Raw genomic sequence first — 57,671 nt, 5'->3', positions numbered from 1 at the left:
CTGTGGAGGATGCGAAGAAATGGGCAGATGAGGATTATATAACCAGAGGCAGGGACAATTGGTACGGCTATGATATGCAAACGGTCTTTTCCCTGAAAAGGGCCGATGAAAGGGTCATCAGCTTTCTTGTGACTGCATCGTCTTATATGGGCGGAGCTCATCCCAATACGATGGAGGCAGCTTTGAACTTCGATCCAAAGACAGGAAACAGGCTGACGCTTGCGGATGTAACTACGGATGAAAGGATGGCGGTTAAGGAAATTACGAATGCAATTTTGGAGCAGACGAAGCAGGAGAAATATACGGGGATGTTTTTTGAAGGATATGAGAGCAGTGTCGGAGATTTGCTGACGGAGGACACTTGGTATCTGGGAGAGAGAGGCTTTCATGTTATCGGGAATGAGTATATTATTTCGCCTCATGCGGCGGGGATTTTGAATTTTGTGATTCCGTATACGGAGGCGGGATTTTTAAAGGAGAAGTATACCATCATTTGACAAGGTTCTAATAGTTGATTACAGAAGACAAAACAGAGTTATCCGGTGTACGTAATGGAATAGAGGTATTGGATGGAGCGAAGTGTAGATATTAGGAATAGAGCTTTTTATTATATTAGTATAATGACATTCTTCCTTTCTATCATGTGTGTGATCGGGAATGTGATAACGAAGTATCCGATGAGCGCTAATTATAAATGGTTTTATTTGCTTTTTGTTTCAGTTTTATCTATTTTAGGGAGTAAGAGTGTTTATGAGTCTTATTTGCAACTGTTTCTCAGTTTGAATATTATCTTAGTGATTCTTCCTGTTGGCTGGCTGAACGGCGGAAGAGGGAACAGCAGTGCAACGGCATATTTGTTCTTGATTATGATAGGTATTATCCTGCTTTATGAGAATAGGCTCAGAAAAATACTTTTAGTTATTTTGGGACTGACGGTAGCGGTTTTGTTTTATATCGAGTATCGATTTCCTGAGATATTGAAGGTCTATGATTATGATATGCTGTTTATGGATAGGCTCATACAGCTTCCGATAACCTTAGTCGGAGGTTTTCTGATCCTTACTCTGTATTCCGATACATATATCAGGGAGAGGGAGAAGTTGAACGAGTATAGTATACAGCTTCGGGAGGCGAACGAGAAGCTGGAGTATCTGGCGAGTAAAGACGTGCTTACCAATATTAGCAATAGGCGTATCTTTGATATAAAACTGGAAGGGATTATCGATACGAAGGAGCATTTTGAAAAAGAGATTTATATCGTGCTGTTCGATGTGGATTTATTTAAGGAAATAAATGATAGTTACGGTCACAGCACGGGGGACAGGGTGTTGAGCGAGATTGCCAGAGGGCTGAATCCCCTGCTGAATAAAGAATCTCTTCTTTCCAGGTGGGGAGGAGATGAATTTTCTATCATTTATTATGGCACTGAGGAAGGTGTGATCAGTACGGTCGATAAATTGAATAAAATATTAAAGGGAATAAAACTGGACTATGATAAGGAAGTAACGGTAAGCATAGGTATAACCAAGATGCAGGAAACGGATACTATGAGCAAGGTGTTCAAAAGAGTGGATAAGGGACTGTATAAATCGAAGTCGGAGGGCAGGAATAAGTATTCTATCATATAACTTGTAGCTGCTCATCGTTTTTGAAAAGCCTTGGGAGATATTCCGTAGGTCTTTTTGAAAAGTCTGCAGAAATACCCCACATTATCGAAGCCCGTACTCAAAGCGACGGCGGTAACGGTGCTTTTGGTTGTTGACAGCGCTTCCCTGGCCCGGTTTAAGCGGTATTCAATCAAATAATTGACAGGCGTCGTCTGGACGCCAAAGTGGAAGCAGCGAAGTGCCTCGCTCTTGCTTATATTGGCGGAAGCGGCGATATCCTTGAGAGATATCTTCCGGGAATATTCCTCGGATATGAATTGCAGCATCATTTGTAAACGAGGCTGGATGAAAATATTTCCTTCTGCGTTTCTTTGAGACAAAGAGCTTTGTATTTGTACAAATAATTCGGACCACATGGAGCAGACAAGGGTTTGCAGGGTGAGTTCCCGCATCAGTCCCCGAGTCTGCGCTTCTTCATAAATGCGGTGCAGCGTATTCAGAATATCTGCCTGCCATGCCACATTGGACTTTAATAAGACGTAGGAGCAGTTAGAGGATATGATGGGATATACATATTTCTTATATACGAGAGAGGCGCTGGGAGCGATGAACTCGGGGGTAAATAAGATATTAGGCATATGCCCAGTGGCAGGTGATTCGAAACGGTGGATGATGCCGCTGTTAATGAACATACCGTCACCGGCATGGATGCGGATACGCTCATTTCCAATCAGGCAATCGATGGGGCCCCGGTCTACGAAAATGATTTCAATTTCGTTGTGCCAGTGCCATTCCACATACTGTTTATTGAATTTCTTAATATCATCAAAGTAATATTCGAATTGAAAATCTGAGCTTCCATGAGTTCGTGTTTCCCGTAAGGTATCATCCGTAATGATTTCTGTGACCTGCATAATGTATACGTCCTCTCCTTTTGCATTGCTTGAAGATATTTTATCATAAATTGAAGAAATAATGCAAACAATGAAGATGAAGATTGTGATATAATGCAAAAACGTGTGACTGACACGAGATAAAATCGAGAGAGAACGAGGATCAGCTCTATGAAGAACGGCTATAAGAAAACGATCAACGCCTGTTTCATTGCATATATAGTACAGGCGATCGTGAATAATTTTGTTCCGCTGCTATTTCTGACCTTTCAAAATAGCTACGAAATACCCCTTGCGAAAATCACCATGCTCATTACCATCAATTTTGGTATCCAGCTTCTGGTGGACATGCTGTCCGTGGGTTTTGTGGACAAAATTGGCTATAGGGCATCTATGCTGCTTGCCCATATTTTCGTGGCTGCCGGTTTGATATCCCTTACGATATTGCCGGAGTTATTTTTCGACCCGTTTATCGGACTGCTCATGGCGGTAATAATTTATGCGGTAGGAGGCGGGATTCTTGAAGTGCTGGTAAGTCCGGTGATGGAGGCCTGTCCTACGGATAATAAGGAAAAGGCAATGAGTCTGCTGCATTCCTTCTATTGCTGGGGACATGTGGGAGTAGTTCTGATTTCCACGATATTCTTCCGCGCGTTCGGTATCTCTAATTGGAAACTGTTGGCGCTGGTATGGGCGTTTATCCCGGTTATAAACGCAGTGATATTTGCAAAGGCTCCTATCGCCTCGCTTATCGGAGAAGGTGAAACGGGACTGACGATAAAGGAGCTTTTTTCCAAGAAGATATTCTGGGTGCTGATGCTTATGATGGTATGTGCGGGAGCCAGCGAGCAGGCGGTCAGCCAGTGGGCATCCACCTTTGCGGAAAATGGCCTGGGAGTGAGCAAGACAGTGGGAGATTTGGCAGGGCCTATGTCTTTTGCTACAATGATGGGTATATCGAGAGTATTCTATGGAAAATACGGCGAAAAAATTAACCTGGACCGCTTTATGGGATACAGCGTACTGTTGTGTGCAGTGTCCTATCTTGGCATATCGCTCATACCCGTTCCGGCGCTGGGATTGGTAGGATGTGCGTTATGCGGACTTTCGGTGGGAATTCTCTGGCCCGGCACGTTCAGCAAGGCAGCAGCGGCTATCCGCGGCGGAGGAACGGCGATGTTCGCTCTGCTGGCGCTGGCAGGCGACTTGGGCTGCTCGGGCGGGCCAACGGTGGTAGGAATAGTTTCCAGCTATTTCGGAGACAATTTGAAAGTCGGTATTTTGGCTGCGATCGTATTCCCTATTCTGCTGCTTTTTGGAATTGCGGGTAGCAGGAAACTGAAAGAAGCATAATCTTATTTAATTGCAGTCAATATATTGTCTTGCGTTCCCATGGCAGTAGCTGTTATGATGTAGCTATGAACAGATGAGAAACTGGAGGGGAGTGGCGATGTCCGACAATAAAAAATATACGATAAAATATGCGGCTGTCCAAGGATTCTATTGGGCAGCTTTTTGCTCTTTATTAGGATTTACTGCGATATTCCTGCTGGATAGGGGATACACCAATTCGGAGATAGGAATCATTATAGCTTTGTCTAACGTGGCCGCTGTGTTTTTGCAGCCAATGATCGCGAGTCTCGCAGATAAATATGAGAAAATAACCTTGAAGGGAATCATATGGGTGGGGGCAGCGATCATCTTACTGACGTCGGCGGGGCTTACTATTGGCGTCGGGGCGTCGTTTCTGGTGTCGGCTTTTATTACGTTTTCGCTCATAGGTATCATGGTGATCCAGCCTTTTGTGAATACGATGTCCGTACAGCTGGAGGAAAGAGGGATCTTTATCAATTTCGGAGTATGCAGGGCTTGCGGTTCTTTTTGTTATGCAATGGTATCCACCGTGATGGGGGTCTTACTAAAATATAATCCTACCGCCTTGATACCTTTTTCCGCGGCGATTCTCACGCTGGGTCTGTTTGCCAGCGTAGGTGTTCTGGCAGCACACAAAGGGGAATGGAAAGCGGGGAGATTAAATAAGAAAAAAGATGCGCAGGAAAAGAAAGCGCAAGGCCTGGTCTCTTTCTTGGTATCCCATAAGAAATTTTTTGTTTTCCTAATTGGAATCACGTTTATTTTTTATTATCATGTACTTAGCTGTAATTTCTTATATCAGATTATCGAGAATGTAGGCGGCGACAGCGCGAGTATGGGAGTAGCAAGCTCTATTTCAGCAGTAATGGAGCTGCCGGCTATGATATTTTTCATAAAACTGGTGCAGAGGGTAAGCTGCAAGACCTTGCTTCGGATATCCGGCCTCTTTTTTGCTGTGAAAAGTATCCTGTATTTTATGGCAGGGTCAGTCGGCATGATTTATGCAGCTCAGTTATTTCAGGCGGGAGGCTATGCGCTGTTCATTCCGGCCTCTGTTTATTACGTGAGCAAGCTGCTCGACAGGGCGGATATGGTGAAGGGACAGTCTCTCGTGACGACAGCAATCACGCTGGGCGGGGTGTTCGCCAGTGTGGTTGGCGGAAAGATGCTGGATGATTATGGTGCCGGCATGACACTTTTGGTAGGAGCTGTGGTGGCTGTAATAGGAGTTATCAGCATGAGTGTATCGGTGGAAGATGTCTGAGGCCGTTAACTGCCTTCAAAGAAATGTTAATAGATTATCAATATCAACCGATATACATAAGTATAGAAACAAATGAGGTCAAAAAAGGCGAAAATGGAATAGGGGGATAAAATGCAAACCACAGGATTAGAAGGAACCACAGGCTTTGGCATCGGCGTGGAAAAGAGTAAAAATAGTAAGGAAGAGGCGAAAAAGGAGCAGGGAAATAAAAGCGTTATTTTTGCCGGAGATATAGATGCAATAATGTCTGACCGGGTGGAGAGCAAGCGGGCGCAGGCAAGAAAGCAGGCGGCGAAGGTCATCATGGATCAGTTTGAAAGCGACGAGAAAGTGAGCGACAGCTTAAATGAGATTCGCAGTAAGATCGCCGAGCTGAAGGAGCAGAGAAATGAACTGAACCAGCGAAAAGACAACGCGCTGAAGCGACAGGACAAGCTAAAGGAGACTTACGGTATCGAGGATGAAAGTCAGGAACAGCAGGATCTGGAACTGCTTCGCAAGGCCCGCACCGCACAGAGAAACAATGATTTGGGAAGTTTGAGCGAAGAGGAGCTTGAACGGGTTGCAAACATGGGCGAGCTGACGGAATATCAAAGAAAATCTTTGGCATCGGATGATGTAATAGAAAACTGCGATTCTTTGATAGATGTTATGGATATAGCAATCGCGGGATGCGTCAGTGCGCTTACGGATGCCAAGCTGTCTGTGCTAGAGCAAAAAGGCATGGTAGATGCGATGAATGGAGCGGATAGTATCATTAAGGCGGCTTCCGATGCAATTGTCGGCATGCTTAGGGCGGAGGCTAAGGAGCATATCGATGAGGAGATGGATGAGCTGGTAGAGGCAGCGAAGGAAGCAGATGAGAAGAAGAAAGAACAAGAAGAGAAGCTGGAAGATATAAAGGGAGAGAAGGAAGAACAGGAGGAGATCGTAGAGACGATGAACACCAATGCAGCGATTCAGGATGAACTACAGAAGAAGCTGGATAAAATCTTGAAGGATATGGAGCTTCTGGAAGAGGACTTGAAGGGCCTCATTGTGGACGGGCAGCTATAGAAGGTTTGGAAGGAGGAGGTAGTATATCTATGCTAATGAGCATAAATTTAGATAACAGCATAAGGATGAACACACAGCCGATTCCGGCGGATACGGAGGATGTACGGGCAGCTTTCGGGCAGCAGGTTCTGAACTATGTCTATTGTGAAGGCGCAGGACAAAGCGAAGAGGATAAAGCGAAATATGAGGCGAGAATATATGCGAAGCTTCAGGCGGGGAAGGAACTGACCTCTGCGGAGATGAGTTATCTGGCGAAGAATAATCCGATTCTGTACGCCAAGGCCCTGCGGGCACATCTTATGCGAAAAGCGCTGGAGAACAGACTTCAGGCCTGCCGCTCCAAGCAGGAGGCGGAGACGGTTTATCAGACGGCTGTAAATAGCTTAAGTGATAAAGATCCGGATAAAGAGATGATAATTGCCGCACTCACGGATGCCTATAAGGAATTCAAGAAAAGTGATGAATACAAAAGACTTCCGGAGAAGGCAGAGGAGGAAGGCAGCAGTGAAGCAGTGCAGGGAGAAGTCCGTCATATTTTCAACGTAGACGGATATCAGGAAACTTATAAAACGGATGCTGCGGAGATATCTTTTTCGGCATCCAGGTAGAACGGAACCTTAGGCAGAGGGAGGCGCATATACCATGAATTATGATACAGTTTCTTTTGAAAATAGAATAAAGGAAAACATTAAGAGCTATACGGTTAAAAGTTTATTCACTATTGATTATCTTATGGAATTTTTCAGTACGATTGCCGAAGAATTTGGAGTAGAGATATTGCTGACGGACCGGTACGGTGAGAAGGTGCTGGAGATAGGAGACTTTTCGGGATTTAGCCCCGATGTTATAAATGCGCCCGGTATAGATTTGCAAATCTGCGGGTATACGGTGGGATATTGGTATGTCAGGTATAACAAGGTCGCCGGAGAGAAACTGGCAAACGCAGAGAAACTGTTGGATGCAGCGTTTTCCCTTTTGACCAGGCTGGGAACTGAAACATATATGGGCAGAGAAGCTGTTTCCTATATGGAGAGGATGGATAAGAAGTCTGAGAAGGAGCGCTATCAGGGCGGATGCAATATGAAGGAGGATGTCCTGACGGGAGTATGCAGCAAGGCATATATTGAGAGCAGGATGAACGTGTTGGATCGCTCTGAGGTCGTACCGGTTGCGGTTGCACTTATTAATATTAATGACTGGAAGTTTGTATACGATAAATTCGGAGTGGAAAAGAGCGACAGCCTTATACAGCTCGTGGCTTCCATCGTTATGAATGAAGCGAGGGCAGAATACATCATCGGAAGGATCGAGGGCGATGTTTTTCTCGTGTTGATTCCTATGGCAGAAGAAAACGAGGCGGAGGAATATTGCAGGCGGGTGCAGGAGGCATGCTTGGCTTATGAAGGCGATACCGTGCTGGCACCGTCGGTTGCGGTGGGATTTGTTATTAAGACGAATGTGGAGGAACATATTCAGGATTTGATTTCCGATGCGGAATATGAGATGCTTCAGAATAAGATGGAGATAAAGAGTGCCGTGGGGTATCGGGAGAGATTAGAAAGAGGATTATAGAAAGTTGCGGGGGCAAAGTATTTAGTCGCCAGGGTGTGCGAAGCACACATTTGTTATTGCTTAGGGTATAAATATGACTTTATGATGGCATAATTTTGTTGAGCTGCCATCTTAAAAAAAGGGAAGAAAATGTAATTATAAAATAATTATAAAATAGTTAATATATGTAAAAGGTGAGAAAATGAGAGATAAAAAGAGATAATATGAGAAAAGTGAGAAAATAGAGCGTTTGAGTTCTGTGATTACAGTTGCAAATATGTGCATATAAATCTAATATATGGATTAGTGATTAGCACTCGATAGTAAAGAGTGCTAGTAATTCATAAATTACAGAATGAAATTTGATATAAGGAGGCATTAAAATGAAATTAGTACCATTGGGCGACAGAGTAATTTTGAAACAGTTGATTGCAGAAGAAACAACCAAATCGGGTATTGTTCTTCCCGGACAGAATAAGGAGAAGCCCCAGCAGGCAGAAGTAGTTGCGGTGGGACCCGGCGGAATGATCGACGGTAAGGAAGTTAAGATGGAAGTAAAGGTCGGCGATAATGTTATTTATTCCAAATATGCAGGAACGGATGTCAAGATCGAAGAGGAAGAATTTATCATTGTAAAGCAGAGTGATATTTTGGCAGTTATTCAGTAAAATATAAGGACAAATATTCAGGAGGTTTTAAAATCATGGCAAAAGAATTGAAAAATGGTGCAGAAGCCCGTGCAGCTTTGGAAGTCGGCGTTAATAAGCTGGCAAATACGGTAAGAGTAACTTTGGGACCGAAAGGAAGAAATGTAGTTCTCGATAAATCCTTTGGAGCGCCTCTCATCACAAATGACGGCGTTACGATTGCGAAGGAAATTGAGCTGGAGGATGCCTTCGAAAATATGGGCGCACAGCTCGTAAAGGAAGTTGCTACGAAGACGAACGATGTAGCAGGCGATGGTACTACCACAGCGACAGTACTGGCTCAGGCTATGGTAAATGAAGGAATTAAGAATCTTGCGGCGGGTGCTAACCCGATTATCTTGAGAAAAGGTATGAAGAAAGCTACGGAATGTGCGGTAGAAGCTATTGCGAAGATGAGCTCCAAGGTAAACGGAAAAGAGCAGTTTGCCAGAGTAGCAGCAGTTTCCTCCGGCGATGAGGAAGTGGGCCAGATGGTAGCGGACGCTATGGAGAAAGTATCCGGCGACGGAGTTATCACCATCGAGGAGTCCAAGACGATGCTGACAGAACTGGATCTGGTAGAAGGTATGCAGTTCGACAGAGGATATATTTCCGCGTACATGGCGACGGATATGGATAAGATGGAAGCTGTTTTGGATGATCCTTACATTCTTATTACGGATAAAAAGCTTTCCAGCATTCAGGAGATCCTGCCTTTATTAGAGCAGGTGGTACAGTCCGGCGCGAAATTACTTATTGTTGCAGAGGATGTGGAAGGCGAGGCGCTTACGACTTTGATCGTAAATAAGCTGCGCGGCACCTTCAATGTAGTTGCGGTAAAGGCACCGGGATATGGAGACAGAAGAAAAGCGATGCTTGAGGATATCGCGATTCTTACCGGCGGTCAGGTGATCAGCGAAGAGCTGGGATTAGATTTAAAAGAAACTACGATGGCTCAGTTAGGCCGTGCGAAATCTGTTAAGATACAGAAGGAAAATACAGTAATTGTTGACGGCGAAGGCAATAAAGAAGCGATTCAGGCTAGAATTGCTCAGATTAAAAACCAGATTGAAGAAACAACTTCGGACTTTGACAAAGAAAAGTTACAGGAACGTCTGGCAAAACTGGCGGGCGGCGTAGCTGTTATCCGTGTAGGAGCGGCTACGGAAACGGAAATGAAAGAAGCGAAGCTGCGCATGGAGGATGCTCTTAATGCGACGAGAGCGGCTGCGGAGGAAGGTATCATCGCAGGCGGTGGTTCTGCATACATCCACGCTTCTAAGGAAGTTGAAAAGCTTGCGGAGACTTTGGACGGCGACGAGAAGACAGGCGCTAAGATCGTTCTGAAGGCTTTGGATGCTCCTTTATTCCATATTGCTGCAAACGCAGGTCTTGAAGGTGCAGTAATTATCAATAATGTGAGAGAGTCTAAAGTAGGTATAGGCTTTGATGCTTTGAAAGAAAAATATGTGGATATGGTTGCCGAAGGCATCCTCGACCCGGCAAAGGTAACGAGAAGCGCGCTTCAGAACGCTACCAGTGTAGCATCCACACTCCTTACTACCGAATCTGTTGTAGCGAACATCAAGGAAGATGCTCCCGCTATGCCGGCAGGAGGAATGGGCGGAATGATGTAATCCTGCCCGGGTAAAACGACATCGATATATTGTAGATCAGGAAAACTCTCGATACGGACTTTTCTGATTTTAAGTCTGAGGCTGCAATACCAAAAGGGTTGCGGCCTCATTACTATTCCTCAACAAAAGAGTTTATTGGTATTATTCGGTAGTCATACGTCGATTTTTTTGATATAATCTGTACATATTTCGATATGATAGGGAGTCAAAAAGGGAAGAATAATGAAGGTGATGGAAATGCGAAAAGGGAAAATATTGATTTTGAGTGCAGCACTTTTAGCCGGACAGCTTTTTCTGACGGCAGGAACGGTAAAACCGGAGCAGAAGGCTGAAGATATGAAACTCATTGCTGTGGACGCGGGACATCAGGAAAAAGGAAATAACGAAAAGGAGCCTGTCGGACCGGGAGCAAAGGAAAAAAAGGCGAAGGTCGCAGGCGGCACAAGTGGCGTGGTAAGCGGATTGAAAGAGTATGAGCTGACCCTTGCCGTGTCGCTCAAGCTGAAGGAAGAACTGACGTCAAGAGGTTATGAGGTCCTGATGATAAGAGAGACGAATGACGTGGATATCAGCAACGCAGAGCGTGCGCAGATTGCCAATGAGGCGGGAGCTGATGCCTTTATCCGCATTCATGCGGACGGTTCTGCGAACAGTAAGGCAAACGGTGCCATGACGATCTGCCAGACTGCCTCCAATCCTTACAACGGAGAATTGTACGAGGAGAGCAGAAGTCTGTCGGAGCATGTGCTGGACGGTATGACCGGTGCTACTGAAGCGAAGAAGAGGAATGTATGGGAGACGGATACCATGAGCGGAATCAATTGGGCAGCGGTTCCTGTAACCATTTTGGAAATGGGGTTCATGACTAACCCCGGGGAGGACGCGCTCATGGCCACAGAGGAATATCAGGATAAAATAGCGAAAGGTATTGCGGACGGAATCGATGCGTACTTCGAAGCAGAGCATATTGATTGACTTAATAAAAAATTAATAATATAATGGGATTCGACACAAAAAGCGGGAACACTGAAAGGAATAGAGCCAAATATGAAATTTACATTTGCGCATAATAATTTTAACGTAATTGATTTGGAAAAGTCCGTGAATTTTTATAAAGAAGCGTTAGGGCTTGAGGAAATAAGAAGAAAAAAGGCGTCGGACGGCAGCTTTGAGCTTGTTTTTATGGGCGATGGGACTACGGGACACCAGCTGGAACTGACATGGCTTCGCGACTGGGAAAAGGATAATTATGATTTGGGGGATAATGAATTCCATCTTGCCTTCGTGACGGAGGATATGGATGCCGCTCATAAAAAGCATGAGGAAATGGGCTGTATCTGTTTCGAAAATGCGGCGATGGGAATTTATTTCATAAACGATCCAGACAATTACTGGATTGAGATTGTTCCGGCGAAATAAGACGGACTTAAAAATTTTGGATGACGAAAGCAGAAATGGAGACGGAAACGATGAAGCAATTGGAAGAATATGTGAGGAGTATCCCGGATTTTCCGGAGGAGGGCATTATTTTCAGAGATGTGACAAGTGTTCTGCAGGATGCGGACGGACTGCAGCTTGCTGTAGATACCATGCAGGATATGGTAAAGGATTTGGAATTCGACGTGGTAGTAGGACCGGAATCGAGGGGATTTATTTTCGGAACACCCATCGCATATAATTTGAAAAAGCCTTTTGTACTGATTCGGAAAAAAGGAAAGCTTCCTTGTGAAACGGTGTCCATAGAGTACGAATTGGAGTACGGAACGGCAACCATAGAGATGCATAAGGATTCCATCAAACAGGGGCAGAAGATTCTGATCGTGGATGATCTAATCGCTACGGGCGGAACGACGGAGGCCATGATACGTTTGATCGAGTCGTTAGGCGGAGAAGTGGTAGGAATCGTCGTTATGATTGAACTGGCGGGACTTAAGGGCCGGGAAAGATTAAAGAATTACAGATTGGAATCTGCGATTTGTTACGAGGGAAAATAGGGGCTGTTTTAAAAGTATTGGGTGAAAATTGGATATAATTCATTAAGAATATGGCCGGTGATGAATATGACAGAAGAAAAGAAACAGATGACAACCGATATTAGCGAGATGGTTTTCGATGACGGAAGGATTGAAGCCATTCAGGAATTTCAAAGTCCTGAGCAGTTGTTCCAGGACCTTATTTTCCGTGTGCGCAAATATCATCCCTCCGATGATATATCGTTGATTGAGAAGGCTTACAAGGTAGCCTATGATGCCCATAAGGATCAGGTCAGAAAGTCTGGCGAGCCATATATCATTCACCCTTTATGCGTAGCGATCATACTGGCGGATCTGGAGCTGGATAAAGAGACCATCGCCGCAGGGCTGATGCACGATGTGGTAGAAGATACCATTTTGACGGAAGAGGAGATCGAGCGGGAGTTCGGTTCGGACGTAGTGCTTTTGGTAGACGGCGTTACTAAGCTGCAGCAATTGCAGCTTACGGGAGACAATGAAGGCAAGACTCCGGATAAGTTGGAGATTCAGGCGGAAAACTTGCGCAAGATGTTTCTTGCTATGGCAAAAGATATCAGAGTCATTTTGATCAAACTCGCGGATAGGCTGCACAATATGCGTACTCTGAAGCATATGCCTTCCGAGAAGCAGCAGAGGATTGCAAGGGAAACGCTTGATATTTATGCGCCTATTGCGCAAAGGCTTGGTATTTCTAAGATAAAGGTGGAACTGGATGATTTATCCCTGAAATATCTGGAGCCTGAAGTATATTATGACTTAGTGGATAAGATAGCCATTCGCAGAAGCGAGCGGGAAGAATATATCCAGGGTATTGTAAACGAAGTTATGCAGCATATAGAAAACGCCGATATCAAGGCACAGGTGGACGGCCGTATCAAGCATTTTTTCAGCATTTATAAGAAGATGAAGAATCAGGATAAGACCATCGATCAGATCTACGATTTGTTCGCGGTCAGGATTATCGTTGATACCGTGAAGGACTGCTATGCGGCCCTGGGCGTTATTCACGAGATGTATAAGCCCATTCCAGGGCGCTTCAAGGACTATATCGCTATGCCTAAGGCCAATATGTACCAGTCTCTTCATACGACTTTAATCGGTTCCAACGGCCAGCCTTTCGAGATACAGATACGTACCTATGAAATGCACAAGGCGGCGGAGTACGGTATTGCCGCCCATTGGAAATATAAGGAAGCCTCTGACGGGAAGAAGGCGGAGGAGCGGGAAGAAGAGAAGCTCGTATGGCTCAGACAGATTCTGGAGTGGCAAAGGGATATGTCCGACAATATGGAGTTTATGAATCTGTTAAAGAGCGATTTGGATCTGTTCTCTGACAGCGTTTATTGCTTCACACCCACGGGTGATGTTAAGAATCTTCCGGCCGGCTCTACCCCTATTGATTTCGCATACAGCATCCACAGTGCGGTAGGAAACAAGATGATTGGCGCGAGAGTGAACGGTAAGCTTGTAACCATAGATTATGAAATTAAAAACGGTGACCGAATCGAGATTATGACCTCTCAGAATTCCAAGGGTCCCAGCCGCGACTGGCTGAATGTAGTAAAGAGCACGCAGGCGAAGAGCAAGATCAACCAGTGGTTCAAGAATGAGCTTAAGGAAGATAATATCGTTAAGGGCAAGGAACTTTTGTCGGCCTATTGCAAGGCAAAAGCGATTAATACCATAGATATTATGAAGCCTGAATATATGAATGCCATTATGAAAAAGTACGGCTTCAAAGATTGGGATTCCGTCTATGCCGCCGTGGGACACGGCGGCTTGAAGGAAGGTCAGATCATCAACAAGATGCAGGAGCTTTACGATAAGGCGCATAAAAAGGCGCTGACGGACGAAGATGTGCTGGCTTCCGTTGCTGATGGCAATTATCAGAAAAAAGCGCAGGCCAAATCAGGGAGCGGCATCGTAGTAAAAGGAATTCATGACGTGGCCGTGCGTTTTTCCAAATGCTGCAGTCCGGTTCCCGGAGATGAGATCGTCGGCTTTGTCACTCGCGGAAGAGGAGTGTCTATCCATCGGACGGATTGCGTCAATGTTATTAATATGCCCGAGATGGAAAGAGTGAGGCTTATCGATGCGGAGTGGCAGCAGTCCACAGAGGAGATTACCGGCGAGAAATATTTCGCGGAAATCAGGATATTCGCCAATAACAGAAGCGGTCTTCTTGCGGATATATCCCGCGCGCTTACGGAGAAGAACGTGGATATTTTATCTATGAATACAAGAACGAGCAAGCAGGGACTTGCAACCTTATCCACTTCCTTTGAAATAGGAAGCAGGGAAGAATTGAATCGAATTATCGATAAAATAAGAGGCGTTGAAAGTGTTATTGATATTGAAAGGACTACCGGCTGAGCCGCGAAAGGAGAAGGATTAACGGAATGGCGAATTTGAAAATAGGGCGTATGGTGCTCGGTATCTGTCAGACCAATTGTTATTTTTTATACAGGGAAGGCAGCGGCGATGCAATATTTATCGATCCGGCGGATTCCGGAGATTATATTTATGAAACCTTGAAGGAAAAAGGTTTTCAGATAAAGGGAATTCTTCTGACTCACGGACATTTCGATCATATATGGGGAAGTGAAAGGCTGCGGGAGCTAAGCGGAGCGAAAATATATGCCTATAAGGAAGAAAAGGCTCTGTGCGAGAACTCTGTAAATAATGTATCCGAGCAGGCGGGGCGCGCCTATACGGTAGTGCCGGACGAATACTTGGAGGATGGGGCACAGATAACCATAGCGGGGATGACATGCAGGCTTATCGCTACGCCCGGTCATACGATAGGAGGCTGCTGCTATTATTTCGAGGAAGATGGCATACTCATAAGCGGAGATACGCTCTTTCAGGAATCGGTGGGGAGGACTGATCTGCCCACAGGGAGCATGAGTACGCTTACAAGGTCCATAAAAGAAAGGCTGTATGTTCTGCCAGGTGAGGTTAAGGTATATCCGGGGCATGGAGAAACTACGGAAATAGGCTGGGAGAAGAAATATAATCCTTTTTGCCAGTGAGATAAATAGATGGAATAAGAGGAAGAGTCTTGGAACGTTCTGAGGAATGTTTCAAGGCTTTTTTATTATCTTATAGGAAAGTGCTCCTATAAGATAAAAGCCCTTCGGGCAGAATGCGCAGCTTCGCGCGCAGAACAAAAGCCCTCCGGACAGGAGGCGCATGCCGCTTAAGAGGAAGATGTCACTAAAGTGACAGCGCGTCAGCGCTAGAGTCTGACAATCATCCATTATTTTATTATTGACAATAGTGTGTAATATACACTATAATGTAATATACAGGAGGAGAAAGCTATGGGAGAACTGAATGAAATATTATCATCGCTGACTTTGGAACTTAGAAGAGGTACTATCGTACTCAGTGTCCTCAGCCAGCTGAATGAGCCGCAATACGGTTATACCCTTGTTAAAAGCATGGAGGAGAAGGGTGTAAGTATAGATACGAATACGCTGTATCCGTTGCTCAGGAGATTGGAGAAGCAGGAACTGCTCGTAAGCGAGTGGGAAACTGACGGAAACAAGCCGAGGAAATATTATAAGAGAACTGAGTTGGGCAATGTAGTGTATGAGAAGCTGGCGGCACAGTGGAGAGAAATGACGGAAAGCATGAATCGTTTATTGGAGCAGGGAACCATTTAGAGGCAGGAGACGAAATAAGTCTGTGGGAAAGGATGATAGTAATATGGTGAAAGAAAAGGTATCGAATGAATTGATAGAAAGATACTTATACGATGTGGTACGGCGTTTGCCGGAGAAACAGAGAGATGATATCGAACAGGAGCTTAGATCCTTGATCGAGGATATGATAGAGGAACGGGAGGGCAGCGGAGAATTGAGCCGTGAGGAATGCGAAAGAGCGGTACTTACCGGGCTTGGAGATCCGGCCAAGATGGCGAGAAGCTATCGGGGAGACAAAGAAGGGCTGATCAGTGGGGAATATTATGACAGATATTGCTACATTTTAAAAATTGTTCTTATCTGTGCCGGAGCGGCAATTCTTTTTTCGGATATTATTTCTGCGATGGTCCATGTAGTGAGTGATGAAACATTGGATATTATATCGGGAATGGGCTACGCTTTGAATGAAGGTTTATTAAGCAGCAGTACATGGTGGAAGGTATTTGATATAGGAATCACGCTGCCTTCTGCACTTTTGCAGATTTTCGGCGTTATAACACTGATTTTTGCCCTTATGCAAAGATACCATGTGAAGCTGGATTTGTCGGGGGAGGCATGGTCTGTGGAAAAGCTTCCTCAGATTCCGTATAAGAAGGCAATGATAAGCAGAGGCGAGAGTGCGGTAGGAATCGTTTTCGGCGTGCTCGCAATTATTCTCTTTGCTTATAGCCCCCAGCTTATGGGAGCGTGGGTAAGGCAGGGAGAAGAGATGGTATCGATCCCGCTGTTTAATTTATCTATCTGGGGGAAAGTGCTTCCGTTCTTTATTATCAGTGTTATGGCAGGTATCATCAGTGACTTCGTGAAGCTCGTGGCAGGGAGGTATAACTATCGGGTAATGGTGACGACCATTGTAATGGATATTATAGGTTTTATTATGACATTTATCTTCATGAAGGTATTGCCTATATGGAACGTAGATTTCATGCAGGCATTGCAGAGGGAGACCGGAATAGTCTTTTCTTCAGAGGGAGATTTGCTGATTTATTTTAATACAGATTCCCTCATCAACGGAATCGTAATAGTGATTCTCTTCTTTTTTCTGCTGGATATAGCGACTACGGTTTATCATACGGTTAGATATGGTAATAAGAATTGAGTTAAAATGGTAAAAAAATACAAATGTTAAATAAAGTACTTGACAATGAAATTATTTGTAACTATAATAGTTACAAAAGGAGGAGCTTATGTATTCAACTAAGTTATCGGTTAGCATTCATATTCTAAGTATTATTGCATTGATGGGGACAGAGCCTGTAACGTCTGAGTATATTGCATCCAGCATTAATACAAATCCTGCGCTTGTCCGGCGCTTGATGAGTCGGCTGAAGCAGGCAAAGCTGATTGAAACAAGTACAAAGCTCGGTGTTACAGGTCTCGCAAGAGAAAAAGAAGATATTACGCTTTTGGATATATTTCTTGCGGTGGAGGACCATCCCCTTTTATTCGCCATCCATGGTAATACTAATCACCAATGCCCTGTGGGAGCGAAGATTGAGGTTACCCTCAAGCAGTTATACGACAATATACAAAGTGAAACTGAGAAAAAGCTTTCCGCCATTACATTGGCGGAAATCACAAAAGAATTCATATAATTATTTTTAAGGAGGTGCATTAAATGAAACTCGCAATCATTGGCGCAACCGGCATGGCCGGGACTGCTCTGTACAAAGAAAGTGTGTCCCGCGGACATGACGTTACCGCAATTGTGCGAAACAAAGAGAGAGCAGATTCGTTGTTAGGAAGTGATGCAAAAGTGATAAATAAGGATGTGTTTGAATTGACCAAATCTGATTTGGCCGGTTTCGATGTTATCGTCAACGCTTTTGCCACTGCTCCCGATCAAGCCTATCTGCATCTGGACTTAGCGGCAAAGCTAATTGCTTTGTTTCGTGAGACAGAAAGCCCGCGGCTGTTTTTTATACTTGGTGCAGCCAGTCTGCTGGATTCGGAGGGAAATTTATTTCTGGATACCTTAAAGAACGTTCCTGACGCAGCTTCGTGGATTTCTATTCCTATCGAGGCATACAAAACCTTGAACTTTCTACGCAGTGTTGAGAATGTTAACTGGGTTGGCGTATCTCCTTCGGCAGAATTTGTTCCCGGGGAGGCCGTGGTGCCCATCTTGGGCAAGGATGATTTGCTGACTTCCGCTACGGGAGAGTCCATTGTCACCAGCGGGACAATGGCGGTTGCAATTTTGAATGAAATAGAAGCGCCTCAGTTTATCCGGACACGATTTACCGTATGTAACCAGTAATTTTGTAAATGACAAAAACAATATCAGGAGGAAAACAGTATGAGTAAAACAATTGGAATCATTACAGGTAGTTTGAGAAAGGGTTCTTTCTCGGGAAGTATCGCAGATTATATTAAAAATAATGCACCGGCAGGATACGAGATCAAAACCATTGATATCAGTGGACTCCCTCTTTATAATCAGGATTATGATGAAGTGAATCCCAAGGAATACGTTACATTCCGTGATGAGGTAAAGGCTTTGGACGCCGTGCTGTTCATCACACCCGAACATAACCGCTCCATACCGGCAGCGCTGAAGAATGCGCTTGATATCGGTTCACGACCTTATGGACAGAGTGTTTGGAACGGTAAGCCCGGTGCTATAATCAGTCAGTCGCCGGGAGGGATCGGAGGCTTTGGAGCCAATCATCATCTGCGTCAGGTGCTCGCCTTTCTCAATGTCTTGACTCTGGCTCAGCCCGAAGCATATATTGGTGCTTACCACACTCTGATTGATGAGAATGGTGCATTGAGCAATGAGGATACACAAAAATTTATTGATGGGTTCTTATCTGCTTTCGCCGATTGGGTGGAAAAGGTTTCTTGAAGTGAAACCGGCGGATTAACAATATCTACTTAAATTTATCAAAGTTTATTGGAAGAAGCTGATTTAAAAATCGGCTTCTTTCGTTTTTGCCGGGAAAGGGCAAAACGGTTCTTCTAAAACGGATGTGGTTGTGGTAAGATATGAAAAGCGGTTATAACATCAGTTAGGAGAATAAAAATAGATGCTTACAGTCTGGATAAATAAAGCGCAGTTTGAATACGATATACATTCCCTGGTAAAGGCATTTTACCCGGAGGAAGAGGTAAAGGTGCTCCGTGCAGAGGGAGAGAAACAGGATCACAGGATAGCCATTGAGTTTGGCGAGACCTCTATCAAAATGACTCTTAAGAAGGAACCGCAGGCCGAGGTGAGGGTAAGCGAAATATCCCATTCCCCGGATGCGGATAGGCAGACGGTGAAGAATTTGCTAAAACAGCTCATTTATAACAGTCTGTCCAAGCTGCTTGGAAAAAAGCTGCCTTGGGGTACGCTGACGGGAATACGTCCTACGAAGATTCCCATGACGATGCTTGAGGAGGGAAAGGGAGAAGCACAGATCATGAGCTTCATGCAGGATACCTATTTCATCAGCGAAGAAAAAGGCGTTTTGAGCATTGATATAGCCAAGCGGGAAAGGGAGCTTCTCTCCCGCCTTCATTATAAAGACGGCTACAGCCTGTACATTGGGATACCCTTTTGTCCTACCACCTGCCTGTACTGCTCCTTCACTTCCTATCCCATCTGTGCGTGGAAAAACCGGGTAGATGACTATTTGGAGGCGCTGGAAAAGGAGATGGCTTTTACGTCGTCGGCTTTGTCCGATAAGGTGTTGGATACTGTCTATATCGGAGGCGGAACACCTACTACGCTGGAGCCGGAGGAGCTTGAGAGATTGCTTTGCTCTCTGGAGCGCTTTTTTGATTTAAGCCGTCTGCAGGAATTTACGGTAGAAGCGGGGCGGGCGGACAGCATAACGAGGGAAAAGCTGAGGGTATTAAAAAAGCATAATATTACGCGCATATCGGTAAATCCTCAGACGATGAAAGAGGAAACGCTGAAACTGATCGGCAGGCACCATACCGTAGATCAGGTGAAAGTGGCGTTTGAGTCCGCGAGAGAGGAAGGCTTTGACAACATCAATATGGATGTTATCCTGGGACTGCCTGGGGAGACGGTAGAAGATGTAGTTCATACTATGGAGGAAATAAAAAAGCTGCGCCCCGACAGCTTGACAGTACATTCCCTCGCCATTAAGCGCGCCTCGAGAATGAATAGCTGGATTGAGGAGAAGGGACTTTCGACCCTTCGGAATACGGATGAGACTATGGGAATAGCTGAGCGGGCGGCGAGGGTCATGGGAATGGAGCCTTATTATCTGTACAGACAGAAAAATATGTCCGGCAACTTTGAGAATGTAGGTTATGCGGAACCCGGCAAATATGGAATTTATAACATTCTCATTATGGAAGAAATGCAGACGATAGCGGCGCTTGGAGCGGGAAGCATATCGAAGGCGGTACTAGGTGACGGACGGATCGAGCGGATGGACAACGTGAAAGATGTAGCCTTATATATAGAAAGAATTGACGAGATGATAGAACGCAAAAGGAAACTTCTTGAAAAACCGTTAGAAACAGTGTAAAATCGACTAAGTAATAAATGAAGGAATTGAATCGGGAATAGGAGCGTAAATTATGGCACTGAGTAAGAAGCCGGTTACCGGTATGAAAGATATTATGCCTGCGGAAATGCAGCTTCGGGATTATGTAATCGGCGTAATCAAGGAAACCTATGGAAAGTTCGGTTTTTCATCCATCGAGACTCCCTGCGTAGAGAACATTGCGAATCTAAGCAACAAGCAGGGCGGAGAAAATGAGAAGCTGATTTTCAAGATTTTAAAGCGCGGAGAAAAACTGAATCTGGAAGAAGCAAAGAGCGAAGAGGATTTGGTGGACGGAGGTCTTCGTTACGATTTGACGGTTCCGCTGGTGCGGTATTATTCCAACCATGCCAATGAGCTTCCGTCACCGTTTAAAGCCTTGCAGATGGGAAATGTATGGAGGGCTGACAGACCGCAGAAGGGGCGCTACAGACAGTTTATGCAGTGCGATATAGATATACTGGGAGAGCCTTCCAATCTGGCGGAAATCGAGCTCATACTGGCGACCACCACGACGTTAGGTCGTCTGGGCTTTAAGAATTTCCAGATTCGGATCAACGAGAGGCGGATTTTGAAGGCAATGGCGGCTTACAGCGGTTTTGCCGAGGAAGCTTATGATACGGTATTTATCATTTTGGATAAAATGGACAAGATCGGGATCCAGGGAGTGGCCGGAGAATTGCAGGAAAGCGGTTTTGCTGAGGAAAGCATAGAAAAATATCTGGAACTGTTCAAAGGAATGGAAGCGGCGCAGGACGGTCTTTCTTATTTGGCCGAGAAGCTTAATGGGGTACTGGAGCCGGAGGTAGAGCAGAGCCTTCAGGAAATCATAGCAAGCGTAAGGGCGACAAAGGCATCAGATTTCGAAATTGTATTCGATCCTACTCTTGTCAGAGGGATGTCATATTATACGGGAACCATCTTTGAAATTGCGATGCCGGAATTCGGCGGAAGCTGCGGAGGCGGCGGACGTTATGATAAGATGGTAGGCAAATTTACGGGAAACGATGTTCCCGCTTGCGGATTTTCCATAGGTTTCGAACGCATCATACTCATCATGCAGGAAAAAGGCTTCCAGATTCCCAATGAGAGCAGGAAGATCGCATACCTTATAGAAAAAGGGGTAGAAGTAGATGCGCTGTGCGAGATCATCGCGAGAGCTCAGGAGGAACGGCAAAAGGGCATGCAGGTGCTTGTGGCGCGCATGAACAAGAACAAGAAATTCCAGAAAGAGCAGTTGAATGCGGAAGGATATATGGAATTCGAGGAATTCTATAAGGATCCCCTAAAAAAATAGAAATATAGATTACAAAAAATTGCTTTGTCGAAGACAGATTGTGAGGAAATGATAAGATGGCAGAATCAATGAAAGGCTTAAAGAGGACACACCGCTGCGGCGAGTTGTCGGGATCGAACACAGGAGAAACGGTAACAGTCATGGGCTGGGTACAGAAGCAGAGAAATAAGGGCGGCATTATTTTTGTGGATTTAAGAGACCGTTCCGGTCTGCTCCAGATTATCTTCGAGGAGAGCGACTGCGGCGCTGACAACTTTGCGAAGGCAGAAAAGATGAGAAGTGAATTCGTAGTAGCTATCCTCGGCAAGGTAGAGAAAAGAGCGGGCGCAGCAAACGAGAATCTGGCCACGGGAGATATAGAGATACGCGCAAAAGAAACCCGCATTTTATCTGAAGCAGAAACACCTCCCTTCCCCATCGAGGCAGATTCCAAGACGAAGGAAGAGCTTCGCCTGAAATATCGTTATTTGGATTTAAGAAGGCCTGATTTGCAGGGAAATTTGATTTTAAGAAGCAACATTACCGCGTCTATCCGCAGATTTTTGACGGAGGAAGGTTTTTTGGAAATCGAGACGCCGATACTCGGCAAGTCCACTCCGGAAGGAGCAAGGGATTATCTGGTGCCCAGCCGGGTGCATCCGGGGACTTTTTATGGACTGCCCCAGTCTCCCCAGCTTTTTAAGCAGCTTTTGATGTGTTCCGGTTACGATCGTTATTTCCAGATAGCCAAATGCTTCCGCGACGAGGATCTGCGTGCCGATAGACAGCCGGAGTTCACGCAGGTGGATATGGAGCTGTCCTTCGTGGATGTGGAGGACGTAATCGACGTTAACGAGAGATTAATCAAAGAGGTATGCAAGGATGCTATTGGGCTGGAGGTAAACCTTCCGATTCCTCGCATCAAATGGATAGATGCTATGAACCGTTACGGTTCCGACAAGCCGGATACCCGTTTCGGAATGGAACTTACAGACGTATCCGCAGTCGTTTCCGGCAGCGGGTTCGGAGTGTTCACTTCTGCTTTAGAAAACGGCGGCTCCGTAAGAGGCCTTAACGCTAAGGGACAAGGAGCTATGCCCCGTAAGAAAATCGATGCTTTGGTTGACTTCGCCAAAGGCTATGGTGCGAAGGGGCTGGCTTATCTTTGCATAGAAGAGGATGGAAGCTATAAATCTTCCTTTGCCAAATTCATGACTGAAGCGCAGCTTGAGGAACTGGTAAAGGCTATGGATGGAGAAAAGGGCGACCTGCTCTTATTTGCCGCGGATAAGACTAATATCGTCTGGAGCGTTCTGGGAGCTTTACGTCTGGAGCTGGGCAAGCAGATGGGGCTTATTGATGATAACCGGTTCAGCTTCTTATGGGTAACGGAGTTTCCTCTTCTCGAGTGGAACGAGGAGGATGACCGCTTTGTGGCGATGCACCATCCGTTTACCATGCCTATGGACGAGGATCTTCAATATATGGACAGCGACCCGGGAAGGATACGCGCGAAGGCATATGATATCGTACTGAACGGCGTAGAGCTGGGCGGTGGTTCCGTTAGAATTTTCCAAAATGACGTGCAGGAGAAGATGTTCGAGGTGCTTGGCTTTGAAAAAGAAGATGCCTATAATCGTTTCGGTTTCTTGTTAAATGCTTTTAAATACGGAGTGCCTCCTCACGCCGGACTGGCTTACGGATTGGACCGTCTCGTCATGCTTTTGGTAAAAGCAGACAGCATTCGGGATGTAATGGCATTCCCGAAGGTTAAGGACGCGTCCTGCCTCCTTACGAACGCACCGGATGTGGTAGACGAAGTGCAGCTTGAGGAGCTTGGAATTGCTTTGAACTTAAAGGAAGAGATTGCAGAGTAGTAAATCGGAGAAGAAAGTGATCAGATTATATATTGCAGACATTGCAGCACTATCCGATGAAGCAGTTTACCGCAGCTATCTTAAAAAAATAGATGCGGTAAGGCAGGAGAAGGTGCGGCAATGCATAAATGAAGCGGACAAAAAAAGAAGTCTCCTCGCAGGATATTTACTTCAGGCAGGAGTCGTAGATTTAAAAGCGCAGGAAAGCGGTTTGCAGGCGGATGCAATACCGCTTTCTTTCGCATATTCCTTCGGAGAAAACGGAAAGCCTTATTTTGATAATTATCCTGATATTTATTTCAGCCTTTCCCATTCCGGCGATTATGTGATATGCGCCATATCAGAGGAGGAAGTGGGCGCGGACATTCAGGAACACAGAGAGGTGAAGTCCGGCATCGCGGCTCGTTTTTTTTCTGAGGAGGATAAGAAGAACATGGAACAGGCTGGAGCGTCACGAGGAGAAAAGTTTTTTGCTGAATTGTTTTATCGGATGTGGGCGGTAAAGGAAGCGCATATGAAATTGACGGGAATGGGAATGAAACAGGGAATGGACAGTACTGTCATACGCTTTGCAAAGGAGCAGCCCGGAGAAAGGGAATATGTAAGAGGCGGCATTGTTCGTAAGGAGAAAGAAAAAAATATCGCATATTTCCAGATATGTGATAAAATGGAAAAGTACAGTATTGCAGTGTGCAGTTATTCGGAAATTGCCGATATAACTATAAAAGAAATAATGGTGGTCGAATCATAATAAGGGAGATAAGGCCGAAAGGGCAAGGCATAAGATGAAGGGAAGAACGAAGTTAGAAGCGGCATCGGGGAAGGAATACAATGAGAGTATGGTGCGGATGGATTACAATACCGCTCAAATTGTCGGCAATGTCCGATATGGAAGATACTTCATTTTTTATCAGGGGGTCAGTGAATGGCTGTATGTATATTATCAAGACATCGTATGGGTCTATCATAAGATGGAGGATGCCCCGGGAAGACTTAGGCGTGAGCGGGTGGGAGAAGAGACACATAGCATCATGCTCGTGACTAAGGATAAGAAAAGGATAGGAATAGCGGTCGGAAGCGATGAGGATGTCGTGGAAGGGATTGGAGTGATTCAGAAGAACAATGCCTTTGTAGATATCGGTTTCTCGAAAGAAAAAGAGGGTGAATATTTATGATTGAAAGAAGCAGCGGTTTGAATCATTCTTATCAGGCACAGACTCATGAGCATTCGGTAACAGACTGTATCCACGAGGAGGAAGGCTTGTTAAAAAGCGGCGGCGGGGCTAGCATAAACAGCGCAGAAACGGAACAAGCGCAGAGAATGCAGACGCAGGAAGCTTTTTCTTTCTGCAGCTTGTTTACAAATGGATGGAAGAGCGTGATTTCTAAGGCGGTGAGGTTCTGGAACGATTCGGGTGAAGACGGAAAAGATGGTGGGAAGAACATTCTTGCAGCGACTGAGGAAAAAAATACAATTTTTCCTGCCGGGGAATCGATGCCGGCGGCACCTGGAGAGAAGGGTGAGGGCAGCAGGCAGGAAGAGGCGGTTCTTGCCACGTCTATTCTTAAAAATGATAGCCGGAGAAACGAAGAAGCGGATTTCGGAGAGGAAGACGCAAGAAAAGTAAATGATATAGAAGGCGCTGCCAGCAGCGGTCTGAAAAAAGAGCAGGGAAGCCTGCGAAAGTTTCTTCAGAAATTCGAAGAAACCGTGCTGAATGCTACGGGTCTGTGGAAAAAGTCGAAAAGTATCAAAAACTCACCTCAGCCGACAGTGAGCCTCAAGGGTGAAAATCACAGCTATCTGATGGACTCCTACAATAAATCAGGGGAATACAGTACGCTTGCCGGAGATAAGAGCGCGGAAGGGAACTTTAAAGCGAGAGTGTAGAGGGTAAATTTATACCCTTTCCGATTGCCTTACAATCGATAGTAAAATAATAGAAAATAGAGGGTATTTCATATATAATTGTGATTTGTCACAAACATATGAAATACCCTCTTTAACGCAAAAAAAATATACATTATCCTTGTGCGTTCAATGTATCTATAATCCCGTCGGCAATTGCCTGGGCAATCTCCTGAAAACGGCTGTCGAAAAGGATATTGTCCTGATCGTTATTGATGAAGCCCACTTCTACCAACAAGGAGGGCATTTGTGTCTGATTTAAAACAATCAGATTCGTGCGCTCATTAACACCCTGGTTGACAAAGCCGAGTGCTTCAAGATTCTCGTTAATATTTGCTGCCATTTCTGCTGCCGGTCCGTAAAAGCTATAGACCAAGGTCTCGATGCCGGTGTACTGATTAGGGTATACACTGGAATTGCGGTGGATGGATACGAAATAATCGGCTCCTGCCTCATTGGCTTCGGCAGCTTTCCTGGCTGGACTTTCGTATATGTCGGTGGTCCTCGTGTAGACCACATTTATGCCCGCATTTTCGAGCAGCTGGCCAATTGCCAGAGTAAGACGGAGCGCATCGTCTTTCTCCTGCCTTCCATTATAAACTGCGCCGGGATTCGCACCGCCATGCCCGGCGTCTAAAATAACTGTATATGCCATATGATCACCATCAATTTACTTAGTTTTACTATATGCGGATAGGTGAAAAATGGTACGGCAAAGCAGTTATGGATTGCAGTAGGTACAAGGCTGATAACCAGCATTTAAGATCTTCGCGCGGGAGGTTGTCATTTCGGAAAGGTCGTCCGGCTTTATATCCTGAACATAAGGACAATCCGCCTTATGGAAAAGATTGGCACCCATGTCCATGACATAATTACGTTCTATGTTGTCTTCTTCCGAAGTTGTCTCGATTTCGGCAGCGGTTTCTACTGCGGGTTCACCGGCAGAAGGAGCAGAAGCATCCCCGGAAGGAACGTCCGGCACGGAGTCAGCGGTCTCTTGTCCGGTTGTTACTGAGGAATCAGAGCTTTCATCCGGCAGTTCTACGACATTGCCGTTTTCATCGTATACCAGACGGGATTTGTCGTCTTCAATTCCTTCCGCTGTCTGGATGGAACCGGGGGTAAAACGTCTGCCGCTGTATTCAGCGAATAATATGATTCCGACAAGAACGACAGCACCTGTCAAAACAAGGCCAAGCAGTGCATAAATAATTCTCTTAACTATTTTCATATGTGTTCTATCCTTAGTTTTTATAGTATGATTCTGTTTTCTATTCTACCATATATAGAGAACGTTTTTCAATCAGTAAAAATGATTTTTAAGGGATTACTAAGCGATAAAAAGGAGGTTCTTTACAAATCCATGCCGGTATTCTATAATCGTGGGGGATTACCATCGTTCAGGATGCGTAAGACTTTGTCAAATGATGGTATCGGGGCTTTTATTACATCAATTACAAATAAAGAAATAAAGGAGAGATAAAAATGTTAGAAAAAAAAGAATGGGATACCGTTATTTTTGATTTGGACGGTACATTATTGAATACATTGGAGGATTTGAAGGATAGCGTGAATTTCGCCCTGGGCGAGGCGGGTATGCCTCTTCGGAGTATGGAGGAAATCAGACGTTTTGTTGGAAATGGTGTAATGAGGCTGATGGAGCTTTCTGTGCCGGAAGGGAAAGAGAATCCGGAGTTTGATAAGGTGTTTGAGGCCTTTAAGGAATATTATTCCTTGCATTGCAACGATAAGACAGGGCTTTATGACCATGTAGAGGAACTGCTTAGAGAATTGAAGAGCAGGGGGTATAAGATGGCGATCGTTTCGAATAAATACTATGATGCGGTGCAGGAGTTGAAGGAACAGTATTTCGCAGAATATATTCAGGTAGCAATTGGGGAGAAGGCGGGTATTAACAGAAAGCCGGCTCCTGATACGGTAATTGAAGCGTTGAAAATGCTTGAAAGCACCAGAGAATCCGCTGTGTATGTGGGAGATTCTGAGGTGGATATAGCTACGGCCAAGAATGCTTTGATGGATTGCATTTCGGTTACATGGGGGTTCCGGACAAAGGAAGAACAGCAAAAGGCCGGCGGCAAGGTGTTTGTCGACGACCCTTTGGAAATATTAGATTTATTATAGGTATTCGGCAGAGGGCTCTTTTTCTGTCGATTCAAGTTCAGCTGTTTCTGTTTTTGCAGGCAGTGTCATGAGTACTTTTTTAATACGGTTCTGTCCGATTCCTTTTACCTGCAAGGTAATGCCGGTGGCGGTAACGATGGTCTCTTCGTCCGAAGGGAGTCTGTCGAGGGATTCAATAATCAGTCCGCCTATGGAATCATAATCCTCGGATTCCAGATTAGTTTCCAGGGCAACATTGATGTCGTCTAACTTCATTCCTCCTTCTACGAGATAAGTGTTGTCATCGACCTGCTGAATCAGCTCTTCTTCGTCTCCGTCGTATTCATCCCTGATTTCACCGACGATTTCCTCTAATAGATCTTCCATGGTTATCATACCGGCGGTAGCACCGTATTCATTCATGATAAATGCCACGTTGGCTGCAATTTCCCTCATTTCTATCATCAAATCGGAGGTCTTTTTATATTCATAGGTGTAGTAGGCTTCTCTAAGAATATCCTTAACATGGAAGTTTTCTTTATCCGTCAGGAGAATGAAGTCCTTGATATTAATAAGGCCTACTATGTTGTCCTTATGCCCTTCGTAGACTGGAAGCCTGGTATACATGGATTCCTTGAATATATTCAGCACTTCATCATATGTCATATCCAGACCGACGCTGACCATATCTATGCGCGGAATCATGACGTCTTTTGCCATCGTTTCAATAAAATCGAAGACATTATAAATCATTTCCCGCTCCTCCGATTCTATCACACCTTCCTCGTGGCTCGCATCCACGTAGGTCTTGAGCTCATCCTCCGTCATAAATTCCCCTTTTTGGCGGATATCTGCATGAAAAAGCCTGGAAATGCCAAGGGCCGTTTTACCTAAGATATATGTAACAGGAGTAAATAGGTACATAAAAAACAAGACAGGTCCGGAACAAAGCAATGAGTATGCCTCGGGATAAATCATAGCGGTACTTTGAGGGATAATTTCTCCGACGAGCAGAAGCACAAGAACCAGAATGCCGGCGGCAATGGCTATCGCGTAGCTTCCATAGGATGTAAGGACGAGAATTGTAACAAGAGAAGACGCAGTCAGACCTGCGATATATTTTCCGGTAAGAATGGTGTTTGACATTTTGTTGTGATTGTCCAGAAGCTTTAAGACTATGGCGGCACCAGGGCGGCCTTCGTCGGACAAGGCTTTTATGCGTGCTTTGTTTACTGAGGAAAGTGCTGTTCCCGCAGAAGAAAAAAAGGCCGATAATCCGACTGAAATAATGACAACGATAAGTTGTATGACACCAGAGGTATCCAAAATGTAATCACTCCTTATATGGTAATTTATGTTTATTTCTATAATACTTATTTGAAATATTACAATATAGCATAACGGGTGTCAAGTCGGAATAACTTATAATAACCTTATTCCATAGGAAAAGATAAGAAAGCGGAGAAAAAAGAGGAAAGGGGATTTATATGAGAAATATAGGATTGCGGAGGGGGAAAAGCACATATGCAAAAGAGGATGGGGGAGTTAGTTTACATAATATTTTTTTATTGAAATGCCTGCTATTTTCTTATGTTTTAACGGCCGGGCTTCTGCTTTTGCTCGCTTTGATATTGTATCGGTTCAGCCTTCAGGAGAAGGTGGTCAATATTTGTATTATCCTGGTTTACATAGCGGTAACCTTTTTGGCGGGATTCATAGCGGGGAAGCGGATGGGAAGCAGAAAATTCTTATGGGGACTTTTAATGGGAGTGATGTATTTTGCTGTACTGGCGCTGGTTTCGTTAATCGTGAATCATAGTCTGCAGGATGTGGGATCTAACGCCCTGACGGTATTTCTTTTATGCGGTGGAAGCGGGATGTTAGGCGGGATGCTAAGCTAGCATTAAAGAGAACAAACACGAAAAAAAATGCTTTTCCTTATGAATAATTTATGCTATACTACAAGAAGTTTAGGAAACATAAGGAGGCTTTGTTATGAAACATATCAAGACATTAAGCACGAGAGATTATAAAGAGTCTATGAAAAAGGGCGGATGTGGAGAGTGTCAGACCTCTTGCCAGTCAGCTTGTAAGACCTCTTGCACCGTTGGTAATCAGAGTTGCGAAAAGTTGAAATAAGCTGAGAATAGCAACATTACAGGTTTTTGTAAGCAGCGATGTGAATCGCTGCTTATTATACGTTTTATATGAAAAGCGGATAGAAGCAGCTGAAATAAGAAAGGAAATAATGAAGTGATACATCAGTATAAGAACAATGGATACAACATCGTGCTGGATGTGAACAGCGGAGCAGTACATGTGGTGGACGACATTGTTTATGATTTAACGAAAATAGTGGAGAAATTGCTGGAAGAGGGAACGCCGGAGGATGTGGATGTGCTCACAAGCGCAGCGTTGAAGGAGGAGCTTCTTCCTTATGAAGAAGAGGAAATAAAAGAGGCTCTGGAGGAGATTCTGGCTCTGAAGGCGGAAGGAATTTTGTATGCGCCGGATATTTACGAAAAATATATCGGAGATTTTAAGAACCGGGAGACGGTAGTGAAGGCACTTTGCCTGCATATAGCACATGATTGCAATCTCGCCTGCAAATATTGCTTTGCGGAAGAGGGAGAGTATCATGGAAGACGGGCGCTTATGAGCTTTGAGACGGGGAAGAAGGCACTTGACTTTCTGGTGGCGGGTTCGGGGAACCGTATCAATCTGGAAGTAGATTTCTTTGGAGGAGAACCTCTGATGAACTGGCAGGTGGTTAAGGATCTGGTAGCTTACGGACGAAGTCTTGAGGAAGCGAACCATAAGAAATTCCGCTTTACCCTTACGACCAACGGCGTCCTGCTAAATGATAAGGTCATGGAATTTGTCAATAAGGAAATGAGCAACGTGGTGCTCAGTATTGACGGAAGAAAGAGCACGAATGATAAGATGCGCCCCCATAGAGGAGGACAAGGCAGTTACGAGGAGATCGTTCCTAAGTTTAAACGGCTCGCAGAGAGCAGAGACCAGATGAACTACTACGTGAGAGGTACTTTTACCAGAAATAATCAGGATTTTTCCGAAGATGTGGCCCACCTTGCGGATCTGGGCTTTGAGCAAATATCGGTGGAACCGGTAGTGGCGAAGCCGGAGGAGGACTATGCGCTTCGGGAAGAGGATCTGGATAGGCTGTTTGCCGAATATGACAAGCTCGCACTGGATCTGCTGGAGAGAAGAAGGAAGGGAAATCCGGTCAATTTCTTTCATTTCATGGTGGATCTGGAAGGCGGACCGTGCGTAGCGAAGCGATTGTCCGGCTGCGGCTCCGGTACGGAATATTTGGCGGTGACCCCATGGGGAGATTTGTATCCATGCCATCAATTCGTGGGGCAGGAAGAATTTTTGATGGGAAATGTGGATGAAGGTGTTGTTCGCACCGATATTAAAGAAGAATTTAAAACCTGTAACGTATATTCAAAGGATAAGTGTAAGGAATGTTTTGCCAAGTTCTATTGCAGCGGAGGCTGCGCGGCGAATTCTTATAATTTTAAAGGCGATATAAACGACGTCTACGATTTGGGCTGCGAACTGCAAAGAAAGCGCATAGAATGCGCTATTATGATAAAAGCAGCATTGGCTGAGTAAAAAGGAGATAATAAGAAGATGAAAAAGAGAAAAGCGGTCATTATTTTACTTGTAATGTTATTAGCGCTTGTCGGGCTTACCTATGCGGCTGTGGAAGGCATAGGAACCGAAAAGGCCGGAGCAGCCTCGGGAATCAAGCTCGGTCTTGACCTTGCGGGGGGCGTGAGCATAACTTATCAGGTAGTGGGAGATGAAGTTCCCACTGAAGAGGATATGGCGGATACCGTCTACAAATTACAGAAGCGTGTCGAGAACTACAGCACGGAGGCACAGGTATATCAGGAAGGTGCGGACAGAATCAATATTGAGATTCCGGGTGTTTCCGACGAAAATGCCATCTTAGAGGAGCTTGGTAAACCTGGTTCCCTCGTATTTATGAATTCTGCTAATGAAGAAGTTCTGTCCGGTACCGATATTGCCAATGCGGAGGCAGGATCCCAGCAGGACAGTATGGGAAACAGCCAGTTTGTCGTACAGCTCACCATGACGGACGAAGGAAAGCAAAAGTTTGCTGAGGCAACGAAGGCTGCTTATCCTACCAATGATATCATTTATATCATATATGACAATGCGGTTATCAGCGCTCCGGCCGTACAGGCTGAGATTACGGACGGACAAGCGGTCATTACCGGAATGGCTTCCTATGAAGAGGCTGAAAGCCTGGCTTCTACCATCCGTATCGGCGGACTGAAGCTGCAGTTAGAGGAACTTCGTTCTAATGTAGTAGGCGCACAGCTGGGCTCCGAGGCTATCAGCACGAGCTTAAAGGCAGGTGCTGTCGGCTTCGTTATGGTAGTTGTATTTATGGTAGTCGTATATTATGTGATGGGAGCGGCGGCCAGTCTGGCTCTTGCTATTTATACGGCGCTCATCGTAGTGCTTTTGAATGCTTTTGAAATTACTTTGACACTGCCGGGTATCGCAGGCATTATCCTGTCCATCGGTATGGCGGTGGATGCCAACGTTATTATCTTCGCCAGAATCAGAGAAGAGCTGGCTACGGGCAAGACGATTCCGACCTCTATCAAGATCGGTTTTGAAAGAGCTATGCCCGCCATCATCGACAGCAATATTACGACTCTTATTGCAGCCCTCGTTCTTGGGGTAAAGGGTTCGGGTACGGTAAAGGGCTTTGCACATACTTTAGCGTTAGGTATCGTTTTGTCTATGTTTACAGCACTTTTTGTTACGAAGCTGATCATGAATGCATGCTATGCGATAGGGCTTAAGAACGTCAAGCTGTACGGTGTGGGAAAAGAGATAAAGACCATAGACTTCTTATCCAAGAAAGTGATTTTCTTCGCTATTTCCATAGCGATTATCGTAGGAGGCTTTGTCGTAATGGGTGTCAACCATACGACGAAGGGAAGCGCATTTAACTATAGTCTCGAGTTCGTGGGAGGAACGTCGACGAACGTTACCTTCAACGAAGACTTGTCCATTGCCGATATTGACAGCAAGGTCGTTCCGCTGATTGAAGATGTTATAGGTGACGGCGACGTGCAGACTCAGAAGGTTGCGGATACCAATCAGGTTATCTTTAAGACGAGAACTTTGGACTCGGAGGAACGGCAGACTGTCAAGGATTCTTTGGTAGAGAACTTCTCTGTGGATGAAAGTACGATTACGTCCGAAACGATCAGCTCTGCAATCAGTAGTGAAATGCAGTCGGACGCTTTGATCGCGCTGGTGATATCGATGATATGTATTCTCGTTTATATCTGGTTTAGATTCAAGGATATCCGCTTCGGTGCGAGTTCTGTGTTAGCGCTGCTAAACGATGCACTGGTGGTAATCGTGTTCTATGCGGCGGCCAGAATATCCGTAGGCGGCACTTTTATAGCATGTGTGCTCACTATTGTGGGTTTCTCCATCAACTCGACCATCGTTATCTTCGACCGCGTCAGGGAGAATCTGGCCTTGTCAGGAAAGAATACGGATTTGAAGGAGTTAGTCAACAGAAGTATTACCCAGACGTTATCCAGAAGTATCTTTACTAGCTTGACGGTATTTTTGATGATACTGGCTTTGTATGTTTTTGGAGTGACAAGCATCAAGGAGTTCGCACTTCCCCTTATGGTAGGGACCATATGCGGAGCTTATTCCTCTATCTGCCTCTCAGGAGCGATGTGGTATATATTCCGTACTAAAATAGTAAAGAAAGCAAAAGCAAAATAATCCGGCAAAACGGATACTTATGGCGGTATAACTGTTTGGTTGTACCGCCTTTATCGATTGATGGTACCATCGTTTGGCAAGGTCTTACACGTCTGTGTGTGACCTTGTCAAGCAATGGTAATGCTGCCGGCGACGAAGGAGTGGTTTTATGGCACAGTGGTTCATATCAGCGAAAAAAGCTGATTTCAATAAAATTGCAAAAAAGTATAATATCGACCCTGTCTTGGCGAGGATCCTACGAAATAGAGATGTAATTGAAGAGGAAGAGATAAGAAAGTATCTCAAAGGCGGCAGACAGGACTTATATGCTCCGGACCTGCTTAAGGATATGGATAAGGCGGTGAAGCTGCTTTGCCGTAAAATAAAGGAGGGGGAGAGTATCCGTGTGATCGGGGATTACGATGCAGACGGTATATGCTCCTCCTACATCCTTCTGCGGGGGTTAGTTGCCTGCGGCGGAAATGTGGATACGGTGATTCCTCACAGAATAAAGGACGGATACGGGCTGAATGATTCGTTGATCGAAGAAGCACATAGCGATGGCATAGACACGATCGTTACATGTGATAACGGCATTGCGGCAGCGCCGCAGGTGGCCTATGCCAAAGAGCTGGGGATGAGTGTAATTGTTACCGACCACCATGAGATTCCATATGAAGAGGAGAACGGAAAGCGGGTTTACATTCTTCCGGAAGCAGATGCGGTAGTGAATCCAAAGCAAGAGGAGTGCGTTTATCCGTACAAAAATATATGTGGAGGCGTTGTGGCATATAAGGTGGTTCAGTCTTTGTTTTCTTCTCTCCATCCGGAAAATGAAATGGAAATTATCGAAGAGCTTTTGGAAATTGCGGCTTTTGCAACTGTCTGTGACGTGATGGAGCTGAGGGACGAGAACCGTATTATTGTAAAATGCGGACTTGAAAATATGCAGCACACAAGGAATCAAGGCCTAAAGGCCTTAATAGAGGTGTGCGGGCTGGAAGGTAAAATGTTATCTGCCTATCACATAGGCTTTGTGCTTGGGCCCTGCATTAATGCCACAGGACGGCTGGATACTGCAGGGAGGGCGCTTTGCCTTCTTAACAGCAGGAGCCGTTCGGAAGCGGTGCAAATTGCTGCCGAACTGAAGGATTTAAACGACAGCCGGAAGGAAATGACATTAAAGGGAACAGGGGAGGCGATGGAATGTATCGAGAAAAACGACTGGAAGGAAGACAAAGTTCTCGTCGTTTATCTCCCGGAATGTCATGAAAGCCTTGCAGGAATCATAGCGGGACGGCTGCGGGAGAAGTACGGAAGACCCGTCTTTGTGCTCACCAGAGGTGAGGATGGCGTGAAGGGATCGGGGCGCTCCATCGAAGGCTATCACATGTATGAAGAAATGACAGCTTGCAAGGAGTATTTTACAAAATATGGCGGACACAAAATGGCAGCCGGGCTTTCCATGGAGGAAGAAAACGTGGAAAGTTTCCGTAGAAAAATAAACGAAGTTTGCCGTTTGACTGAGGAAGATTACGAGGAGAAGGTGCATATCGATGCGGCGATGCCTTTTTCTTATCTTTCGAAGGAACTCATCGGGGAGCTGGAGCTTTTGGAGCCTTTCGGCGTAGGAAACAGCAAACCGGTTTTTGCACAGAAAAACGTACATATTATAAATGCGAGAGTAATGGGAAAGAATCAGAATGTAGGCAAATACCGAATACACGATGAAGAAGGCGGTTCCTATGAGATGGTATACTTCGGAGACCTGGAGAGGTTTCACGAGTTTCTTGCCGTACAGGCAGGGAAGGGGAACGTAATGCGGATGCTTGAGGGCGCAGCAGTGGACATTACCATAAGCATGACTTATTATCCTTCCATCAACAGTTATGCAGGCAGGGAAAGTATACAAATCGTCCTGCAAAATTACAAATAAGGAAGAATAAGAAGGAGGAAGACTATGATTTTAACAGTAACATTGAATCCGGCAGTGGATAAGACGTATACGACGGGCTCCCTGATTCTTGGACAGGTCAACCGCCTAGAGACGACACAGAACATCGCGGGAGGAAAAGGCGTTAATGTGGCGAAGATACTGAGGCAGTGCGGATATCCCGTTACAACATGCGGGTTGTTGGGCGGTTATACGGGGTTGTTTATTGAAGATTACATGAATAGCATAGGAGCGGACTGCCGCTTTACCAGGGTAGCAGGAGAGACGAGGAGCAACATTAACGTTCTAGCTAAGGACGGCTATGTTACAGAGCTTCTTGAGCCGGGACCGGAGGTCTCTGATGAGGAATTGGAAATATTCGTAAAAGGCTATGAAGAAGCGATAACGAGGTGCGAGCTGATCGTGCTTTCCGGCAGCATAGCCAGAGGAATACGGTCCGATATTTATAAAAGGCTGATTAAACTTGCAAATGACAATCAAAAAATCTGTATACTGGACACAAGTGCAGAAGCGCTTCGCTGCGGCATAGAGGCTCATCCTTATATGATAAAGCCCAACCAAAAGGAACTGGAATATCTGGTAGGGCATAAACTAACAGATATAGAGGATGTTGCGGATGCGGCAGGGAAACTGTGTGAAGAAGGAATCGCGAAGGTTGTAGTTTCCATGGGAAGCAAGGGACTGTTATCCGTTTCCAGGGAAGGAGCGCTGTGGGCCAAAGCTCCTTCTGTAAAAGCGGTAAACACGGTGGGCTGCGGCGATAGCGTAGTAGCTTCCTATGCGATGTCCATGTTAGAGGGGGAGGATGACTTTTCTTCCTTAAAGAGGGCGGCGGCAACGGCGGCTTCCAGTGCGTCTACGTTTCAGAGCGGAGAGATTTCGTTAAGGCTTTCGAAAGAACTGCTCGATAAAGTACAGATTGAGAAGAGAAAGTGAAAAGAGAAAAGGGGAAGGAATCCTAACATGCAAAAAAGTCCGGGGCTGCCGGACCTTTTCGCATTTTCTTATGAGGGGGGGAGATAGTGAGTTTTTCAACTATCTTGATTAATACTATAAGGCTTATATGTGAAGAAAGTGTGTTCAAATTATTTAAAAAAAATAAATTAAGTATAAACCTTTCTGAAAGTATTTTAATAAAGGGGAAGACTTAAGGGTAGAAGTTGAAAAAAGTGGATATCCATGCTATTCTTTTAAAAGAAAAGAGGGAAAAACGATAATGGAATTGAAAAAATTGCTGGAAAAGCTGGAATATGAATGCCGGATGGGGACGACGGACAGAGATGTCAATGCGATAGTTTATGATTCCCGGAAGGTGACGGAAGGGTGCTTGTTTGTCTGCATTACGGGAGCCAAGGCGGACGGTCATGACTTTGCAAAAGAAGTGGCTAAGAAGGGTGCGAAAGTTCTTGTTGTGGAGAAGGATGTGGAATTGCCGGAGGAGATGGGAGTTACCATCATTAAAGTGGCAGATACCCGTTATGCTCTGGCATTTTTATCGGCGGCCTGGTTCGGCAATCCCGCGCAGCAGATGAAAATCATTGGAATTACCGGAACAAAGGGCAAGACCACGACCTCATACCTTGTGAAGGCCATCTTGGAAAATGCGGGGTATAAGGTAGGGCTCATCGGAACCATAGAAGTGATCATAGGAACGAAGAGGCTGCACGCTGTCAATACTACACCGGAATCATATCTGATTCAGGAATATTTCAGGCAAATGGCGGATGCCGGCTGCGATGTTGTTGTCATGGAGGCCTCCTCTCAAGGATTTAAGCTCCATAGAACACAGGGCTTTATTTTCGATTATGGAATATTTACCAATTTGGAGCCGGATCATATCGGTCAGGACGAACATGCGGATTTTGAAGAATACTTGGCGTGTAAGGGACTTCTTTTCAGGCAGTGCCTGGTAGGCATTATAAATAGGGACGACTCACATTGGAGGGAAGTGACGAAGAACCATACCTGCACGATAGAAACCTATGGTTTCGATAAAGAAGCAGATCTGAGTGCACAGAACTTATCACTCATTAAGAGGCCGGGAGAGCTGGGAATACTCTTTGATGTAAAGGGGCTCATGGATTTTACTCTGGAGGTGATCAATCCAGGAAGGTTCAGTGCATACAACGCGCTTACTGCGATTGCCATTTGCAGGCATTTCGGCGTTGGGGTAGAGGCGATAAGAAAAGCTTTTCTGGAAGCGAGGATAAAGGGCAGAATAGAGATGGTAAGGGTGTCTGATGAATTTACGCTTATCATAGATTATGCGCACAATGCCATGAGCCTGGAGAGCCTGTTAAGTACTTTGAAGGAGTATGAACCCAATAGGCTGGTATGTCTGTTTGGCTGCGGCGGTAACCGCTCGAAAATGCGGCGGTATGAAATGGGAGAGGTCAGCGGAAGGCTGGCGGATCTGACTATTATCACTTCGGATAATCCCAGATTTGAAAAGCCCCAGGATATCATAGACGACATTAAGACAGGAATCAAAAGAACCGACGGGAAATATATCGAGGTCTGTGATAGAAAAGAGGCCATCGCATATGCGATCGACCACGGAGAGCCGGGAGATATCATAGTTCTCGCCGGCAAGGGACACGAGGATTATCAGGAGATAGAAGGGATAAAATATCCGATGGACGAGAGGGACCTTATTCGGGATATCCTGAAGGAGCGCGGATGGAAGGAAAATATGCAAACATTATAATCGACATATCCCACGAGAAGGTAGACCGCCCATTCCAGTATGTGATTCCTCCACAGCTGCGGAGTGGACTTGATGTGGGGGCCTGCGTAGCAGTGCCTTTCGGCGCGGGTAATCATTTGAGAAAGGGTTATGTTATTGAAATAACGGATAAGGCAGAGTTTGCGCCGGAGAAGCTGAAAAGTATAGCATATGCGGAGGAAAAGGATGTAACGGCTCAGGACTATTATATTCGTCTGGCGGCATGGATGAAAGAGCAGTACGGCTCCACGATGATTGCGGCTTTAAAGACCGTGCTTCCCGCAAAACAAAAGATAAAAAAGGTGGAAAAGAAAGCATGCAAACTTCTTCTGACGAAGGATGAGGCAATGGCATCTCTTGAGGTCTGCAGTGCAAAGAAACAGGTAGCAAAGGCAAGGGTGCTGGAGGAACTGATAAAGGAAAACGAGATTCCGGTACCGATTCTTACCGGAAAGCTTCATGTTTCCATGAAGACCTTAGAGAGTCTCGAAAAGCAGGGAGCTATTCAGATAACGGTAGAGAGCAGCTACCGAAATCCCGTAGAACTTATGGCGGATAAGGAAGATGTCCGAAACGAGAGTTATGGGGCCAAAAAGGATTTAAGCGAAGAACAGAGCTTCATATACAGGGACATCATGTCCGGATATGAAGCGGGCGTAAGAACTACCTGCCTCATCCATGGAATTACAGGGAGCGGCAAGACAGAGGTCTATCTTAAGCTGATTGAAGATATCGTAAAAAAAGGAAAACAAGCCATTGTCCTGATTCCGGAGATCGCACTGACTTATCAGACGGTACTGCGTTTTTATAAATGCTTCGGCAGCAGAGTATCGGTGATGAATTCTACCTTATCCAAAGGGGAGAAATACGACCAGTGTGAAAGGGCGAAAAAGAGGGAAATTGATGTAATCATCGGACCGAGGTCTGCACTCTTCACCCCTTTTCCTGATCTGGGACTGATTATTATAGATGAAGAACACGAAAGTACATATAAAAGCGAAGCCATGCCGAAATATCATGCGAGGGAGACCGCAATAAAAATTGCCTCCATGCATGGAGCTTTCGTGGTATTGGGTTCCGCGACCCCCTCCTTGGAATCCTATTATAAGGCAAAAAAAGGAGAATATAAGTTATACGAGCTTAAGAAAAGGCAGGCAGGAGGAGAGCTGCCCGCTGTTTATACTGTAGATTTAAGGGAAGAATTAAAGGAGGGAAATCGCTCCATTTTCAGCAGAAGGCTTCACGACCTGATAGGGGAACGTTTAAAAGCGGGAGAGCAGACCATTCTCTTCCTGAACCGGAGAGGTTATGCGGGTTTTGTCTCTTGCCGCGCTTGCGGACACGTGATGAAGTGCCCCCACTGTGACGTTTCGCTGTCGGAGCATAGAAACGGGAAGTTGATTTGTCACTACTGCGGACACGAGGAGCCGTCGGTGAAACTCTGTCCTTCCTGCGGCTCCAAATATATTCTGGGATTTCGGGCGGGAACTCAGCAGATAGAGGAAGTACTTCATAAGGAATTCCCGAGGGCGAGGGTGCTTCGGATGGATGCGGATACTACCCGCACGAAGGATAGCTATGAAGAGATTCTGAGCGGTTTCGCTAACGGGGAAGCCGATGTCTTGGTAGGCACACAAATGATCGTAAAGGGACACGATTTTCCGGATGTGACATTAGTAGGAATTCTGGCAGCGGATTTATCCCTGCATGTGAATGACTACCGGGCGGGTGAGCGTACCTTCCAGTTGCTGACACAGGCAGCAGGGCGGGCCGGAAGAAGCGGCAAGCCGGGAGAAGTAGTCATCCAGACCTATGACCCGGAGCACTATAGCATCGTACATGCAGCGAGTCAGGATTATCGATCCTTTTATGAAGAGGAGATGTTTTTCAGAGAGCTGCTTCACTATCCGCCTGCGGCCCATATGCTGGCCGTGCTCATCGCTTCGCCGAAGGAGGAGTCAGGACTCGAGCTCGCTAAGGCGATGGGAGAGCTGGTAAAGCAAAAGGCAAAGGCTGTTGATGACGGCACCGGTGTCATCGGGCCGGCGCCGGCGTCGGTAGGAAGGGTAAACGATATTTACCGTTATATGCTCTACATTAAGAATACCGAATATCATAATCTGGTAGAAATAAAAAATATGCTGGAAACTTATATCGGAGAGCGGAGAAAAAAGGAGGAGCTGAAAACGGAGACGGTTCAGTTTGATTTCGACCCGATGAGTTCTTATTAGAAAGGATGAAATAACGATGGCAATCAGAAACATAAGAGAAATTGGAGACGATGTATTAACAAAAAAATGTAAAGAGGTAAAGGAAATGACGCCCCGCATCAGAGAGCTGATCGACGACATGTTCGATACCATGTATGAAGCTTACGGCGTAGGACTTGCGGCACCACAGGTGGGTATATTAAAAAGAATCGTTGTAATTGATGTGACGGGAGAGGATCCTTATGTGCTCATCAATCCGCGGATCGTGGAAGTGAGCGGTGAGCAGACGGGCAGCGAGGCGTGTCTTAGTGTTCCAGGCAAGACGGGAATAGTTACGAGGCCAAACTATGTGAAGGCTGTAGCTTTAAATGAGAACATGGAGTCTTATGAAATTGAAGGAACGGAACTTTTGGCACGTGCTATCTGCCATGAGCTGGACCACTTGGACGGTCAGCTCTACGTGGATAAGGTAGAGGGAGAGCTGATGGATGCTTCCGATCTGGATTTGGAGGATGAGGAATGAAAATAGTCTTTATGGGAACCCCGGATTATGCTGTCGGCTCTTTGGAAGCAATCGTGGGCGCAGGTTATCAGGTCGCCGCGGTGGTGACGCAGCCTGATAAGCCTAAGGGGAGAGGGAAGGATAAGAATATTCCGGAATTACAGATGCCGCCGGTAAAACAGTGTGCGCTGAAATATGGCATTCCCGTTTTCCAGCCGGTTAAAGTAAAGGCACCGGAGGCGGTGGAGGAGCTTAGAAAATACGAAGCGGATATTTTCGTGGTAGCCGCATTTGGACAGATATTATCGGAGGAAATATTGAATATGCCAAGATATGGCTGTATCAACATTCATGCTTCCCTTCTTCCCAAGTACCGGGGAGCCGCACCGATTCAAGGGGCGATCCTAAACGGAGAAAATGAAACCGGTATTACGATTATGCAGATGGACAAGGGAATAGATACCGGTGATATGCTTATGAAATGTACGGTACCTATCTCTGAAAAGGAAACCGGAGAATCCTTACACGATAAGTTGTGTGAAGCGGGAGCAAAGCTCATTGTACAGGCGCTTCCTCTGATAGAGGATGGAAAGCTGATTCCGGAAAAGCAGAAGGAGGAAGATGCCACGTATGTGACGGTGCTTAAGAAATCCCAAGGGCACATCGACTGGACAAAAGAGGCTTTGGTTATCGACAGGCTCATCAGAGGACTGAATCCGTGGCCAAGCGCGTATACTTATTATGACAGCAAGACTTTGAAAATATGGGAAGCGGAGCCCGGGGAACTGGAAGAGGGACCGGCGCAGGCGGGTACTGTGACGAAGGTGGAAAAGGACGCTTTTTATGTGAAAACAGGAAAAGGGGAATTGAAGGTAACACAGGTGCAGCTAGAGGGGAAAAAGAGGATGAGTGTAAAGGATTTTTTACTCGGATATGCGCTGAAGCCGGACACAATTCTTGGCAGATAAGAAAGATAGAGTTTGCTTCACCCGGTGAAAATTAATTCACCTTGTGAAGTTCACTTCACTTAAATAGATACGGAGGTTGACATTTATGTATGGATATTACGGATATTATATGGACCCTACTTATATTCTGGTGCTGATTGGAGCGATTTTGTGTATTGCGGCCAGCAGCAGGCTGAACAGCACTTATAATAAATATGAAAAGATACGGAGCAGGAGCGGACTGACCGGAGCCGAAGCGGCGGCGAGAATTCTTAGCTATTCCGGGATTCATGATGTGAGAATCGAACGTGTATCAGGGAATCTCACCGATCATTATGACCCTAAGAATAAGGTTCTCAGGCTGTCGGACCGCACTTATGGATCCGCCTCTATTGCGGCCTTAGGCGTTGCGGCCCACGAATGCGGACACGCCGTGCAGCATAAGGAGGAATATGTGCCGATACGTTTTCGTAATGCGCTTGCCCCTATTGCAAATATCAGTTCTACGCTGAGCATCCCGCTGATTCTTCTGGGCGTGATACTCGGAATGTATTCCACCCTTGTTCAGGTGGGAATATGGGTATTTGCAATAGCGATATTGTTTCAGATCGTTACCCTTCCCGTGGAATACAATGCCTCTTCCAGAGCGCTTGTGATGCTTCAGGACTATGGAATCACCGGAGGAGAGGAAACTGCCAGCTGTAAAAAGGTCTTAAGCGCAGCGGCACTCACCTATGTGGCGGGTGTGGCATCCTCGCTGTTACAGCTTCTTCGTCTGCTTCTTCTGTTCGGAAACAGACGAAGCGATGACTGATAACCGGAAGGACATTTTTTATGAATATAAGAGAACTGATTCTGGATATGCTGTTAGAGATAGAAAAGGAAAAGACCTACAGCCACATTTTAATGCGAAGCGTACTCGATAAATACGATTATCTGACGGCACAGGAAAAAGCGTTTATCAAAAGAGTGACGGAGGGAACGCTTGAAAGACGAATACAGATAGATTATATTCTGGACAGTTATTCCAAAGTTCCGGTAAAAAAAATGAAGCCGCTCATTCGAAACCTTCTTCGCATGAGCGTATATCAAATACTGTTTATGGACGGGGTTCCCGACTCAGCCGTCTGCAACGAGGCGGTAAAGTTAGCTAACAAAAGGAAATTTCAGTCGTTAAAGGGTTTTATCAACGGTGTACTCCGTAACATTGCCAGACAGAAGACAGAAATATCCTATCCCGATAAGGAGAAGAATAAAGCGGAATATTTGTCGGTGTGGTATTCCATGCCTGAATTCCTTATTTCCATGTGGATGGAGGACTACGGCATAGAGCAGACAGAAAGGATGCTTCAGGCGATGCTCGCCGTCCGTCCGGTAACGGTCCGGTTAAAGGAGACCATGAACGAGGCAGAGAAAGAGGCTCTTTTAAAGAGAATCGAAGAGGCAGGAATAAGGATAAGGAAGCATCCGTATCTGTCCTATGCCTATGAACTTGAACACTTGGACGGGGTGAGGAGTATTCCGGGCTTTGAGGAAGGGCTTCTTACCGTACAGGATGTAAGCTCCATGCTCTGTGTGGAGAATGCGGGGATAAAAGAAGGCGATTTCATTCTTGACGTGTGTGCTGCTCCGGGAGGAAAGGCCACCCATGCGGCGCTCAAGCTGAAGGGCAGAGGAAGAGTTCTGGCCAGAGACCTGACGGAGGAGAAGACAGCCCTCATCGAAGAGAATATACAGCGCCAGGGCCTTGCTAATATAACGACAGAGGCTTATGATGCTACGGTTTACGACGAGACGCTGAACGAAAAGGCGGATGTTGTTCTGGCAGATCTGCCTTGTTCGGGGCTGGGCATTGTGGGAAAAAAACGGGACATTAAATATAACATAACGAAAGAAGCACTGGAGGAACTTCCTCTGTTGCAGAAGAAAATACTGAGTGCCGTATGGCAGTACGTAAAGCCAGGCGGGGTACTTATTTATAGCACATGTACGATTCACAAAGAAGAAAACGAAAGGGTAGCGGAGTGGTTCGCCCATAATTATCCTTTTGAATTTATCGATTCCAGGCAGCTTTTACCGGGACTTGAAGAGACGGACGGATTCTTCATTGCGAGATTCAAACGGCATGTATGAAAGATTTTAAAGAGGAAGGGTATGAAGAAAGATATAAAATCGATGACGCTTTCCGAGTTGAAAGAAGATTTGGCAGGCATGGGAGAGAAATCATTCCGTGCCGGACAACTTTATGAATGGATGCATGTAAAGCTCGTTAGACACTTTGACGATATGACAAATATATCCAGAGAATTGAAGAGAAAGTGTGAGGAAAATTATGATTTTACCGATTTAAAAGAAGTGACGGTGCAAGAATCCAAGATTGACGGCACGAAGAAATTTCTTTTTGAGCTGGAAGACGGAAATATGGTAGAGAGCGTATGGATGAAGTACAAGCACGGAAACTCTATCTGCATCTCCTCACAGGTGGGCTGCCGGATGGGCTGTACCTTCTGTGCTTCTACCTTAGATGGGCTGGAACGTTCCCTTACGCCTTCGGAGATGTTAGATCAGATTTATGCCATAACGCGGCTGACGGGAGAAAAGGTCTCTAACGTGGTGGTGATGGGGACGGGGGAGCCCATGGATAACTACGACAACGTGCTGCGATTTATAAGGCTGCTTACAGACGCGGACGGCTTAAATATAAGCCAGAGAAATATTACAGTTTCTACTTGCGGCATCGTGCCCAGGATGCGGGAGCTTGCGGAGGAAAAGCTGCAGATTACGCTGGCGCTGTCCCTTCATGCGACGACTGATGAGAAACGAAAAAGGCTTATGCCCATCGCCAACCGGTATGGGCTGGATGAACTGATAGAGGCTTGTGCATACTATTTTGAGAAGACCGGAAGAAGAATTACTTTTGAATACAGCCTTGTAGGAGGCATAAACGATACGGATGAGGATGCGAGAGAACTAATAGCGCTCATAAGGCACTTAAACTGTCATGTCAATCTCATTCCGGTAAATCCCATAAAAGAACGGGATTATGTGTCCAGTACCCATGAGAAAGCGATGGCATTTAAAAATAAACTTGAAAAAAACGGAATAAATGTTACTATAAGAAGGGAAATGGGCAGAGATATTGATGGAGCCTGCGGGCAGCTTCGCCGAAAGGTCATTCATCAATAGATACAGGAGGTTTTAAGGTGTTAAAGACGTTTTCCGTTACGGATATTGGAAAAAAGAGAAAATTAAATCAGGATTATGTATTTGTATCCGACACTCCCGTAGGAAATCTCCCGAATATATTTATCGTTGCAGACGGAATGGGCGGACATAATGCAGGGGACTACGCATCCAAATATACGGTAGAAACCATGCGGGAAGAAATAGAGCGTTCCTTCGAAAAAAGCCCGGTTAAAATACTAGGTAAAGCCATCGAGGCGGCCAACGAGCATATCAGGAAAAAGGCCGAGGAAGAGGAGGCTCTTGCAGGAATGGGAACTACGGTAGTGGCGGCAACGTGCTTGAACGGCAAATATCTGGAGGTCGCCAATGTAGGAGACAGCAGGCTGTACGTAGTAAGCGACAGAAAAATTGAACAGATTACAAGGGATCATTCCTTGGTAGAGGAGATGGTCCGAATGGGGGGCATCGACAGAGAGTCGGCGAGAAGCCACCCGGATAAAAATATAATCACCAGAGCGATTGGTGCCAAAGATACTGTAGAGGTGGACTTTTTTAACGTAGAGCTCATGCCCGGCGATATTGTGTTAATGTGTTCGGATGGATTGACCAATATGCTGGAGGACGGAGAAATCCGAATGATTCTGGGCTCGCCAAAAAGCGTAGAGGAAAAAGCGGAAGAATTGGTTATGGCGGCCAATAATAACGGCGGTAAGGATAATATTGCGGTAATTATTATCGAACCGTTTGCAGACGAGGTGGAAAATGATTAAAATTGGAATGATAATCGGTGACCGGTATGAAGTACTGGAAAAAATTGGAACCGGCGGAATGTCGGACGTATACAAGGCGAAAGATCATAAGCTGAACAGAAATGTGGCAATTAAGGTACTGAAGCAGGAATTCTCTGAAAATGCGAATTTTGTTTCCAAGTTCCGGGTGGAGGCTCAGGCGGCAGCCGGACTCATGCACCCCAATATCGTAAACGTATACGACGTGGGCGAGGAAAACGGTATTTATTACATCGTTATGGAACTTGTGGAAGGCATTACGTTAAAGCAGTACATCGAAAAGAAAGCGCGCCTCTCCGTAAAAGAGGCTGTTAGTATTGCCATTCAGGTTTCCATGGGAATAGAAGCCGCACATAAAAATCATATTATCCATAGGGATATCAAGCCTCAAAATATTATTATTTCCAAGGAAGGCAAAGTAAAGGTAACAGATTTCGGCATTGCCAAGGCCGCGACCAGCAATACGATCACGTCCAATGTTATGGGCTCCGTTCACTACACTTCACCGGAACAGGCCAGAGGAGGATACAGCGACGAAAAGAGCGATATTTATTCTCTGGGTATTACCATGTTCGAAATGCTTACCGGAAGAGTTCCTTTTAATGGGGAGACAACGGTAGCGATAGCCATCAAGCATATACAGGAGCCGTTGCCGTCACCAAGAGAATATATCTCAGAGATACCGGTCAGCGTCGAGCAGATTGTATTTAAATGCTGCCAGAAAAGCCCGGATAGAAGATATCAGTCCATGGGAAACCTCATTGCGGACTTGAAACAGTCATTGATCAATCCCGATGAGGACTTCGTTAAAATCGTGAACCCAAATGAAGAAGCGTCCACAAGGATGATTACCGATAAGGATATGGTACAAATTAAAAAGCAGTCCGACAGAAGGGATTCCATGGAAGAGGAGCTCCGCCTTAAGAAGAATAAGAACGTCCGTCCAATCTATGAGGAGGAAGAAGAGGACGAGGAGGAAGAAGACGAGGATATCGATGATATGGAGGATGAGGACGATGAAGAGGAAGAATACGATTCCAAGATGGAACGTATTACTACAGTACTTGCCATTGCTGCTGCCCTTCTCATCGGATTTATCGTACTGTTCCTTGTTGGAAAGACTCTGGGAATCCTGCCCTTTGGAGGTTCGGAAGGCGAGGAAACGCAGGAGGAGTCCGGCAAGGTAGAGATGCCTAAAGTAGTGGGACGTCAGATCGAGGAGGTTAAGGCGGAGCTTTTGGGCTTGGGCCTAACACCGGAAATTACTTACAAAGAAGATTCTCAATATGATGAAGGGCTTGTACTGGAATGTAATGTCGGCATCGGTCAGATGGTGGATTCCGGCACAGAAATCATTCTTACGGTCAATTCCGGAACGAGCGGTATAGAAGTGCCGGATATCGTGGGGAAATCCACGGCGGAAGCGGTGGCTAACCTGGAAGGAAAAGGCTTCACCGTAAACAAGACGGAGAGCTACGACGCACAGGTAGCCAAGGGGAATGTCATTTCCCAGACGCCGGAGGGAGGAACGAAAGCGCCCAGCGGTTCAGCGGTTACTATACGTATCAGCCAGGGCCCGGAGGATAACAAGATCAGGGTGCCTAATCTGGTCGGAGTGTCGGAAATGGATGCCATGGCGACGCTGACGGAGGCGGGATTAAAGGTAGGAAGCGTATCTGAGGTAAATAACGATGACGCCTCCTTAACAGGGCTCGTATGCTATCAGAGCTATTCCGTAGGCTCTTATGTGGACAGCGGAACAGCTATCGATTTAAAAGTAAGTCTGGGACCGAAGCAGTCCACTTACAGCTATAGTGGAAGTATCCAAGCGCCTACGGCGGAAGAAGACCCCGAATACAGAGACGGGCTGAGCGTTACGGTTACAGTGGATACGGCAGATGGAATCCAGCTTTTAAATACGAATACGACATCCTTCCCGATATCGGTCAACTATACGGGAATCAAATCGGGAACGGGAACGATTACCTTCACGTATACGGTAACAACCGATTCGCAGACGGTGACGAATCCCGATACGGGAGAAGTGACTACCACAGAAGGAACTTCTACTCAGAAGACGCTAACGAGAGAAATTCAATTTACGCCGGAATCTTAGCCTAAGGAAAGAAGAGTATGCATAGTATACAAGGGAAAATTATTAAGGGTATTGCCGGATTTTATTATGTGTATGTGCAGGACGGGGCCGATACACAAGGTAAAATATATGAGTGCAAGGCGAAAGGAGTTTTTCGTAAGGATAATATAAAGCCGTTAGTCGGCGACAATGTGCTCATGGATGTCCTGGATGAGGAGGCGCTGTTTGGAAATATCGCGCAGATATTGCCCCGCCGCAACGAGCTGATACGGCCTGCGGTAGCGAATATCGATCAGGCGCTTGTAATCTTTGCAATTGTGAAGCCGGAGCCTAATTTCAATCTTCTGGACCGGTTTCTCATCATGATGGAGAAGCAGGGGCTTAACAGCGTTATTTGTTTTAATAAACAGGATATTGCGACAAAAAAGGAAAAACAGGAGCTGCGGCGGGCCTATGAAAGCTGCGGCTACCTCGTGCTGTTTGTCAGTGCCAGAAAAAGGCAAGGGATGAAAGAGCTTAAGCGCTTGCTTGAGGGAAAGACGACGGCGGTGGCAGGTCCCAGCGGCGTGGGTAAGTCTTCTATCATAAACAGACTGAATCCGAAGGCCAATATGGAAATCGGAGATATCAGCAGGAAGATAGAAAGAGGAAAACATACGACCAGACATTCGGAAATCATTGCCTTGCATGGAGATACGTATATTATGGATACGCCGGGATTTACTTCCCTGCAGCTGTTCGATATGGAGAAGGAGGAGCTGAAGGACTACTATCCGGAATTCGAAGAATATGAAGAAGGCTGCAGGTTCGCAGGCTGTGTCCACATAGGTGAGCCGGACTGTAAAGTGAAGGAAGCGCTTGAGGAGGGCAGGATAAGTCCTGTCAGATACCATAATTATAAAATGCTGTACGAAGAACTGCGGGAACAAAAGAAATACTGAGAAACTTCAAAAGGAGATAAAGGAAAGATGAAACTAGGCATAGTAGGTCTTCCCAATGTGGGAAAGAGTACCTTATTTAATTCGTTAACGAAGGCGGGAGCGGAATCCGCAAACTACCCCTTTTGTACGATCGATCCGAATATCGGTATTGTAGCGGTGCCGGATGAAAGGCTGAAATTATTAGGAGATATGTATAAGTCCAAGAAGGTTACTCCTGCGGTTATTGAATTCGTAGATATCGCAGGTCTGGTAAAGGGTGCCTCCAAGGGAGAGGGGCTGGGCAATCAGTTCTTGAGCAACATCAGGGAAGTGGATGCCGTTGTACATGTAGTAAGGTGCTTCGAGGATTCCAACGTAGTTCATGTGGATGGGAGCGTCGATCCTTTAAGGGATATTGAAACCATAAATTTAGAACTTATTTTCTCCGATATGGAGATTCTGGATAGAAGAATAGCCAAAACGGGTAAGGGAGCGAAAATGGATAAGACGCTCGCCAAGGAAGCGGCACTGCTGGAAAGGGTAAAGGCTCATTTGGAAGAAGGCAAGCTTGCCAGCAGCTTCGAGTCTGAGGACGAGGACGAATTGAATCTGCTTGTTTCTTATAATTTGCTTACCTATAAGCCGGTTATCTTCGCAGCCAATGTGGCGGAGGAAGATCTGGCGAATGACGGAGCGGATAATCAGGGAGTTTCGGCGGTGAGAGAATTTGCGGCGAAAAGCGGCAGCGAAGTATTCGTTATCTGTGCCCAGATAGAGCAGGAGATCGCGGAGCTGGATGAGGATGAAAAGGCCATGTTCTTAGAGGACCTGGGACTTAAGGAATCGGGGCTTGAAAAGCTGATCAGGGCCAGCTACCATATTTTGGGCCTGCATAGTTTCTTAACATCAGGAGAGGACGAGACCAGGGCGTGGACCATTAAGATCGGAACGAAAGCACCTCAGGCCGCAGGAAAGATCCATACGGATTTCGAGAGAGGCTTCATCAAGGCCGAGGTGGTGAATTATAAAGACCTTTTAGCGCAGGGCTCACTTTCTGCCGCGAGGGAAAAAGGGCTTGTGGGAATGGAAGGCAAGGAATATGTGGTAAAAGATGGAGATGTTATTTTATTCCGTTTTAATGTATAGGGAATCCATATCTAGTACAAGGAACATTTGTTCACACAATATATTGAAAATGCCGAAAAAATGCACTTTTTAGGGAACTAAAAAGTGCATTTTTTATTGGAAAATATTAAAAGTAGCTTGTCAAACATTAATAATTAGTATAAAATCAAATTAAAAGTGGTAGAAAGTGGTGTGAAGTGGTAGAAAGTGGCAGCATAACACATCGAAAAGTGGCAGACCGCTTTTTAAATGGTATTGGCAGGTGAGCTTTATGTTTATGGGAGAATACAACCATACAATCGATGCGAAAAACCGGCTGATCATTCCTTCAAAATTCCGTGAAACTCTCGGTGAAGAGTTTGTCGTTACGAAGGGGTTGGATGGCTGCTTATTTGTGTACGATAACGAGGAATGGGCTGCATTCGAAGAGAAACTTAAAGGACTGCCGTTAACGAACAAGGATGCGCGAACCTTTGTCCGTTTCTTCCTTGCCGGAGCGGCCAGCGTGGAAGTGGACAAGCAGGGAAGAATCTTGGTTCCATCGGTGCTTAAGGATTTCGCAGGTATTATTAAAGACGTTGTTCTTATTGGTGTAGCCAGCAGAATCGAAATATGGAGCAAAGAAAGATGGGACGGCGAATCCGCTTACGAGGATATGGAAAGTATTGCCGAGCACATGGCGGAGCTGGGACTGGGCATATAAGAACTGGGAGGAAAAAGAATGGAATTTAAGCATGCCTCCGTTTTATTGCAGGAAACAATCGATAATTTGAAGATAAAAAGTACGGGAATTTATGTGGACGGCACGCTGGGCGGCGGCGGGCATTCCTTTGAAATAGCGGGAATACTTACTGAGGGCGGAAGGCTTATCGGAATCGATCAGGATGAAGCTGCCATAAAAGCGGCAGGAGAGAGACTTTCCCCTTATATGGACAAGGTCACTATCGTAAGGAGCAATTACCGAAATGCTCCGGAAGTATTGAAAGAACTGGGAATAGATAGTGTGGACGGCATACTGTTAGATTTGGGAGTTTCTTCCTATCAACTGGATGAGCTGGAGAGAGGATTTTCCTACAAATATGATACGAAGCTGGATATGAGAATGGACACGAGGCAGTCTGTCAGTGCGAGGGATATTGTAAACGGATATTCGGAGGCTGAGTTGTTCCGCATCATAAGAGACTATGGTGAGGACAAATTCGCCAAGAATATAGCGAAACATATCGTGAAGGCGAGACAGGACAGGCCTATAGAAACTACAGGAGAGCTGAGCGAGATTATAAAGGCGGCGATTCCTGCGAAGATGAGGCAGACGGGAGGACATCCTTCCAAGAAGACTTTCCAAGCGATTCGAATTGCCTGCAATAGGGAATTAGAGGTCTTGGAGGAGTCGATAGATTCATTTATCCAGTTACTGAGGCCGGAAGGGCGGCTTTGTATCATAACCTTTCATTCGCTGGAAGATAGAATCGTAAAGTCTTATTTCAGAAAAAATGAGAATCCATGTACTTGTCCGCCGGATTTTCCGGTGTGCATATGCGGGAATAAATCGAAAGGAAAAGTAGTTACAAGAAAGCCAATATTGCCCGGGGAGGATGAATTGGCGGAAAATAAGCGTTCTAAAAGCGCGAAGCTCCGTGTGTTCGAGAGAAGCTAGACAAAACAAATTATGAAAAGTTAAATCAAACAAGAGGGTAAGGGTAGGATGCTATGGCACAGTATAAGGGCAAGGTGCGCAGTGCAGGCAGAAGACAGCAGGCGCATACACAGCAAGGAAGAAATGCGTATGTACAAGGCAGCACAGTAAAAAAACTGGATGAAAAAATATACGCGCCGAGAGAGCCGAAGAGACAGATAAGCAATACCGCGAGGAAGAACCGTGAGAAGGCATATCATATGAGTTTTGGTTATGTACTTTTTTTGGCATGTGCAGTCGTAGCGGCAGGCTTTATTCTGACGGGCTATATCGGATTGCAGGCAGAGCTTACGAACAGCATTAAGAATGTTTCGAGGCTGGAGCGGGAGTTGAATAATCTTAAACTCGATAACGATGAGGAATACAGCAGAATTACGAGCAGCATCGATATGGAGGAAGTGAAGCGGATTGCCATTCAGGAATTAGGTATGAAATATGCGGAAGAAGGGCAGATCGTAACATTTTCCGGAGAGGCAAGCGACTATGTAAAGCAGGTCGCGGATATTCCGGAGTAAGGCAGGGATTGGTTTGAGCAGAGATAGAAAAGGAAGAACGAACAGATTTACAACCGGAATGCAGAAAAAGCTGGCAGTGCTATTTATTTTAGTATTGCTGGCTTTTGTAGGGTTGAGTGCAAGACTTGTGGTAATCAATAAGGAAAATGGCGAGAAATATAAGAAGCAGGTGCTGTCCCAGCAGGAATACGATAGCAAGACGATACCTTTCAGGCGCGGAGATATACTGGACAGCAAGGGGACTAAGCTGGCGGTCAGCGAAAAGGTCTACAATGTTATTTTGGATGCGAAAATCATGCTGGATGATGAGAAGGCGGTGGAGCCTACCATTGCGGCGGTACAATCTGAGCTTGGAATCGATGGCTCCGTCATAAGAGAACGCCTCGCCTCACATCCCGAATCTTCCTATTATGTATTGAAGAAACAGATGACCTATGAAGAAATCAGCGGTTTTAAGGCATTGGAGACAGATAAAGAGCAAGGAACGAATATAAAGGGAATCTGGTTTGAAGAAGAGTATAAGAGAAAATACCCGAATAATACGCTGGCCAGCGATGCGATAGGATTTACGACCAGCGATAACCAGGGACTTTATGGTCTGGAGCAATATTATAACGATGTGCTCAGCGGAACGCCGGGACGGGAATACGGTTATTTGAACGGAGATGCTGCTCTGGAGAGAACGACGATTGCGGCTGTGGACGGTAATTCCATCGTAACGACTATAGACGCCAATATTCAGAGCATAGTGGAAAAATATTTAAAAGAATTCAACGATCAATATAAGAACGATTATTTGGAGAGAAATGGAAGCAATAATACGGGCTGTATTATTATGGATGTAAATACCGGAGAAATTCTCGCTATGGCGAGCTATCCGGTATTCGATTTAAATAACACGAAGAATTCCGAGGATTTGATTGGAATGCCTATGGTGGACGAGCTGGGGAATAGGACCGGAGAATATATTACGGCGGAAAATCTTGCGGCTATGGAGGGAACGGAACAGCTGGATCAGAACTTCAACGCACTTTGGAGAAATTTCTGCATCAATGATACCTATGAGCCGGGCTCCGTAGCAAAGCCCTTTACGGTAGCGGCAGGAATCGATTCGGGAAGCATTACCGGCAACGAGACGTATACATGCAATGGATTTCTGGAAGTAGGAGATTATAAGATAAAATGCCATAATATATATGGTGACGGCCTTCTTACCGTGGCACAGGGCGTGGAGCGCTCATGCAATGTCGTCATGATGTATGTAAATATGGCTACTGGAAAAGATACCTATATCGATTATCAGCATATATTTAATTTCGGGCTGAAGACTAATATCGATCTGGCGGGAGAATCCAGAACTGCCAGCCTTGTATACGATAAAAATTCCCTGGGGCCTACGGAATTAGCCACCAATTCCTTCGGACAAGGCTTTAATACGACTATGATACAGATGATCGCGGGCTTTAGCTCCTTAATCAATGGAGGCAATTATTATGAACCGCATATGGTGAGTAAGATCATCAGCCCCAGCGGGGCTACGGTGCAGAATATCGAACCGAGGATATTGAAGCAGACGATTTCAGAATCTACTTCTGAAATTATTAAAGAGGACTGTAACCTGGTCGTATCAGGAGAAAACGGTACCGGTAAGACGGCGCGCCCGGCAGGATATATGATTGGCGGTAAGACGGGGACTGCGGAGACTCTGCCCCGTGGTAACAACGAATATGTGGTATCCTTTATGGGATATGCGCCTGCGGATGATCCGCAGATCGCAATTTATGTAGTAGTGGACAGACCGAATGTAGCCTATCAGGATGATGCGAAGTACGCGACGAGAATCGTCAGAAAAATTCTTACCGAGGTGCTTCCTTATAAGGGAATCTTCATGACGGAGGAACTGTCGGACGATGAACGTGCGGAATTAGAAGCGCTTCAGATAGAAATAACCACTCCCGTAGCTTCGGAGACAACAGACGAGGAAGGTCAGACAGCAGAGGGTACAGAGGGAGGCACATCAGGGGAGACAACGGGAGAGGAAGCTGCTGCGGGCGAAGCGCAGACCCAGGAGGGCGAAGAAGATAACGCTTATACGGAAGTATGGAAAACCTTCCCCATCGACCCTCAGACCGGATATGCCGTGGATCCGGATACGGGTGAGCTTGTAGACCCGGAAACGGGGCACAGCGTAACCGGCGAGAATTCAACGCCTGCCGGACGGGCGGGTACCAATGGTACGAGCAGCACAGACAGTACACAGGACGACGACAATCCCTTCTAAACACACCGAAGAATACGAAAAGTAGAATAACCTCATAAAAGGGATAATAGATTGTAGTAACACCTTTTTATGAGGTTATTGATACATATGTCATTGAAGAACAAAACATATATACGCAAAAAGATAGTGGTCACTTTTTTTGCATGTGTTCTGGCGTTTCTGCTCCTGGGAGGGCGGCTCGTATATCTTATGGTATTTCAATCGGAATATTACATGGAACAGGCCAAGGAGCTGCATGAAAGGGAGCGGAATATTAAGGCTGCCAGAGGTCGGATCATAGAGGCTACGGGAACTGTATTGGCGGATAACAGGACGGTATGTACGATATCTGTCATCCACAACCAGATTACACAGCCGGAGACCGTAGTTTCGGTGCTATCCAAGGAGCTTGGCCTTTCGGAAGAATATGTAACCAAGAGAGTGGAGAAATATTCCTCCATCGAAAAAATCAAAAGTAATGTAGATAAGGAGACCGGCGACAGAATCAGAGAGTATGATTTGGACGGAGTGAAGGTGGATGAGGACTATAAGAGGTATTATCCTTATGATTCGCTCGCTTCCAAGGTACTGGGCTTTACGGGCGGGGACAATCAGGGAATCATCGGTCTGGAAGTTATATATGAAGAATATTTAAAAGGGAAAGAGGGAACCATTCTTACGGTGACGGACGCCAAAGGTGTGGAAATCGCTGAAGCGGGAGAAGAGAGAGTGGAGCCGATAAGCGGAAACGACTTATACGTGAGTCTTGATGTGAACATTCAAAGCTATGCTACACAGCTGGCGTATCAGGCCATGGAGACCAAGGAGGCGGACAGCGTATCTATTCTTGTCATGAACCCTCAGAGCGGGGAAATAATGGCGATGGTAAACGTTCCGGAGTTCAACTTAAATGATCCTTATACCCTGCCGGAGGGAAGTGTTGAGCCGGTAAATGAGAAAGAAAAGCAAAATGCACTGAACCAAATGTGGAGGAACGGTTGTATCAACGATACCTATGAGCCGGGCTCCACCTTCAAAATAGTAACTGCAGCGGCGGGATTGGAATCCAAGGCAGTGAGCCTTACCGACCAGTTCAGCTGTCCCGGCTTTATTATGGTGGGGGACAGAAGAATAAGGTGTCACAAAGTGGGGGGACACGGAGCGGAGGACTTTGTGCAGGGCATCATGAACTCCTGCAATCCGGTATTTGTCACCGTAGGACTCAGAATTGGTGTGGACCGGTATTATGATTACTTTAAAAAGTTCGGTCTGCTGACGAAAACCGGCGTGGATCTGCCGGGAGAAGCAGCCACCATCATGCACAAGAAAGAGAACATTAAAGAAGTGGAGCTTGCTACCATGTCCTTCGGACAGTCGTTCCAGATCACACCGATACAGCTTGCTACCACTGCTTCGTCCATTATCAATGGGGGAAACAGAGTAACGCCGCATTTTGGAGTAAAAGTAGTAGATGCGCAGGGAGAAACGATAGAGACTTTGAAATATCCCGTAAAACAGAATATTGTCTCTGCCGAGACGTCGGAAACCATGCGGTATTTGTTAGAGCAGGTGGTGGAAAACGGAAGCGGCAAAAACGGTTATGTGGAAGGGTACCGGGTGGGTGGAAAGACGGCTACCAGCCAGACGCTTCCCAGAGGAAGCGGAAAGTATATTTCATCCTTCCTGGGATTTGCGCCTGCTGATGATCCGCAGGTGCTGGCTGTGGCTATCATCAATAATCCTCAGGGCATGTATTATGGAGGGCAGATAGCGGCGCCTATCGTACGGCAGCTTTTTGAAAATATTCTTCCTTATTTGGAAAGAATGGATTATAATGACAAAGGATGACTCGAGGAAAGGATTGGAAGTAAAATGAATCATACGGTTATTATATCTGTGGTAATATCTTTTATAATAAGTGTGGTATTAGGACCTTTTATTATACCTTTTTTAAAAAAACTAAAAGCAGGGCAGACGGTCAGAGATGATGGTCCCCAGACACATCTTAAAAAATCAGGAACCCCTACCATGGGCGGAATCCTTATTTTGATCAGCATTGTGGCCACCTCTATGATTTACATGAAAGACTATCCGAAGATCATGCCCATTCTTTTTTCCACCTTGGGCTTTGGATTGATCGGTTTTCTGGACGATTATATCAAGGTCGTCCTAAAGAGTTCCATGGGACTGCGGGCATGGCAGAAAATGCTGGGGCAGCTGTTGGTGACGGGGATATTCGCCTATTATCTGACGAACAACACGGGTATTTCCTTAGCGATGCGGATACCATTTATGCAGGGTAAATTCTTGGATATGGGCATATTGAATATTCCGATTTTGTTTTTTATTGTGATAGCAACGGTAAACGGTGCAAATTTTACGGACGGTCTGGACGGTCTGGCAAGCAGCGTTACAGTGATGATAGCAACCTTTTTTTCGGTGGTAGCGGTAGGCACCGCCAGCGGAGTAGAGCCGATAACCTGTGCAGTAGTGGGAGCGCTTTTAGGCTTCCTTCTATTCAATGTCTATCCTGCAAGCGTGTTTATGGGAGATACAGGCTCGCTTGCGCTTGGCGGCTTTGTGGCAGCGACGGCGTATATGCTGCAAATGCCCTTATTCATACCTATCGTAGCGCTCATTTATGCGGTAGAGGTGGCTTCCGTTATCATTCAGGTGGGTTATTTCAAGATGAGCGGAGGAAAGCGATTCTTTAAGATGGCGCCTATCCATCATCATTTCGAGCTGTGCGGATGGTCGGAGACGAGAGTCGTTGCGGTATTTTCTATCGCAACTGCCATGCTTTGCCTGATCGCACTTATGGGCATATAAAGACTGTCGGGAAAAGAGGAAATGTTTCATGGATTTACAAGGTAAGAAAGTATTGGTGATAGGAACGGGGATCAGCGGGATTGGAGCGGTAAAGCTGCTCAGCTTTGCGGGAGCGGCACCAATTTTGTATGATGAAAATAAAAAGCTGGAGGAAGCGGCGGTACGAAACAAGCTTCCCGCGGAAGTAAATGCAGAGATAGTAATTGGCAGCCTGCCAAAGGAACTGGAAGAAGAAATTGTTTTGGTGGTACCAAGCCCCGGCGTTCCGGCAGATGCGGCTGTTATAGAAGGCTTTCGAAAGAGAGGAATTCCCGTATGGGGAGAAATAGAGCTGGCTTATGCCTATGCCAAGGGCAGGCTGATTGCGATTACGGGAACCAACGGTAAGACTACTACCACATCTTTGGTAGGAAAGATTATGGAGGACTATTACGAATCCGTTTATATTGTTGGAAATATTGGCAATCCCTATACCGAAATTGCCCCGGAAACAAAGTCGGATACCATAACCGTGGCAGAAATCAGCAGCTTTCAGCTGGAGACTACGCAGACCTTTAGGCCGCAGGTATCAGCCATACTCAATATTACGCCGGACCATTTGGACAGACATTATACGATGGAAAATTATGCGGCGGTAAAGGAAAG

53 protein-coding genes and 1 pseudogene (2 of these 54 running past the window's edge) are annotated in these 57,671 nt (G+C 45.7%); 50 read left to right on the top strand and 4 right to left on the bottom strand.

Going from position 1 to position 57,671, the window contains the following annotated elements; genetic code table 11:
- Both V6984_RS14660 and V6984_RS14655 read left to right on the top strand, forming a co-directional pair.
- A protein-coding gene (locus V6984_RS14660) for a DUF3298 and DUF4163 domain-containing protein (protein ID WP_342756358.1) crosses the window boundary here: on the top strand, positions 1-497 show its 3' portion. The gene continues 76 nt to the left of window position 1, outside the view; only the last 497 of its 573 coding nucleotides appear in the window; its start codon lies off the left edge, out of view; the stop codon is at positions 495-497.
- Positions 498-779: 282 nt separating this feature from the next.
- Complete coding sequence (locus V6984_RS14655) at positions 780-1,628, top strand: GGDEF domain-containing protein (RefSeq protein WP_342756357.1); 849 nt, start codon at positions 780-782, stop codon at positions 1,626-1,628.
- An 11-nt stretch (positions 1,629-1,639) separates the two neighbouring features.
- Here the strand turns inward: V6984_RS14655 and V6984_RS14650 are convergent, their stop codons facing one another.
- On the bottom strand, positions 1,640-2,521 hold the full coding sequence (locus V6984_RS14650) for an AraC family transcriptional regulator (RefSeq protein ID WP_342756356.1): 882 nt from the start codon (positions 2,519-2,521) through the stop codon (positions 1,640-1,642).
- Between the two features lie 150 nt (positions 2,522-2,671).
- Between V6984_RS14650 and V6984_RS14645 the strand changes: the two genes are divergently transcribed.
- The 23 genes from V6984_RS14645 (at position 2,672) to V6984_RS14535 (ending at position 25,339) form a co-directional block, all read left to right on the top strand.
- Positions 2,672-3,853, top strand: a complete 1,182-nt coding sequence (locus V6984_RS14645; protein ID WP_342756354.1) for an MFS transporter — start codon at positions 2,672-2,674, stop codon at positions 3,851-3,853.
- A gap of 73 nt (positions 3,854-3,926) precedes the next feature.
- Positions 3,927-5,138, top strand: coding sequence for an MFS transporter (locus V6984_RS14640; RefSeq protein ID WP_342756353.1), 1,212 nt, complete (start codon positions 3,927-3,929; stop codon positions 5,136-5,138).
- Between the two features lie 111 nt (positions 5,139-5,249).
- On the top strand, positions 5,250-6,194 hold the full coding sequence (locus tag V6984_RS14635; RefSeq protein ID WP_342756352.1) for a hypothetical protein: 945 nt from the start codon (positions 5,250-5,252) through the stop codon (positions 6,192-6,194).
- A gap of 29 nt (positions 6,195-6,223) precedes the next feature.
- Complete coding sequence (locus tag V6984_RS14630) at positions 6,224-6,802, top strand: hypothetical protein (protein WP_342756351.1); 579 nt, start codon at positions 6,224-6,226, stop codon at positions 6,800-6,802.
- A gap of 34 nt (positions 6,803-6,836) precedes the next feature.
- Entirely contained in the window at positions 6,837-7,766 is a 930-nt protein-coding gene (locus V6984_RS14625) for a diguanylate cyclase domain-containing protein (RefSeq protein ID WP_342756350.1), read from the top strand.
- A gap of 362 nt (positions 7,767-8,128) precedes the next feature.
- Complete coding sequence (locus tag V6984_RS14620) at positions 8,129-8,413, top strand: co-chaperone GroES (RefSeq protein WP_031389488.1); 285 nt, start codon at positions 8,129-8,131, stop codon at positions 8,411-8,413.
- Between the two features lie 35 nt (positions 8,414-8,448).
- Complete coding sequence (gene groL, locus V6984_RS14615) at positions 8,449-10,068, top strand: chaperonin GroEL (RefSeq protein WP_342756349.1); 1,620 nt, start codon at positions 8,449-8,451, stop codon at positions 10,066-10,068.
- 222 nt (positions 10,069-10,290) lie between these two features.
- Complete coding sequence (locus V6984_RS14610) at positions 10,291-11,043, top strand: N-acetylmuramoyl-L-alanine amidase (protein ID WP_342756348.1); 753 nt, start codon at positions 10,291-10,293, stop codon at positions 11,041-11,043.
- Between the two features lie 72 nt (positions 11,044-11,115).
- A complete protein-coding gene (locus tag V6984_RS14605) occupies positions 11,116-11,487 on the top strand; it encodes a VOC family protein (RefSeq protein ID WP_342756347.1) in 372 nt (123 codons plus the stop codon).
- Between the two features lie 50 nt (positions 11,488-11,537).
- A complete protein-coding gene (locus V6984_RS14600; RefSeq protein WP_342760017.1) occupies positions 11,538-12,062 on the top strand; it encodes an adenine phosphoribosyltransferase in 525 nt (174 codons plus the stop codon).
- 66 nt (positions 12,063-12,128) lie between these two features.
- Positions 12,129-14,453, top strand: coding sequence for a bifunctional (p)ppGpp synthetase/guanosine-3',5'-bis(diphosphate) 3'-pyrophosphohydrolase (locus V6984_RS14595; RefSeq protein ID WP_342756346.1), 2,325 nt, complete (start codon positions 12,129-12,131; stop codon positions 14,451-14,453).
- Between the two features lie 26 nt (positions 14,454-14,479).
- Positions 14,480-15,112, top strand: coding sequence for an MBL fold metallo-hydrolase (locus V6984_RS14590; RefSeq protein WP_342756345.1), 633 nt, complete (start codon positions 14,480-14,482; stop codon positions 15,110-15,112).
- A gap of 291 nt (positions 15,113-15,403) precedes the next feature.
- Positions 15,404-15,748, top strand: coding sequence for a PadR family transcriptional regulator (locus tag V6984_RS14585; RefSeq protein ID WP_342756344.1), 345 nt, complete (start codon positions 15,404-15,406; stop codon positions 15,746-15,748).
- Positions 15,749-15,770: 22 nt separating this feature from the next.
- Complete coding sequence (locus V6984_RS14580; RefSeq protein ID WP_342756343.1) at positions 15,771-16,886, top strand: permease prefix domain 1-containing protein; 1,116 nt, start codon at positions 15,771-15,773, stop codon at positions 16,884-16,886.
- Positions 16,887-16,974: 88 nt separating this feature from the next.
- Complete coding sequence (locus tag V6984_RS14575; RefSeq protein ID WP_342756342.1) at positions 16,975-17,382, top strand: Rrf2 family transcriptional regulator; 408 nt, start codon at positions 16,975-16,977, stop codon at positions 17,380-17,382.
- A 23-nt stretch (positions 17,383-17,405) separates the two neighbouring features.
- Complete coding sequence (locus V6984_RS14570) at positions 17,406-18,047, top strand: NAD(P)H-binding protein (RefSeq protein ID WP_342756341.1); 642 nt, start codon at positions 17,406-17,408, stop codon at positions 18,045-18,047.
- A 39-nt stretch (positions 18,048-18,086) separates the two neighbouring features.
- Complete coding sequence (locus V6984_RS14565) at positions 18,087-18,635, top strand: NADPH-dependent FMN reductase (protein WP_342756340.1); 549 nt, start codon at positions 18,087-18,089, stop codon at positions 18,633-18,635.
- 181 nt (positions 18,636-18,816) lie between these two features.
- Positions 18,817-20,277 carry a coproporphyrinogen dehydrogenase HemZ gene (gene hemZ / locus V6984_RS14560; RefSeq protein WP_342756339.1) on the top strand — a complete coding sequence of 487 codons (1,461 nt, stop codon included), beginning with the start codon at positions 18,817-18,819 and terminating at the stop codon, positions 20,275-20,277.
- 52 nt (positions 20,278-20,329) lie between these two features.
- Entirely contained in the window at positions 20,330-21,592 is a 1,263-nt protein-coding gene (gene hisS / locus V6984_RS14555) for a histidine--tRNA ligase (RefSeq protein ID WP_342756338.1), read from the top strand.
- Positions 21,593-21,648: 56 nt separating this feature from the next.
- On the top strand, positions 21,649-23,448 hold the full coding sequence (gene aspS / locus V6984_RS14550) for an aspartate--tRNA ligase (protein ID WP_342756337.1): 1,800 nt from the start codon (positions 21,649-21,651) through the stop codon (positions 23,446-23,448).
- 16 nt (positions 23,449-23,464) lie between these two features.
- A complete protein-coding gene (locus V6984_RS14545) occupies positions 23,465-24,199 on the top strand; it encodes a 4'-phosphopantetheinyl transferase family protein (RefSeq protein WP_342756336.1) in 735 nt (244 codons plus the stop codon).
- Between the two features lie 34 nt (positions 24,200-24,233).
- Positions 24,234-24,623 carry a DUF6709 family protein gene (locus V6984_RS14540; RefSeq protein ID WP_342756335.1) on the top strand — a complete coding sequence of 130 codons (390 nt, stop codon included), beginning with the start codon at positions 24,234-24,236 and terminating at the stop codon, positions 24,621-24,623.
- Positions 24,620-25,339 carry a hypothetical protein gene (locus V6984_RS14535; protein WP_342756334.1) on the top strand — a complete coding sequence of 240 codons (720 nt, stop codon included), beginning with the start codon at positions 24,620-24,622 and terminating at the stop codon, positions 25,337-25,339. The genes V6984_RS14540 and V6984_RS14535 overlap by 4 nt, the downstream gene beginning before the upstream one ends.
- 142 nt (positions 25,340-25,481) lie before the next feature.
- Here V6984_RS14535 and V6984_RS14530 read toward each other — a convergent pair.
- Both V6984_RS14530 and V6984_RS14525 read right to left on the bottom strand, forming a co-directional pair.
- Positions 25,482-26,012 (bottom strand): annotated as a pseudogene (locus V6984_RS14530) (N-acetylmuramoyl-L-alanine amidase family protein); the annotation flags it as partial.
- Between the two features lie 66 nt (positions 26,013-26,078).
- Entirely contained in the window at positions 26,079-26,588 is a 510-nt protein-coding gene (locus tag V6984_RS14525) for a hypothetical protein (protein ID WP_342756332.1), read from the bottom strand.
- 254 nt (positions 26,589-26,842) lie between these two features.
- Here V6984_RS14525 and V6984_RS14520 point away from each other — a divergent pair, with 254 nt between their 5' ends.
- On the top strand, positions 26,843-27,499 hold the full coding sequence (locus tag V6984_RS14520) for an HAD-IA family hydrolase (protein WP_342756331.1): 657 nt from the start codon (positions 26,843-26,845) through the stop codon (positions 27,497-27,499).
- Here V6984_RS14520 and V6984_RS14515 read toward each other — a convergent pair.
- A complete protein-coding gene (locus V6984_RS14515; RefSeq protein WP_342756330.1) occupies positions 27,494-28,804 on the bottom strand; it encodes a hemolysin family protein in 1,311 nt (436 codons plus the stop codon). The genes V6984_RS14520 and V6984_RS14515 overlap by 6 nt on opposite strands.
- Before the next feature lie 161 nt (positions 28,805-28,965).
- Here V6984_RS14515 and V6984_RS14510 point away from each other — a divergent pair, with 161 nt between their 5' ends.
- The 24 genes from V6984_RS14510 to murD all read left to right on the top strand — a co-directional run.
- On the top strand, positions 28,966-29,379 hold the full coding sequence (locus tag V6984_RS14510; protein ID WP_342756329.1) for a TIGR04086 family membrane protein: 414 nt from the start codon (positions 28,966-28,968) through the stop codon (positions 29,377-29,379).
- 94 nt (positions 29,380-29,473) lie between these two features.
- Positions 29,474-29,617, top strand: coding sequence for a six-cysteine ranthipeptide SCIFF (gene scfA, locus V6984_RS14505; protein ID WP_342756328.1), 144 nt, complete (start codon positions 29,474-29,476; stop codon positions 29,615-29,617).
- A 114-nt stretch (positions 29,618-29,731) separates the two neighbouring features.
- The gene (scfB, locus tag V6984_RS14500) at positions 29,732-31,117 is read left to right on the top strand and encodes a thioether cross-link-forming SCIFF peptide maturase (protein ID WP_342756327.1); all 1,386 of its coding nucleotides are present in this window, start codon (positions 29,732-29,734) and stop codon (positions 31,115-31,117) included.
- Positions 31,118-31,135: 18 nt separating this feature from the next.
- Positions 31,136-33,295 (top strand): protein translocase subunit SecD, encoded by a 2,160-nt coding sequence (gene secD / locus V6984_RS14495; RefSeq protein WP_342756326.1) that lies wholly within the window; start codon positions 31,136-31,138, stop codon positions 33,293-33,295.
- Between the two features lie 148 nt (positions 33,296-33,443).
- Positions 33,444-35,210, top strand: a complete 1,767-nt coding sequence (gene recJ, locus V6984_RS14490) for a single-stranded-DNA-specific exonuclease RecJ (protein ID WP_342756325.1) — start codon at positions 33,444-33,446, stop codon at positions 35,208-35,210.
- 24 nt (positions 35,211-35,234) lie between these two features.
- Positions 35,235-36,164, top strand: coding sequence for a 1-phosphofructokinase (gene pfkB / locus V6984_RS14485; protein ID WP_342756324.1), 930 nt, complete (start codon positions 35,235-35,237; stop codon positions 36,162-36,164).
- A 280-nt stretch (positions 36,165-36,444) separates the two neighbouring features.
- On the top strand, positions 36,445-37,935 hold the full coding sequence (locus tag V6984_RS14480) for a UDP-N-acetylmuramoyl-L-alanyl-D-glutamate--2,6-diaminopimelate ligase (protein WP_342756323.1): 1,491 nt from the start codon (positions 36,445-36,447) through the stop codon (positions 37,933-37,935).
- Positions 37,908-40,184 (top strand): replication restart helicase PriA, encoded by a 2,277-nt coding sequence (priA, locus tag V6984_RS14475; RefSeq protein ID WP_342756322.1) that lies wholly within the window; start codon positions 37,908-37,910, stop codon positions 40,182-40,184. Before V6984_RS14480 ends, priA begins: the two co-directional genes overlap by 28 nt.
- A 16-nt stretch (positions 40,185-40,200) precedes the next feature.
- The gene (def, locus tag V6984_RS14470) at positions 40,201-40,686 is read left to right on the top strand and encodes a peptide deformylase (protein WP_342756321.1); all 486 of its coding nucleotides are present in this window, start codon (positions 40,201-40,203) and stop codon (positions 40,684-40,686) included.
- Complete coding sequence (fmt, locus tag V6984_RS14465; RefSeq protein WP_342756320.1) at positions 40,683-41,633, top strand: methionyl-tRNA formyltransferase; 951 nt, start codon at positions 40,683-40,685, stop codon at positions 41,631-41,633. Before def ends, fmt begins: the two co-directional genes overlap by 4 nt.
- Positions 41,634-41,718: 85 nt before the next feature.
- On the top strand, positions 41,719-42,426 hold the full coding sequence (locus tag V6984_RS14460; protein WP_342756319.1) for a zinc metallopeptidase: 708 nt from the start codon (positions 41,719-41,721) through the stop codon (positions 42,424-42,426).
- Positions 42,427-42,446: 20 nt separating this feature from the next.
- The gene (gene rsmB, locus V6984_RS14455; protein ID WP_342756318.1) at positions 42,447-43,745 is read left to right on the top strand and encodes a 16S rRNA (cytosine(967)-C(5))-methyltransferase RsmB; all 1,299 of its coding nucleotides are present in this window, start codon (positions 42,447-42,449) and stop codon (positions 43,743-43,745) included.
- A gap of 21 nt (positions 43,746-43,766) precedes the next feature.
- Positions 43,767-44,798, top strand: a complete 1,032-nt coding sequence (gene rlmN / locus V6984_RS14450) for a 23S rRNA (adenine(2503)-C(2))-methyltransferase RlmN (RefSeq protein ID WP_342756317.1) — start codon at positions 43,767-43,769, stop codon at positions 44,796-44,798.
- Between the two features lie 17 nt (positions 44,799-44,815).
- Positions 44,816-45,568, top strand: coding sequence for a Stp1/IreP family PP2C-type Ser/Thr phosphatase (locus tag V6984_RS14445; RefSeq protein ID WP_342756316.1), 753 nt, complete (start codon positions 44,816-44,818; stop codon positions 45,566-45,568).
- Positions 45,561-47,702, top strand: coding sequence for a Stk1 family PASTA domain-containing Ser/Thr kinase (pknB, locus tag V6984_RS14440; RefSeq protein ID WP_342756315.1), 2,142 nt, complete (start codon positions 45,561-45,563; stop codon positions 47,700-47,702). The genes V6984_RS14445 and pknB overlap by 8 nt, the downstream gene beginning before the upstream one ends.
- 26 nt (positions 47,703-47,728) lie before the next feature.
- Positions 47,729-48,622 carry a ribosome small subunit-dependent GTPase A gene (rsgA, locus tag V6984_RS14435; protein WP_342760016.1) on the top strand — a complete coding sequence of 298 codons (894 nt, stop codon included), beginning with the start codon at positions 47,729-47,731 and terminating at the stop codon, positions 48,620-48,622.
- A 27-nt stretch (positions 48,623-48,649) separates the two neighbouring features.
- Positions 48,650-49,747 (top strand): redox-regulated ATPase YchF, encoded by a 1,098-nt coding sequence (ychF, locus tag V6984_RS14430; RefSeq protein WP_342756314.1) that lies wholly within the window; start codon positions 48,650-48,652, stop codon positions 49,745-49,747.
- Between the two features lie 250 nt (positions 49,748-49,997).
- Positions 49,998-50,429 (top strand): division/cell wall cluster transcriptional repressor MraZ, encoded by a 432-nt coding sequence (gene mraZ / locus V6984_RS14425; RefSeq protein WP_342756313.1) that lies wholly within the window; start codon positions 49,998-50,000, stop codon positions 50,427-50,429.
- An 18-nt stretch (positions 50,430-50,447) separates the two neighbouring features.
- A complete protein-coding gene (gene rsmH, locus V6984_RS14420; protein WP_342756312.1) occupies positions 50,448-51,383 on the top strand; it encodes a 16S rRNA (cytosine(1402)-N(4))-methyltransferase RsmH in 936 nt (311 codons plus the stop codon).
- Between the two features lie 53 nt (positions 51,384-51,436).
- Positions 51,437-51,937, top strand: a complete 501-nt coding sequence (locus tag V6984_RS14415) for a cell division protein FtsL (protein ID WP_342756311.1) — start codon at positions 51,437-51,439, stop codon at positions 51,935-51,937.
- A 13-nt stretch (positions 51,938-51,950) separates the two neighbouring features.
- Positions 51,951-54,218 carry a penicillin-binding transpeptidase domain-containing protein gene (locus V6984_RS14410; protein ID WP_342756310.1) on the top strand — a complete coding sequence of 756 codons (2,268 nt, stop codon included), beginning with the start codon at positions 51,951-51,953 and terminating at the stop codon, positions 54,216-54,218.
- An 87-nt stretch (positions 54,219-54,305) separates the two neighbouring features.
- Positions 54,306-56,045 carry a peptidoglycan D,D-transpeptidase FtsI family protein gene (locus tag V6984_RS14405; RefSeq protein WP_342756309.1) on the top strand — a complete coding sequence of 580 codons (1,740 nt, stop codon included), beginning with the start codon at positions 54,306-54,308 and terminating at the stop codon, positions 56,043-56,045.
- 24 nt (positions 56,046-56,069) lie between these two features.
- Positions 56,070-57,026 carry a phospho-N-acetylmuramoyl-pentapeptide-transferase gene (mraY, locus tag V6984_RS14400; RefSeq protein ID WP_342756308.1) on the top strand — a complete coding sequence of 319 codons (957 nt, stop codon included), beginning with the start codon at positions 56,070-56,072 and terminating at the stop codon, positions 57,024-57,026.
- A gap of 28 nt (positions 57,027-57,054) precedes the next feature.
- On the top strand, positions 57,055-57,671 hold the beginning of the coding sequence (gene murD / locus V6984_RS14395) for a UDP-N-acetylmuramoyl-L-alanine--D-glutamate ligase (RefSeq protein WP_342756307.1). Its footprint extends 754 nt past the window's final position; the window shows 617 of its 1,371 coding nt (coding positions 1-617); its start codon is at positions 57,055-57,057; the stop codon falls past the right edge of the window.

This window comes from Kineothrix sp. IPX-CK (genome assembly GCF_039134705.1).
Taxonomy (GTDB): Bacteria; Bacillota; Clostridia; order Lachnospirales; family Lachnospiraceae; genus Kineothrix; species Kineothrix sedimenti.
Note: the sequence above shows the minus strand (reverse complement) of the source record. Positions and strands in the feature narration are given on the sequence as shown.

Coding starts and splice junctions, on each gene's coding strand:
- V6984_RS14635 (WP_342756352.1), top strand. CDS start 5,250: ATGCAAACCACAGGATTAGAAGGAACCACAGGCTTTGGCATCGGCGTG.
- aspS (WP_342756337.1), top strand. CDS start 21,649: ATGGCAGAATCAATGAAAGGCTTAAAGAGGACACACCGCTGCGGCGAG.
- recJ (WP_342756325.1), top strand. CDS start 33,444: ATGGCACAGTGGTTCATATCAGCGAAAAAAGCTGATTTCAATAAAATT.
- V6984_RS14535 (WP_342756334.1), top strand. CDS start 24,620: ATGATTGAAAGAAGCAGCGGTTTGAATCATTCTTATCAGGCACAGACT.
- V6984_RS14525 (WP_342756332.1), bottom strand. CDS start 26,588: ATGAAAATAGTTAAGAGAATTATTTATGCACTGCTTGGCCTTGTTTTG.
- pknB (WP_342756315.1), top strand. CDS start 45,561: ATGATTAAAATTGGAATGATAATCGGTGACCGGTATGAAGTACTGGAA.
- V6984_RS14650 (WP_342756356.1), bottom strand. CDS start 2,521: ATGCAGGTCACAGAAATCATTACGGATGATACCTTACGGGAAACACGA.
- hemZ (WP_342756339.1), top strand. CDS start 18,817: ATGCTTACAGTCTGGATAAATAAAGCGCAGTTTGAATACGATATACAT.
- def (WP_342756321.1), top strand. CDS start 40,201: ATGGCAATCAGAAACATAAGAGAAATTGGAGACGATGTATTAACAAAA.
- V6984_RS14585 (WP_342756344.1), top strand. CDS start 15,404: ATGGGAGAACTGAATGAAATATTATCATCGCTGACTTTGGAACTTAGA.
- rlmN (WP_342756317.1), top strand. CDS start 43,767: ATGAAGAAAGATATAAAATCGATGACGCTTTCCGAGTTGAAAGAAGAT.
- V6984_RS14600 (WP_342760017.1), top strand. CDS start 11,538: ATGAAGCAATTGGAAGAATATGTGAGGAGTATCCCGGATTTTCCGGAG.
- hisS (WP_342756338.1), top strand. CDS start 20,330: ATGGCACTGAGTAAGAAGCCGGTTACCGGTATGAAAGATATTATGCCT.
- ychF (WP_342756314.1), top strand. CDS start 48,650: ATGAAACTAGGCATAGTAGGTCTTCCCAATGTGGGAAAGAGTACCTTA.
- V6984_RS14625 (WP_342756350.1), top strand. CDS start 6,837: ATGAATTATGATACAGTTTCTTTTGAAAATAGAATAAAGGAAAACATT.
- V6984_RS14565 (WP_342756340.1), top strand. CDS start 18,087: ATGAGTAAAACAATTGGAATCATTACAGGTAGTTTGAGAAAGGGTTCT.
- V6984_RS14620 (WP_031389488.1), top strand. CDS start 8,129: ATGAAATTAGTACCATTGGGCGACAGAGTAATTTTGAAACAGTTGATT.
- V6984_RS14575 (WP_342756342.1), top strand. CDS start 16,975: ATGTATTCAACTAAGTTATCGGTTAGCATTCATATTCTAAGTATTATT.
- groL (WP_342756349.1), top strand. CDS start 8,449: ATGGCAAAAGAATTGAAAAATGGTGCAGAAGCCCGTGCAGCTTTGGAA.
- V6984_RS14570 (WP_342756341.1), top strand. CDS start 17,406: ATGAAACTCGCAATCATTGGCGCAACCGGCATGGCCGGGACTGCTCTG.
- V6984_RS14605 (WP_342756347.1), top strand. CDS start 11,116: ATGAAATTTACATTTGCGCATAATAATTTTAACGTAATTGATTTGGAA.
- fmt (WP_342756320.1), top strand. CDS start 40,683: ATGAAAATAGTCTTTATGGGAACCCCGGATTATGCTGTCGGCTCTTTG.
- rsmB (WP_342756318.1), top strand. CDS start 42,447: ATGAATATAAGAGAACTGATTCTGGATATGCTGTTAGAGATAGAAAAG.
- mraZ (WP_342756313.1), top strand. CDS start 49,998: ATGTTTATGGGAGAATACAACCATACAATCGATGCGAAAAACCGGCTG.
- V6984_RS14630 (WP_342756351.1), top strand. CDS start 6,224: ATGCTAATGAGCATAAATTTAGATAACAGCATAAGGATGAACACACAG.
- pfkB (WP_342756324.1), top strand. CDS start 35,235: ATGATTTTAACAGTAACATTGAATCCGGCAGTGGATAAGACGTATACG.
- V6984_RS14595 (WP_342756346.1), top strand. CDS start 12,129: ATGACAGAAGAAAAGAAACAGATGACAACCGATATTAGCGAGATGGTT.
- V6984_RS14510 (WP_342756329.1), top strand. CDS start 28,966: ATGAGAAATATAGGATTGCGGAGGGGGAAAAGCACATATGCAAAAGAG.
- V6984_RS14520 (WP_342756331.1), top strand. CDS start 26,843: ATGTTAGAAAAAAAAGAATGGGATACCGTTATTTTTGATTTGGACGGT.
- V6984_RS14415 (WP_342756311.1), top strand. CDS start 51,437: ATGGCACAGTATAAGGGCAAGGTGCGCAGTGCAGGCAGAAGACAGCAG.
- mraY (WP_342756308.1), top strand. CDS start 56,070: ATGAATCATACGGTTATTATATCTGTGGTAATATCTTTTATAATAAGT.
- rsmH (WP_342756312.1), top strand. CDS start 50,448: ATGGAATTTAAGCATGCCTCCGTTTTATTGCAGGAAACAATCGATAAT.
- V6984_RS14460 (WP_342756319.1), top strand. CDS start 41,719: ATGTATGGATATTACGGATATTATATGGACCCTACTTATATTCTGGTG.
- scfA (WP_342756328.1), top strand. CDS start 29,474: ATGAAACATATCAAGACATTAAGCACGAGAGATTATAAAGAGTCTATG.
- V6984_RS14540 (WP_342756335.1), top strand. CDS start 24,234: ATGAAGGGAAGAACGAAGTTAGAAGCGGCATCGGGGAAGGAATACAAT.
- V6984_RS14590 (WP_342756345.1), top strand. CDS start 14,480: ATGGCGAATTTGAAAATAGGGCGTATGGTGCTCGGTATCTGTCAGACC.
- priA (WP_342756322.1), top strand. CDS start 37,908: ATGGAAGGAAAATATGCAAACATTATAATCGACATATCCCACGAGAAG.
- V6984_RS14645 (WP_342756354.1), top strand. CDS start 2,672: ATGAAGAACGGCTATAAGAAAACGATCAACGCCTGTTTCATTGCATAT.
- V6984_RS14640 (WP_342756353.1), top strand. CDS start 3,927: ATGAGAAACTGGAGGGGAGTGGCGATGTCCGACAATAAAAAATATACG.
- secD (WP_342756326.1), top strand. CDS start 31,136: ATGAAAAAGAGAAAAGCGGTCATTATTTTACTTGTAATGTTATTAGCG.
- V6984_RS14610 (WP_342756348.1), top strand. CDS start 10,291: ATGAAGGTGATGGAAATGCGAAAAGGGAAAATATTGATTTTGAGTGCA.
- V6984_RS14480 (WP_342756323.1), top strand. CDS start 36,445: ATGGAATTGAAAAAATTGCTGGAAAAGCTGGAATATGAATGCCGGATG.
- V6984_RS14405 (WP_342756309.1), top strand. CDS start 54,306: ATGTCATTGAAGAACAAAACATATATACGCAAAAAGATAGTGGTCACT.